Here is a 57,671-nt window from a genome sequence, read left to right on the forward strand (position 1 = left end):
CCATTTCATTGCGGTCGAAATGACAAAACGTTATCGTTTATAATTTTCATAATGTTAGAGCTTCTATAGCCAGAGCCTTACTGTCATTCTGAACGTAGCGATAGCGAAGTGAAGAATCTAAATTAGATTATAAGAGATTTCTCCACTCCATTTCATTGCGGTCGAAATGACAAAATGTTATCGTTTATAATTTTCATAATGCCACGGCTTCTAATGTCCGAACTTTACTGTCATTCTGAACGTGGCGATAGTGAAGTGAAGAATCTAAATTAGGTTAAAAGAGATTTCTCCACTCCATTTCATTGCGGTCGAAATGACAAAACGTTATCGTTTATAATTTTCATAATGCGACGGCTTCTATCGCCAGAGCCTTACTGTCATTCTGAATGCAGTGATAGCAAAATGAAGAATCTAAATATTATCATTAATATTTACTCAACAATAAGTCCTAAGCCTTCAATGTAACCTTTGTTTTGAAAACAGTTTTCATATAGGCAGTTTTCAAGAAACTGGTTTAATGCCTTTTGTACCAAAGTCCTGTCGGGCATGTTTTCGCGTATTTTTTCAAACGAGCTGCGGTCGCTTTGTGAGTAGCGTGAAATAGCTGCATAATCTTCGGGCATAGTGAAGTTCATAATACCTTTAGTGTTGTCCATTTTTTTGTATGGCCAAAAGCACCAGTTAATATTGTTTTGGTCCAGCAGCAGCCTGAAATCCATTACCCATTCGTCTGTATTTTCTCCGGTTTCACCAATGTAAATAGGTACGTTATGCTCATCACGAAAATCAACATATTTTTGAATAGCTCCCTGTTCTACATCAAACCAGTATTTGTGGAACTCATAAACAATGTTATCGTCTAAAATAGATTCGAACACACCAAAATCTCCTGCCCAAACCGATCCGTTTAGGAAAATAGTATGCTCTTTATCAACCGAACGAATATCTTTTACCATACGTTGATACAGCATAAATAGCCTGTGATTATAGTCGGGAATCTGTTCTGTAAAATAATGGGCAATAGGTTCGTTAACCACGTCGTAGCCTATAATGATAGGATCTCCTTTATACTTTTTGGCAATCTTCATCCACACCTCGCTCATTAAGTCCTGAGACGATTTACTGAAAAATAACCAAGGGTAACCGTAACTGTCATCAATGTTATCACCTGTCTGTCCGCCCGGAGCGCAGTGCATGTCTAAAAGTACATACAGGTTTTCCTGCCTGCACCATTCAATTACACGGTCAAAATATTTAAACCCTGCGTTTTGGGTTCCCATATAGGTTTCATTGGTAAACATTTTGTAGTGAAATGGCAGCCGAATGTGATTGCAGCCTATTCGTTTAAGGTACTTAATATCGTTTTGGGTAATGTAATTGTCCAGGTATTTGTGCCAAAAGGTGGTTAGACTATCCGGACCTATCATTTCATGAAGTAACTGGTCTATTTGCCTAGGGGCAGCTACCTTACCGGTTTTAAACATATAGCCTTCGGGAACCAGCCAGTTACCCAGGTTTGTACCTTTAAGGGTTATGGGGTTTCCGTTTGGCTCAATAATTTGTGAGCCGTTTGTTTTTGCTACTTTACTCTTTTGTGCTATGGCAGGAGAGGTAAACGCCAGGCATAAGGTAATTGCTGCGAGCAGCAGGTTAGAGGGTTTCTTTAAAATCATTTAGATGCGTATTTTTAAATGTGCCCTAAAGATAAAGAATAAAACAAATTAATGGGGTTTTACTATTACTCATCAATAGTAGATATTTTCACTTCACCAATATCGGGTGTAGGTGCAAATACCATTTCTATAACAACATTTTCATTGTTAGTTACAGTAAACTTTTTTGTTTCGTTGAAAATACATACTATTTCAATCTCATCATTTTTAGAAGCTTCTATTTCATAAACTCCATTTTGATTTTCAGATGTTCTTATATTTTTTGTTGTGTTTATTACAGTAGCATCTTCTATAATCCCATTGCTGTTTTTAACGGTTATTTTAATTTTAGGACTTTGTTTTTCAATTTGTGGTTCTGTTTTTTTAACCTGTATACTATCGGTTTGAACAACAGTTTGCTTTTGCTGAGTTTTATTATTATTACAGCCAATAGTAATAAAGCTAATTATTGTCGCAGCAATGGCGCTCCAAATAGTGCTTTTTTCTTTTGGGATAACTAAACTCCTGCTTAGTTGGGCAGGGTAGAGTCGACCGCAAACTTTATCGTTAGTTTTAAGAGCTTCGGCAATTTCCCTATCGGATGCCTTTGTGAAGTCGATAACGTTTTTTTGGCAGGCGGCACAAAACTTTCCTTTATCGGTAGGCGTCATTTCATCCCATTTTTCATGGCATGGCTGTGGGATTGTTATTTGGATTGGTTTTCTCATTATCTGAATATATTACCTATGGAATGAAATACACGCCCAAAGAATGATCTTTTGTAAATTACTTCTCCAAGAATAATGTCTTCTGATTCTAAATTAATATTTAGAATTTTTTGATTTTCAATTGTTATATCTTTTGATTCATATCCTATAAAAGAAAAATTTAAGACATCACCTTTCCTTACTTCAATAGAATAGTTTCCGTTTATATCCGCCTCTGTACTGGTTTGTGTACCTTTTATAACGACATTCGTACTAGGGAGAGGACCTATTTCATCGTTTACAGTCCCGTGTATAATGAAAGATCCTGTTTCCTGCTTCTGTTCAATATAGTTTTTATCCTTTTTAAGTTTAATGTTTTTTCGGGAACTAGATTTTACAGTTATGGTTTGGGTTATATATCCTTCAAGATAAAACTCTATAATATCGCCTTTATCAGCAAGTATTTCATAATCTCCGTTTAATAGGGAAACGGTGGTTTCGTTGTTCGTTTTATTAATAATAGTAACATCTGCAAGGACATCGTTTTTATCACGAACAATACCTGTAAGTATTCCAATAGTTTCGTAGCTGTTGGTATATCCAGTCTGTTCTGTTTTTACAGTTTCCTGTGCTGTGGCTTTATGTGCCCCGAGTGTAATAAAACTAATTACCCCGGCAGCAATAGCAGTCCATGCTGTACTTTTTTCTTTCGGTACAATTAAATCCCTGTCCAGTTGAGAAGGAGAGAAGCGTCCGCAAAGGTTTTTGTTGCCGTTAATTAACTGTACGATTTCCCTGTCGGATGCCTTTGTAAAGTCAATTACGTTTTTTTGGCAGGCGGCACAAAACTTTCCTTTATCAGTAGGCGTCATTTCACTCCATTTTTCATGGCATGGTGTAGGTATGGTTATTTGTACAGGTTTGTGCATGAAGTAAATATAAATAAAAAATGTAAGAAAAAAGCAGGCTTTTTAGGCCTGCTTTACATTTAAGGTAGGTTATTATAATTGGTTAAAAATGGTTCTGGCAAAAAGGGATAAGCTTACTATACATATCTGTAAGGGTAGCCAGGTCCCAGTCAAAGTGTCCTCCGTTTGGATAAAGGGTATATTCGTTATACACTCCGGCATTATCAAGTGCTGCTTTAAGCAGTGGTCCCTGAGAGCTTGGTATTAGTTCGTCCTGACCTCCATAAAAACTGATTGTTGGCGGAGCCATGCCGGTAATAAAATTAACAGGATTTACTTCCTGTAACTGTTGCTGAGTAGGAGACGCTGTACCTACTAATGCCAAGGCTGCATTTTCATATTGCGGATGATCAGTATAAGCTTCATCTGTAAAGTCGGCAGGACCAACAATGTCACAAACGGCTTTTACGTTGTGTTCGGTATCATATTTATAAGCATACAGCATTGAGAGATGTGCGCCTGCGCTAACGCCTACCAGTGCATAATTGTTTGAAATGGTGTAATCACTATTTTCCAGATGCTGAAACATTTGCTGAATGTCCTCAATCTGTTTAGGATAAGCCGGACTGTTTACATCGGCTAATCTGTAATTAATATTTACAATAGCATAATCAGGGAAGTATTGTTTAATGATGGGCACTGCCTGATTAAAGTCCTCTTTACTGCCGGCATACCAAAAGCCCCCGTGTATTAAAACAAATACCTTGGTATCCTCGGTTCGGTTAGCAGGCAGGTATACATCCATAGTCTGCTCTGGGTCATCACCATATGCAACATCAAGATAGGTTGCTTCCGTTAAAGGTTGTTCGGTTTGTGTTACCTGTAAATCATCGTCTTTACTGCAGCTTACAAGAAACAGCAGCATAAAAGGTAAGAATAATAGTTTTTTCATGTGGTTTTATTTAGTTGCCACAAACTAAACAAGCATCGTGCCTAAAATGAAAAATCCTGTTAATTGAAACAGGATTTTATTTTATATTGTTCATAACCAATGTTATATTATTTTCTTGATTACCCTTAATTTATGCGTATGCCTGCGGGTTTCGTTGTTATATATACCTAAATGGTCCAATCGGTCAATACGTACTTTACCGTGCCCGTGTATAATATAGTTGTCTTCCATTATAATACCAACGTGGATAATATTACCCTCGTCGTTATCAAAAAAGGCAAGATCGCCCGGCTCACTTTCCTCAATAAAACTTAGAGCTTCACCCTGTGTTGCCTGTTGTGAGGCATCGCGTTTTAGGTGGTATCCGTTTAGTTTGTATACCATTTGTGTAAAGCCCGAACAATCTATTCCAAAAGGTGTTTTTCCGCCCCAAAGGTATGGAGCGTTAAGGTACATAAAGGCTGTTTTAAGCAGGTTTTCTTTTGCAGTTATTCCAGATGTTTTTAATCCTTCAAACGAAAAAGTTTCAGTATTGATTTCAGGGAAATCCATGAAAGATAACGAAGCTCCCATAGGTATGGGAATAAGTAAATTGTTTGGTGTAGTTACATACTCTACCAAATCAGAATTTAATACGGCAGGGCAGGAGGATAGATTTTTATAATCTTCCTCGGTAATTGTTTTGTACTGTTTATTGTCTATCCATCCTTTATAACCATCATAAGCAAGTTGTATGTGTGTCCATTTTGCCTTTTGCTGTAAAATTTTAAAATGTTCACCAAATAAAACCTGTGATGTCATTTCGCTTCTGTCATTCGGTTCTAAACGAAGAGGGACAATAGCAAGATTACAAATACCAAACATTTATAGTAATTAATTATTTGTTGTTTATTTTGAGTTGGTTGTTAACAGCGTTTAAAAAAGCAACGCTGCTCCAAGCATAACCACAAATATAAAGGTTAATTCTGAAGCAGCGTTACAAGGTTTGGCTGTTTTCACAAAAGTTAATAACAGCCTACAGTATAATAACCAATTATTATGAACGTTCAATAACGATTGCAGATGCACCACCACCACCGTTACAAATAGCAGCAGCACCGGTTTTAGCATTGTTTTGCTCTAATACATTGATAAGCGTTACTATGATACGTGCACCAGAGCATCCCAGTGGGTGACCCAGTGATACAGCACCACCGTTTACGTTTACCTTAGCAGCATCAAGGCCTAATATTTTTGAGTTAGCGATGCCAACTACCGAGAAGGCTTCGTTAAACTCAAAGAAATCTACATCGTCTTTAGTTATACCTGCTTTATCAAGCGCTTTTGGTAACGCTTTTGCAGGAGAAGTAGTAAACCATTTTGGCTCCTGTTCTGCATCTGCATACGATTTGATGTAAGCAAGTGGCTTAAGTCCAAGTTCGTTTGCTTTCTCTTCGCTCATCAATATAAGTGCAGCAGCACCGTCGTTAATAGTAGAAGCATTTGCAGCAGTTACAGTACCATCTTTAGTAAATACAGCGTTTAGAGACGGGATTTTATCTAACCTTACGTTAGTGTACTCCTCATCTTTAGTAACCATAACAGGCTCGCCTCTTCTTTGCGGAACCGCTACCGGTACAACTTCGTTATCAAACTTACCTGCATCCCATGCAGCAGCCGAACGGTTGTATGATTCGATAGCAAAGGCATCCTGCTCTTCTCTCGTAATTTTATATTCTGTAGCACAAAGATCAGCACATACACCCATTGCATTATTGTCATAAGCATCTGTAAGTCCGTCTTTCTGTAATCCGTCAACCATAGTAGCCGGGCCAAATTTCTGACCGTTTCTCATATGTACATAGTGAGGTATAAGGCTCATGTTCTCCATACCACCTGCAACAACTACATCGGCATCACCACACATAATGCTTTGTGCACCCTGCATAACAGCTTTCATACCAGAGGCACATACTTTATTTACAGTAGTAGCGATTACGTTATCAGGTAAGCCTGCAAACTTTGAAGCCTGTCTTGCCGGAGCCTGACCAACACCTGCCTGTACCACATTACCCATTAACACCTCGTCAATATGCTTAGGGTCTAAGTTTATTTTTTCTAAAGCGCCTTTAATGGCAGCACCACCAAGGTGTGCAGCAGACACGGTAGAAAGAGATCCCATAAAGCTTCCTATAGGAGTTCTTACAGCCGATACGATTACTACTTTTTTACTCATTGCTATTGTCTTTAATATATTTGTTGAAGTTGCGAATTTAATGATTTTTTAGACTAAAAAAAACAAACTATTTAAAAATAAACAACAAATAACGTGTTTTATTGGGAATGATTTGAGGATATGTGGTTTTTGTATAAAAACACTGGTATTTGCACACATTGACTATTTATTTTTACACTTTACCGATGAGGTTTTTTAATTTTTTTGATAACTAAATCGTTGTAAAAAACAGTTTTTGTAAGAAAATACGTTTTAATATTATATTTGTATGCTGATTTTACGTAATTTCTTACGTTGACTACGTGTTTTCCACATGGTAAAATCAGTATTTTGTGGTATTTCACACATTGAAGAAAGAAGGGATATTTGCATGTGTATTCTAACGAACAGGTAGTACCTGCTCAATATTTGAGTTTATGGTGGGAAAATCCCTCCGAAAGGAGGGATTTTATTTTTAAACTCAATTCCAAATTTTTGAAAGTAGTTTTTTATTAATAGATGCAGGATTAAAAATTGCTAAATTCCCCCCCTTACCGGGGGAATTTTCGTTTTTAGCCCTGTTCTTTTTTTATACCAGTGTTACATTTAGGCTAATAGCGGCATTAATAGCTTTTGATATAGGACATATTTGTTTTGCCTTATCGGCTATTTCGCTAAACTGTTGTGCTGTTATACCCGGTACACTTCCGGTAAGATCCAATACTATAGTGGTAATGGTTCCGTCTTCAAAAGTTACTTTAGCTTCAGTATCAAGATTATCGGCTGTAAATCCGGCTTCATTAAGCAGGAAGCTCAGTTGCATAGTAAAACATCCTGAATGTGCTGCTGCCAATAACTCTTCGGGGTTAGTACCCACACCGTCTGCAAATCGGGTTTTGAATGATAGCTGAGTGTCGTTTAATACTGTACTTTGTGTAGATATTTTACCGGTACCTTCCATTCCTGTTCCTTTCCAGTTTGCTGTTGCTTTTCTTGTAAATTTCATGATATTAAATTTTAAAAGTTGTTGTTATTATTTGTTTGTGATAATTAATTCAGTTTTTCTTTTAGGGCATCAATAGCTTGTTTTATTGCTGCTCTTGGTGCCGGTGTATTGGTAATAGGGTTTAGCATTACAAAATCGTGTATAGTACCTATGTATCTTGTAGCGGTTACTTTAACTCCGGCTGCATTCAGTTTTTTAGCATAAGCTTCGCCTTCATCTCTCAATACATCATTTTCGGCTACTATTACAAGTGCTTCCGGTAATCCTTTTAATTGTTCAATATCGGCTCTTAACGGAGATGCGGTAATATTATCTCTGTCGGCTTTGTTTGGAGCATAAGCATCCCAAAACCAAACCATAGCATTAAGGGTTAAAAAGTGCCCGGTTGAGAATTGCTGATATGAAGCGGTATCAAATTCGGCATTTGTGACAGGGTAGAACAGTAACTGAAAGTCAATTTGAGGACCTTTACGCTCTTTAGCCATAAGGGTTACGGCTATTGCCATATTACCACCCACACTGTCACCACCTACGGCAAGTTTTGTAGTATCAAGCCCTATGGAAGCTCCGTTTTGTTTAATCCATTTGGTTGCAGCATACGCTTCTTCATTAGCCACTGGGAATTGTGCTTCGGGTGCCGGAGTGTAGTTTACAAATACCACAGCTATATTAGCGCCTACTGCCAGTTCCTTAATTAATCTGTCGTGAGTAAAAGCGTTACCTAATATCCATCCGCCACCGTGAAAATACATTAGCACCGGTAGTTTTTCTTTACTTCCTTTTGGTTTTACTATTCTAATGGATACTGTTTTTCCGTCCTGGGTAATGGTGCGTTCTTCCACATCGGCATCAGGTCTTTTATAATCGCCTGTTTGTGCATTGATAAGTACGTTGCGGGCATCTGCTATAGGCAGCTCATAAATTTGTGGTCCGTTACCGCTGTGTACTGCTTTTAAAAATTCTCGGGTGTTTTTTTCCACGCTGTAGTTCCCTGCAAGGGCAATGTCTGTTTGACTCTGTGCAACTGTTACTCCTAGTAACATGATTGCTGATAAAAGTATTGTTCTCATCGTATTTAGTTTTAAATTTATATTTCGTTCGATTTGATGAGTCAAAATTATTGCAGTATGATTTATAAATCAAATTAATAATTTTTTACCTTTATAAAAATATTTTATAATTATGACGATTCAGCAATTAAAATATATAGTCGCACTTGACGAGCACCGTAACTTTGTTAAGGCTGCCGAGGAGTGTATGGTAACCCAACCCGGACTAACCATTCAGCTTAAAAATTTAGAAGAGGAAATAGGAATTAAGATATTTGACCGAACCAAAGTGCCTTTAAAGCCTACTACACCCGGAAAGGAAATTATAAACCGGGCCAAAAAAATATTGCGTGAGGTAGATGATATAAGGGATTTTGTGATTCATGAAAAAAATCAGTTGGAAGGGGAGTGTACCATTGGGGTAATCTCAACACTGTCGCCTTATTTGGTTCCGCAGTTTATTAAGAAGATGAAGGAGGTAGCTCCAAAAATGCACTTTACCATAAAGGAACTCCCTACAGGGTTATTAATAAACGATGCTCTTACAGGTGATATAGATATTGCCCTTATGGCAACACCTACAGGGGCTAACGGTTTAAAGGAGCATCCTGTATTTTATGAACCGTTTGTAGCTTATCTTAACAGTGATCACCCAATGGCAGGGGCTACTCATTATGAGTTGCAACCACAGGATAAGCCTCAGTTATTATTACTGGAGCATGAATACTGTTATAACGCACAGCTGCTTGATATTTGCGGACTAACGGGCAGTGCTGATAAGCACGACGGATTTACTTATGATATAAGTTCTATAGAAACTTTAAAGAACCTTGTAAGGGCTGACTTAGGTTTTGCTATACTGCCTTTATTGAGTGTTATTGATGAAAAGGAAAATCCGCTTTACAAGGAGTTTAACGATCCAAAGCCAGTAAGGGAAATAAGCCTGGTGGTAGTCGAAACCTTTTCACGTAAACTTTTACTCCAAAAAATAAGTGAAGCCCTGTACAGTTGCCTTCCCGATAGTATGAAGCAGGAGTTTAAATACAAAAAGATACAATGGAACGACTCGCCTTACTTTGTAGAGTCGGTTAAGGGGTTATTTTAATTCCAGTTCCATCTGGATATTGCAACGCTCATAAGGTGTCGCAGCCCTTTCAACTTTTACAAAGCCTGTTTTTTCGTATAGTGTAATAGCAGGAGTTAATATGGTATTACTTTCCAGGTAAAGCCATTTGGCTCCTTTGCTTTTAGCTTTGTCAACTACAGCCTGCATTAGTTTTTTGCCAATGCCTTTTCCCTGTATATTGGGCGATACGGCCATTTTAGCCAGTTCAAAATCATATTTCTCATCGTCCATTTTAATAAGGGCACAGGTGCCTACGGGTTCATTATTATAGAGTGCCATAATAATGTATCCACCCTTATTAAGTATATAACTTTCAGGATTATCAAGCGCTTTATAGTCGGCTTCTTCCATTACAAAGTATTTGGAAATCCATTCTTCGTTAAGTTGTTTAAAAGCCTGTTTGTATTCGGGAGAGAAATCGGTGATTATTACAGTATCAGTAGTCATTTCGGTAATCAAATAATTCTGTTGCAAAGATAATGAATGACCTGTTTAAAAATCTACATTTTATACAAAAAGGCAAGAGGAGGCAAATGCCCCCTCTCTGGTTGTTTATTAATATTTAAGGATTATGGATTATGCTGTTTCCTCTTTAATAAATTCGCCATCGTTTTTAAAGTATGCAGTAAGGTCTTTACCGTCTTTAGTCAATATAAACTTATAGTCGGTACCATCGGCAGCTACATAAGCGTTTACTAATGAATATCCTCCGTATTTGTCTACTGCACTTTTAAGCACTTCGGGTGCAATGTCGCCCTGTTCAATTACTTTATACTCTTTTTCCTGATGGTTTGCTACCGCTGTACATTCGTTAATGTTTGTTGTTGGGTTAACGGTTGTGGCGTTTAGTGCTAAAGCCAGCATTAAAGCGCCCGATAAAAATAGATTTTTCATAGTCTTTTTATTTATATTTCTTGGTTACGCTTAGTATAATGAAATAACTGTGCCGTTAGGGTTTTTAAGGGAATACAGGTGCTTTTTGACTGTTTTTGTGGGGAACTGACAGCTGTGGTGTGTAGAGGTTCTACAGTTTTTTTGCAGAGTATATCCAAATTTAAGATTGGCTTAAGATTAGTTTTGGTGTTCAATTTTTTTAAAGGGCTGTCCGTTAAAGAGATAAATACCGTACTGTAAAATGAAAAGGATAATACAACTGATTTTACTTTTACTATTTTGCCCTTACATAGTAAAAGCACAGGAAACCCAAACCGACACGATAACCGATTCGACAGCAACAAAACATTATCGCTACAATTTCCGCCAACTGGTAATACCCGCAGCGCTGGTTGGCTATGGTGTGATAGGGCTGAATAACGGACAGGTTAAAAAAATTAATAACAGTATACGTAATGAAGTAGTTGAGGATATTGACCAAAAAATTACTGTTGACGATTTTATGCAGTATGCCCCTGCACTGTCGGTTTATGCTCTTAACCTGGCAGGAGTAGAGGGGAAGCATAATTTTAAGGGCAGGACTATTATTATGGCTACATCTTACATTGTAATGAGTAGTACAGTACTTTCCCTTAAATCGGTTACACACCAGTTACGACCAGACGGCAGTTCGTATAATTCGTTCCCGTCGGGGCATACTGCTACCGCTTTTGCAGGAGCCGAGTTTTTATGGCAGGAGTATAAAGATGTATCTATATGGTATGGTATATCAGGCTATCTTGTGGCGACCGGTACCGGTATGTTCAGGATGTATAATAACAGGCACTGGCTTACCGATGTGGCTGCCGGAGCAGGTATAGGGATACTGAGTACTAAGTTTGCCTATTGGGTTTATCCGTTTTTAAAAGATAAAGTTTTTAAAGGTAAAAACGGTGAAAAAAAAGTTTCTGCCATGGCGATGCCTTATTATAACGGAGAACAACTGGGGGCTGCCGTAACCATAAGATTTTAGTTTTGTTTAATAGGAATTTATTTCCTTATTTTGGCGCCTTACAGATGTTAATACGACCCCTATACTATGATAAAAAAGCTGTTTTTACTGTTAGTTTTTTTTCCGTTGTGGCTTACAGCACAGAATAATAAGTTTGCTAATGATACGGTTAAGGTAAACGATTTTTCGGATGCTAAATATCACTTTAATGTAAAACAGATTATAATTCCAAGTGCGCTTATAGCTTATGGGGTAATAGGGTTACATAACGACGATATTAAAAAACTAAATACTGATATTAGGGATGAGGTTTTGAAAAACGGACATAAAGAAAACAGGATAGATGATGTTACCCGTTTTGTGCCTATGCTTTCGGTGTACGCCTTAAATTTAGTTGGGGTAGAAGGGGAGCATAACTTTGGCGACCGCACTATTATACTAACCACATCGTTATTGGTAGCTTTTACAAGCGTACGTAGTATAAAGAAGCTTACTAATGTACAGCGACCTGATATTACATCATACAATTCGTTTCCGTCAGGGCATACGGCTACTGTTTTTGCAGGGGCTGAGTTCCTGTTTCAGGAGTATAAGCAAAAATCGATTTGGTATGGTATATCGGGCTATGTGGTGGCTACCGGAACCGGACTTATGCGCATATACAACAACAGGCACTGGCTTACCGATGTGGCTGCCGGAGCGGGTATTGGTATATTAAGTACTAAAATAGCTTATTGGGTGTATCCTTTTTTAAAGAACAAGGTGTTTAAAGGAGGTAATACAGAAAGTAAGGTAACCGCTATGGCAATGCCGTTTTATAACGGAGAGCAGTTTGGCGGTAGTGTTGTAGTAAGGTTCTAGATTACTTAGTAATCACATTTCGTAACCGTTCTTCATTTTTATCGCCCCATTCACCCATAAGTGTAATAACCGGGAGTAATGTTTTGCCAAAATCAGTTAGGGAATATTCAACTTTTGGCGGAACTACGGCATATACTTTTCGGGTAATCAATTCATGTTTTTCCAATTCCTTTAACTGCATACTTAAAACCCTGCGTGAAGCATCTGGGATTTTACGTTGCAACTCACTCGGACGTTTATTACCTTCATTAATAAACCACAGTAAACGGATTTTCCATTTACCATAAAGGACTTCTCCAATTAAATCGAGTCCGCAATTTAGGTTTAAAGGTATTTTTCTCTCATGCATATTACAAAGTTACCCTAATGTTCCAAAATGTACAATAGGGGAATAATTTATCCCTATGCAATTCGATTTTCCGTACTTGTACAAATACTACATACTCCTGAACTTTGTATAAAAGTAATAAACGATGACACAGGAATTTAATTTTAACAAAGAACTTACAGGTAAGGTAGCTTTAGTAACAGGAGGTACTAAAGGAACCGGGAAAGCAATAGCAGAAAGGTTGTATGCTGCAGGTGCAACGGTAATTATTACTGCCAGGAACAGTCCTGCTCAGGAAAATAAAGATTTGTTTTTCATTGCGGCTGATTTAAGTAAGGCAGATGGAACTCAAAAAGTTGTTGATGAGGTTATGGCTAAATATGGCAAGCTTGATATTTTGATTAATAATCTGGGAGGGTCTGATACTAAGGGTGGTGGATTTGTTTCGCTTAATGATAATGATTGGGAAACAACCATTCAAACCAACTTGCTTGCACCTGTCCGTTTAGATAGGGCTTTCCTGCCTCAAATGATAACCCGAAAGAAAGGTGTTATTATCCATATTGCCTCTATCCAGGGGAAATTACCCTTATACGATTCTACCTTACCTTATGCAGCAGCAAAAGCGGGATTGATTAATTATAGTAAAAACCTGTCTAATGAGGTTTCGCCAAAGGGTGTTCGTGTATTAACGGTTTCTCCCGGCTGGATTCAAACAGATGGTGCTACATCCATGATGAATGAAATTGCCGAAAGGACAGGTGTTACTTTTAACGAGGCAGTACAAACAGTAATGGACAGCCTTGGAGGGATACCTTACGGAAGACCGGCTAAGCCAGAAGAAGTGGCAGAACTAATAGGTTTTTTAGTTTCACACAAAGCGAATTATTTAACAGGAACTGAGTTTATAATTGACGGAGGTACGATACCTACCGTTTAAAATTTTTATATCATGAATACAACAGATTTACCAAAAGTAGTATTAGGTTTAGTAAAAGCTCAAAATGATTTTGATGCTGTAGCGTATACAGATTTTTTTTCTGAAAATGCTGAGGTTTTTGATGAAGGAAAAACATATAAAGGCAAAAAGGAAATTAAAGCCTGGATAGAGGATGCGAATAAAAGATATCAGGTTACCATGAGTCCTGTTGCTTATACCGAAACAGATACTGATACAAGTATTTTAAGTGCAGAAATTTCAGGTTCTTTTCCCGGGAGTCCTCTTGTATTACAATATCATCTTAATATTAAGGAGGAGGAAATACATTCGCTGGAAATAACGAGCTAAATTTTTACATACTTATATAAACCAAAAAAGCCTTTGATTTCTCAAAGGCTTTTTGTGATCGCGACAGGATTCGAACCTGTGACCGCCTGCTTAGAAGGCAGGTGCTCTATCCAGCTGAGCTACGCGACCGAAGTCTGTGTTAGTCTTTTTGTCGGGGTGGCAGGATTCGAACCTGCGACCTCCTGGTCCCAAACCAGGCGCGATGACCGGGCTACGCTACACCCCGAAAAGAAGCGGAGAGACAGGGATTCGAACCCTGGCGACGGTTACCCGCCGACAGATTAGCAATCTGCTCCGTTACCACTCCGGCACCTCTCCTCTTTGCTCAAGGCGTTAAGCCTTTTTTGCGGTTGCAAATGTAGATGATGATTCTGGTTTCTGCAACTATTTTTAAAGGTTTTTTTAATTTTTTTGAAACTTTAATTTAAAGTATTTAACACTCAGCATTATAGCAACATTAAAAAATTGTAGTTTTTTACTTAATACATTTGAGGTATTGAATAAAATAGCTATCCGGCTTGTAATTTTTGCCCATAGTTTCTGATTCAAGGTTGCTTCTTAAAGGGTAATCTACGGTTTCAGCCGAGTAAAGTACCCTCATAAAAAGTATGGGAGATGCCTCTAAATCTTCAATTGATCCTTTGGTAAACAAAAAATGTCCGTTAAGCATTCTTAAATTTTTCTTTTCGGCTTCGTCATACAACAATTGTGAGCATGCATCTTCATCTATACAATACAGGGTTATAACTTTTCCGTTGGTAAGCTGCAGGTGTATGCGTGATTTTTTGGTAAAGCAATATGCTTTAGGGAAATCATCACTTTTTGCCAGCAACTGGAAGTTTAGTACCGGTATGTCGTCATGTAGTGTCATGGAAAAGAATACAAAGCTCGATGTTCCGTTAAATACCTTTTCGTGCATTAAATATTCGGGAGTCGATTTTGTTTCTCCGGTATCGGTAGTTACAACAGTAAAATTGCAGTCGTCCTGCTGAGCCTGCGCTGTAAGGCCTGAAGCCAGCAATAGCATCAGTAAGTATTTTTTCATGTATGCGGTGTGCTTTAAATTAATGAGATAAGAGCCAAATATAATTAAAATGCCATAGCTATGCTTTTAAATTTTAGGTTTAATTTAATAATAGCCTTTTGGTTTTGCATTGCATGAGCCACTATGTTTTTGTACTTTGACAGCTTAAAAATCTGCATCATGACTATTAAAACATTTGTATTTCCGGTAATGCTGGCTGCCAGTACTGTATTGTTTTTCTGTAAGGACAAAAAGGAGGCTTATACAGTGACTAAGGAGGTCACAGTAACAGGCAATCAGGACAGGGCTGCACAAAACTACCAAAACTACTGTAGCGGCTGCCACGGCGAGAAAATGGATATGTTTGTAGACAGGCAATGGAAACACGGCAGCGAACTAAAGGATTTGATTTTCGGTATAAAAAACGGATACAGTAACGACGGTATGCCGGCTTTTGCGGCAACCTTTAGCGATGAAGAAATTAAAGAACTGGCTCAATACATCCTTACCGGAATAAAAAATGTGGAACAGTATTATTTTGACGATTCTCCCAAGTCCAACATATTTAAAAGCGAAAAAATTACTGTAAGGGTAGACACTGTAGCAACCGGGATTGCTGTTCCCTGGGGTATTGCTTTTTTACCTGATAATGAGCTACTGGTAACCAATAGGGGCGGACAGCTTTACAGGGTTAAGAACAGAAAGAATACCAAAGTTAACGGTGTGCCGGAAGTGGTTGCCGAAGGGCAGGGCGGACTACTGGATGTGATTTTGCATCCTGATTATGCAAATAACCACCGTATTTATTTTTCGTATTCCAAAGGGAAAAATGTAAACGGACGAAAACTGGCTACCACAGCGGTTATGACCGCTATACTTGACGGTAATAATTTAAAACAGCAGAAGATAATTTTTGAAGCCAATCCGTACGCGTCTACACGCCATCATTACGGTAGTAGGCTGGTGTTTGATGATAAGGGCTATCTGTTCATATCGGTAGGGGAAAGAGGTAATGAAAACGGAAACCCGCAAACACTTGGCGATAACCAGTTGGGTAAAATACATCGCATAAAAGAAGACGGAAGTATACCTGCAGATAATCCGTTTAAGGATAAAAACGGTAAGCCTACCAGCTTGTATTGCTATGGTAACCGTAATCCGCAGAGTTTGGCTATCAATCCCTTTACGGGCGAACTATGGGAAACCGAACATGGTCCGCGTGGTGGCGATGAGATTAATATAATCACTCCCGGTACCAATTACGGTTGGCCACTGGTAAGCTACGGTATCAATTATAACGGAGAGGTAATAACCGATAAAACAGAAGCGCCGGGCATACAGGATCCGTTGCATTACTGGATACCTTCTATCGCGCCAAGCGGAATGGCATTTGTAACTTCCGATGTGTATAAACCATGGAAGGGAGCTTTGCTTGTAGGCTCATTACGTTTTAAATACCTTAACCTTTGCTACCTTGACGGAAATAAGGTTACCCACGAGGAAAAATTACTTAAAAACATAGGCCGACTTAGAGATGTAAGGCAGGGACCGGACGGTTATATTTATGTAGGTGTTGAAGATACCGATGCAAGTGTACTAAGGCTCGTGCCTGTACAGTAATTAGGCTTTACTGCAAATAAGCATAAGTTTGTTGTTATCCTTATCGGTAGTAAAAAAGGCGTAAGTAACTCCGCCGTCCTTTATTTTCCATTTTTTACGGATTTCTTCTACCGATATAGGGAAGTTACGCACGGTAATGTTCATTTTTTGCCCTGTAGCGTGTTTTTTCATCTCGGTCTTACCATAAGATACAATTTCATTAATAATGAATTTACGCCCCGGAAAATCAATCAATGTATCACTTGTATAAAGCTGTGTATGCCTGTGTAGTTTGTATAAGTTAAACTGTTTTGCCACATCGTTAAAAGCGCCCGATTTCATTATGGCGCTATTAGGCTCATACAGGTAACTGAGCGGTAGGGAATAAGAGGCATCAGGTTCGTCTTCTACCGTGGTAGTGAATACTTCCGGCTCACCATCCTTACTAAGGTTTACTGCATGTATGACAGGTATTCCTGTAAATCCTTTTTCAAGATGCCAAAGCAGCTCTTTAACTTCGTTATTAAGGGCTGTAATGTATATTTCCTTAACCGAATGCAGTTCGCCTAATCCGGCAGCTATATCCAGTAACGGAGCTGTTTTAATGAGTATATTGCTACTATAGTTAAAGTAAGTGTCTAAAAGTTCCGGTACATTAGGCAGGCAGTCCTTCAGCATAAAAACCTTTCCCTTAACATCACTTCGGCGGGATGGATCTATGTAAATCCAGTCCCACTGTTGTTTTAGTTCGGTTAGGGTTTTAAGGCTGTCACCCGTGTAACATTGTATATTGCTAACTCCCATATTGCTAATATTATGAGCAACAATTTGCGAGAGTTGTTCGTTCATTTCACAATGGGCTACTTTGCTAACGGTTTTAGCAAAATAATAGTCGTCCACACCAAAACCTCCGGTAAGATCAATAAGGCTTTCGCCTGATACCAGGGAAGCTTTGTACTGTGACGTGATTTCTGATGAGGTTTGCTCTACTGATACTTTTGAGGGGTAAATGATATTACTGCTCTCATACCAGGTAGGGAGTTTGTCCTTCGCTTTTTGCCTCGCAGCGATTTGGTTTAATACCTCGGTCCACTCCACATCGGGGAACGGATTTTTCTGCAATGCGAGTTTGGTCACATCGGTATTGGTATTCTCTAAAATAAATTCCTGAACCTGCGGACTTAAAATGGTAAGAGGCAAACTATAAATCTTTCGTTAGTATTTTTACTATCGGGTTTTGCGGGAAAAACTCTTTGGCAACCACTTTAATGATGGTGTACATTGGTACGGCTATAATCATACCCAGTATCCCGAAAACAAAACCACTGCCCAAAATTACTATAAATATTTCCAACGGATGCGAGTTTACACTGTTAGAAAATATAATTGGTGTGCTTACATTGTTATCAATTACCTGAGCAAGGCTGTAACCTATAAGTACATAAATGGTTGTAGATAGCATTTCGCCCTGAGCCTCGGGACCTATGTGTCCTAGCATGGTAAGCACTATAACCAGTACGGTAGCGATTAATGGACCAATGTATGGTATAATGTTTAACAACGCTGTGATAAAGGCAATGATAAAGGCATTTTCTACACCAAAAATAAGCAGTACTACAAGGTACATAACAAACAGTATACTCATTTGCAGTATAAGCCCTATAAAGTAACGGCTTAGCAGATGGTTTACTTTGCTTATGGAGTGCAGTATTTTTTCTTCATGCTCGTCCGGAAGTATTTTCCTGAAGCTTTTGGTAAACAGTTCGGTGTCCTTTAAAAAGAAAAAGGTAATAAACAGTACCGATGCCAGCCCAACACCAAATCCGCTAAGTATACCTACCAACGAGTTAATAAAGTTAGGTATAAATGTAAAGTTGATACTCGAGGTAATATCGGCCTCTTTCATCAGTTTACTGGTATCTATATTATAATCAGAAAAATAGCTTTTAACCTGCATTACAACGCTGTTAAGATCCTGTTGCAGTTGTGCCGTATCAAGCAGTGAAAGGTTATGACTCTGCGTAATGATAAGCGGAACAAAAAGCATTATAAACCCTATTAGCAACAGCAGGAAAAAGGCAAGCGTGGTTATCACGGCAAGGGTGTGTTTAAACTTTAGCCTCCTTTCAAAAAAGTGTATAACCGGCGATGCTATAAGGCTTACAATAAGGGCTATAAAAAGATAAACAAACAATAGTTTTATCTTGTATATAAACAGTAAGGCTACAAATATGGCAGATAGTATAAGTACAGCCCTTACAATTCCGTTAGCTATAGTTTTTGATGTGATCATTGTTTGATGATTGATTTGTTAGCGTGAATGTAAGAAAAAAAAGGCTAATGCCGATGGGCTTTAACCAATTTTTGAGGTTATGTCATATAGTGCTATACCTACAGCCTGTACTACATTCATGCTGCTGTTATCGCCAAACATTTCTATATGTACTGCCTGATGTGCTACGTTTAAGAAGCTTTCGCTAATGCCTGATATTTCACTCCCGGCAATAAGCACTATAGGTTTATCTATGCTAAACTTTGCTTTGGTAAGGGGTATGCTTTTATCGGTAATTTCCAGTGCTACAATGTGGCTGTCGGTTTGAGTGATGAAGTTAATGGCATCTTCGGTTTTTTCAATAACCTGATGTTTAACCATATTGTGTGTACTACGGGAAGTACGGTTTATTTTGCGCGGAGTAAGGGCAATATCTTCACCTACAAAAATAATTTCGCTTACGCCGAAAGCCTCTGCTATACGGAACAGCGAACCGATATTGGGCTGAAATACGATATTATCGCAAACCAGTGTTACGGGAAATGTTTTTTTACTGAAAATAGATTCGTTGTGGCTAAGCTGCTGCGACATTAATTATTAAAAGCGTAGTTAACAATGTTTGCACCCATTTTAAGCGCCTTTTCCCTTACTTCTTTAGGGTCGTTGTGTACTTCGGGGTCTTCCCATCCGTCACCAAGGTCGGTTTCATGAGTATACAGTAATACCAGTCTGCCCTCTATAAAAATACCAAAGGCATCGGGTTGCTTGTTATCGTGTTCGTGTATTTTAGGCATTCCGTTAGGGAAGTTAAACGGACCTTTAAATATTTCGTGTGTTATGGGTACGGCAATCAGTTCCTTATCGGGAAAAATACGTTTTATCTCCCGGCGTATGTACTGATCCATACCATAGTTGTCGTCAATGTGTAAAAAACCGCCCGAGGTTAGGTAATTACGAAGGTTGGTAATATCATTATCGCTAAATACTACGTTACCGTGCCCCGTCATGTGTATAAAGGGGTAGGAAAACAAATCAGGGCTTCCCGGTTCTACAGTTGCTATTTTGGTATTTATTTTGGTATTGATGTTCTGGTTACAAAACTTGGCAAGGTTAGGAACCGATGTTGGGTTACCATACCAGTCGCCACCACCCGAATATTTTAATACCGCAATATCCTGCGCCAGTAACAGGGCAGGGGACAGCAATAGTAGTGTAAGGAGTTTTTTCATGATGTAAATATATCTAATATCATTTAAAATTTTATAGTAAAAAAATGTAATCTTTTTTTTATTTTTGATTTTATTACAAAATATATTACATATATGTCAAAAGCTTTTTTATCACACAGTAGTTCAGACAAAGAGTTAGTAAGAAAAGTTGCTAAACAATTAGGAGTTAATAATTGTACTCTTGATGAGATATCTTTTGAACCAGGTAGAAAAACATTAGACGAAATATTTTTTGAATTAGAAAAAACAGATTTATTTGTTTTATTTATTTCTGATAAATCATTGTCTTCAGCATGGGTTAAAAAAGAAATAATAAAAGCTAAAGAACACTTGTCGAATGATATTATTGAGAGGATTTTACCCATAATTATTGATAGAGATATAAAGTATTCTGATCCTCGTATTCCAAAGTGGATAGCCAAGCCATACAATCTAAAGTTTATTGATAATGAGGTTATTATATTGAAGAAAATCAGGCAGGGATTAAGAGAAATAAACTTTAAAAAAAATAGGTTTAATGAAGAAATTGAAAAAAATTTTGTAGGCAGAAATGAACAAATGGAACGGTTTGAAAATGATATTAATAATCTTGATAACTGGGTTCCTACATGTATAATTGCATATAATTTTTTTGAAGGTATAGGTAGAAGGACATTCCTGAAAAATGCATTAAGAAAGACTTTATTGATTGATTCAATTTATGATCCAGTATATATATCAATAGATTCTAAAGAAAGTATTGAAAATTTTATATATAAATTGAATACTATTGGAAAAATTAATGAAGTAAGTCAATACGACTTTTCTGAAGAAAGTGTCGATTCTAAAATTGAAATAGCTAAAAAAATTGTAAAGCAATTTATTTCTTTTAATGAAAAAATTTTTATTATTGATGATGGAGGTATTATACTTCCTAATACTCAGATGGTTGAGTGGTTTGAAAGGCTGATAAATGATGAGGAATTTTCAAATCAGTTATCTATATGCTTAATTTCAAAATATAGACCAAATGAGGTTAGATTAAGAAAATATAAAAAATCATTGGTGTTTAGAATTCCTGAATTGTCAAAAGTTGATTCGAAAAACTTATTTTTAAAATTGTTAAATATCCATGGACTGAGTGACATCAATAGAGAGGATAAAGAATTTTTTATAAACAATTTAAAAGGAATTCCTTCACAAATTATTTATGCGGTTAATCAGATTGATATTAATTTATTAGAAGCTAAAAAAAATATTAATGATATTGTAGAGTATTCAGACACATTCACTAGTACTATATTAAATCAAGTAAAACAAAATGAATTATCATATCAAATATTGATATTGTTGTCAAAGAGTGAAATATTTAGTATTGATTTAATTAATAAAATTTTTGGGGAGACTTCACAAACTTCTGAAGCAATACAAACACTTTATGATCTATCTGTTTTTAATTTTGTTTTTTCAAGTTATGAGTATGTACGATTAAATTCATACATCTCTGATTATATAAATAGATCAAAATTAAGTTTAACACAAGAGTATCAAAGTAGGTTTGACAATATACTTAAAGATTTATTAAGGCAAGATTTAGATGTTGTTTTAGAGAATGACTATACGGAGTTTATAATAACAATTCAAAAAATGTTAGAGGAAGAAAAGAAAATACCTAAGAAATATTTTATTCCTGCTTTAATAATAAAAAATATAATTAAAGAATATGATAAGGGAAATTATGATTATGTAATCAAAATTTGTCTACAATTGCTTCAAAATACTAATTATGATGAACAAATAATTTGGGAGACTAAATATAGATTAACATTGGCATATGCAAGAAATAAAGATGAGAATTTTTTTGAGCATGTTAATTATTTTAAAAATGAAAAAAACAGTTTAGATTATTATTTTCTATTAGGTTTTTATTATAGAATTGTTAATAATAAAGAAAAGGCTTTAGAGTATTTTTACAAAGCATTAAGTGTATATTCTGAGCATTCAATTTCTAAACGTGAAATTGTAAATATTTATCTAAGTAAAGGGCAATATAGAGAAGCTCTTTCATTAGCTAAAGAAAATTACGAGAAGAAAAGAACAAATATCTTTCATCTACATTCTTATTTTGTTTGTTTAGTAAGACAGAATGTAAAGTTTTCGAACAGAGACATTCAAATAATTCACGGGTTAATGGATGCTGTTAGAAATAGTCTTGATATTAAAGCTGAAGATATCTATAGATGCATGGAAGGAGAATATGAATTCTATGTAAATAATGATTTGCCAAAAGCAATTGAAATATTAAAGAATGCAATAAAACTAAACGAAAATAAACTTTTTCCTAAAAAGTCTTTATTAGAAATATATAGGAAAAGAGATATGTCAGATGCATATGATAAATTATTAGCAACCAATCTCAATGGGAATTATGAAGAAGAAAATTAGTATGTTACATTACATTTTTGTTAAGTAAAATTATTTTTTTACTCCCTCAAAATCTTTTCCATAGCCTTACCTCTTGCCAGTTCGTCTATTAGTTTATCCAGATAGCGTATTTGTTGCATTAGGGGTACTTCAATATCCTCAACACGGTAACCGCAAATTACACCTGTAATTTTTGATGCGTTTGGGTTAATGGTTGCCTGCGTGAAAAAATCCTCAAAATTGGTTTTATTGTCAAGATGCTGTTGTAGTGTTTTTTCATCGTAGCCCGTTAGCCAGTGTATAATTTGGTTAACCTCTTGTGTAGTACGTCCTTTTTTTTCGGCTTTGGTTATGTAGTGCGGGTACACACTGGCAAACGACATTTTAAGTATCTTTTGGTAATTCTTATCGTTCATTTGGAATGTGTTTTCTTGTTTAAGCTAAGGTACATATATTTTTATAGTTCTTTTGTCTTGACACAAAAGAACCAAAAAGTCAAGGCTGGAACTCTTTAGGCTACAAATTACTGTATAAAGCTAAACCATCCGAACTCGCTATGCTCAAACAGCGGATGCTTATTAACGCTTTATTCTCTAATTTGTTTACGCCACAGAGTTTAATGCCAAGTACCTCACCTGATGTATGTGTTTATTTATTCGTTTGTAAATGCTACACTGTGTGCGGCTACTACGGCAGCAGTTTCGGTACGCAGGCGGGTATTACCCAGTGATACCGGTATAAAACCACGACTTAGCGCAAGCTGTATTTCCTTTGGTGAGAAATCTCCTTCGGGGCCTATAAGTATGGTAATCTTTTCCTTTGGGGAGAGTTCGTTTTTAAGAAGTTTCTTCTCGGTTTCCTCACAGTGTGCTATGTATAGTTTACAATCCTTTTCGGTAGCTTCCACAAAATCATTGAACGATATAGGCTCGTTTAGTTTCGGCATATAAAACTGCACCGACTGTTTCATGGCACTATGCAGTATTTTTTCAAACCTGTCGGTCTTTACATTGGTACGCTCACTATGCTCACAAATAATTGGTGTAATCTCGTTGATACCAATTTCGGTAGCCTTTTCCAAAAACCATTCATAGCGATCGTTCATCTTGGTAGGTGCTACAGCAAGATGCAGGTAATAAGGCATAGGTTCAAAAAACTCCTTTTTGGTTATTTTAACCTCACATTTCTTTTCGTTAGCAAAAGCAACTTCGGCAATAAATAATATACCTTCTCCATTGGTAATGTTAATAGTATCGCCTTCCTTTTTACGTAATACTTTAACTATATGACGGCTTTCGTCTTTATCAAAAGTAAAGGAAGTATCTTCTGCTGTAAGCTGTGGAGTATAAAATAACTGCATATTAAAGTTCTATCCTTGCTTTAGATACCACAGTGGCATCGTTAAACTGGTTTTTAAGGTATTTATGGTAGCCTACAATGCCTATCATGGCAGCATTATCGGTAGTGTATTCAAATTTTGGAATAAAGGTTTTCCATCCGTATTTCTTTTCGGCATCCTTAAGTGTTTTTCGTATACCGCTGTTTGCCGAAACTCCTCCGCCAATAGCAACACTTTTAATTCCGGTTTCCTTAACGGCAAGTTTTATCTTATCCATCAGGATATTGATAATGGTGTACTGTATGGATGCACAAATGTCCTGTAGGTTTTCCTCAATAAAGTTGGGGTTTTCCGCAGTTTGTTTCTGTACAAAATACAGGATTTGGGTTTTTAGTCCGCTAAAACTGAAATTAAGTCCGGGTACTTTCGGTTTGGTGAACTGAAATGCTTTTGGATTACCTTCCTGAGCATATTTGTCAATTAACGGTCCGCCCGGATAAGGCAGTCCTAATATTTTGGCACTTTTATCAAAAGCTTCGCCCACAGCATCATCTGTAGTTTCGCCAATTACTTCCATGGTAAAATAATCGGTAACCTTAACAATTTGCGTGTGTCCTCCGCTAATGGTCATAGCCAGGAAAGGAAACTCAGGCTTATCAAAACCTTCTTCGGTAATAAAATGCGCCAGTATGTGTGCCTGCATATGGTTTACCGCTATAAGAGGCACGTTTAATGCCATAGCCATCGACTTGGCAAACGAACTCCCCACAAGCAGCGATCCCATTAACCCGGGTCCCTGTGTGAAAGCCACTGCACATAGTTCTTCGCGCTTAACTCCGGCTTTTTTTAGGGCTACATCTATAACGGGTACAATGTTTTGCTGGTGTGCCCTCGAAGCCAGTTCGGGTACTACACCACCATATTCTTCATGTACGGCCTGTCTGGCCACAACATTAGAGAGTACTTTGTCGTTTTTTAATATAGCGGCAGCCGTATCGTCGCACGAGCTTTCTATGGCTAATATATATGTGGGTTTTTCCTGCATAATTTAGGCACGGATTTTGAATTACAAAATTGGGTTAAAGCAATTTAAACAAAGGTTAAAAATTCCTACTTTTGCATTAAATTGCACAAATCCCTTTTCAGACGCAAAATTAAAACAAATAGCAGTATCAAAAAATTTAAAAAAATACTTATTCGCACCATAATAGGAATAATCCTGTTTTTGTTGCTGCTCGCTATTGCGTTATCGCTTCCTTTTGTACAAACACAAATAGGGCGTATAGCTACTAACAGCCTTAATAAACAGTTTGGTACACACATCACTGTAGATAAGGTTGCTATTACTATTTTTGGTAGTGTTAAGCTTAAAGGCGTGCTTATTATGGACCACCATAATGATACGCTTATATCGGCCAACAGATTACAAACAAACCTGCTTAGCTTTAAAAATGTAGCAAACAGCAGGCTGGAATTTGGAGAGATAAAAGCCGATGCCCTTAACGTACACATGAAAACCTACAAGGGGGAAGACAGCTCAAGCCTTGATATTTTTGTAAAATCGTTTGATAATGGTCAGCCGGGGTCGGGTAAATTCAGGCTTAAATCGGGCAAGGTATATGTGGAGAACGGAAGATTCCGTCTTACAAACGAAAATACCAATACGCCAAAAGCCCTGGATTTCCAAAAGCTTAATGGCGAATTAAAAGACTTTTATATTAAGGGTAGTGATATATCGGCAGATATTCAAAAGCTATCGCTACTGGATCACAGGGGGCTTTTTGTAAAGAACTTAAAGGCGCAGTTCTCATATACCCTAACCAATATAAAACTTAAGGAGCTGGAACTAGTAACGGCAGAGTCGGCCTTAAAAGGTGATGTGACCCTTACCTACACTCGCGAGAAAATGCGCGACTTCCTTAATCAGGTAGAGTTTGACTTTAAGGTAGACAGGGCTAATGTATCGTCTAACGAGCTTAATTATTTTTATGATGAGTTTGGAGACAACCAAAAGTTCTATTTATCAACCACATTAAAAGGTCCGCTTAACAACTTTATACTATACAACCTTAAACTGCTGGATGCCCAGCAATCGGAAATTATAGGTACGGTAAACTTCAGGAACCTGTTTGATAAAACAGGACCGGGCTTTTATATGAATGGTGATTTTGACCGTATCACATCAAACTACCTTCACCTTAGGGATATAATGCCCAGGATACTGGGTAAGAGTTTGCCTCCGGTATTGGAAAATCTGGGGATGGTAAATCTAACAGGTAACGTGGTACTTACCAAAACCGACCTGACCACAAACCTTTATATGGGTAGTGAACTGGGTGAGGCTACCACAAACCTATCTATCAAAGATTTTAATAAGCCCGATATTGCTACTTATACGGGTACTATTGATACTGACAGGCTGAACCTTGGAAAACTATTTGACCAAAAAGGATTAAAAAGTACCACAGCACATTTAGAAGTAGAAGGTAGAGGCTTTAATAAGCAATCGCTAAATACTATTGTTAAGGGAGATATAAAACAAATGGTGTTTAACGGCTATAACTACAAGAAAGTAGATATAGACGGGCGTATGAAATGGCCATACTTTAAAGGGATAGTAAACAGTAATGATGAAAACTTACGCATGTCGTTTAACGGACTTGTTGACATGAGTAAGAAAACTAAAGAATATGATTTCCACGCTGCTGTTGATTATGCCGACTTAGCCCTGCTTAAACTGGTTAAAAACGATACTATATCCATATTTAAAGGAGACTTTAATTTTAAAGCAAAAGGTAATAATCTGGATGATCTTGCGGGCAAGCTCGAAGTTACCCAGTTGTCTTACCAAAACAGTTATGGTAATTACTTTTTTGAAGACTTTCAGTTAGAGTCAGTTTTTGATGAAGATGCTGTAAGAACTATTACCATAAATTCACCCGATATTATAGAAGGTAGAGTAAGAGGTAAGTTTTATACTAAGGAAATACCTGATTTGGTAGAAAATGCATTGGGTAGTCTTTATGCTAACTATTCGCCAAATAAAATTAAATCCGGTCAGTTTTTAAACTTTCATTTTAATATTTACGATAAAATTGTAGGTATACTGTTGCCTGGGGTTTCCATTAGTAAGGATACGCATTTAAAAGGAAGGATAAATGGGGATGAAGGTATATTTAAACTTGATTTTGATTCGCCAAACATTGAGGCGTTTAAAGATGTTTTCTATAATATAAATCTTGATGTAGATAACAGGAATCCGCTTTACAATGCTTATGTAAATGTAGATAGCATGAGAGTAAAAAGGTACAAAATTTCTGATTTTGAACTTATTAACATTACTCAAAACGATACGCTACACGTAAGAACTAAATTTAAAGGAGGTAATAAAAATCAGGATTTCTTTAACCTTAATCTTTATCATACTATTGATGAGGAAAACAAATCGGTTGTAGGTTTAAAAAAATCAGAGGTTAATTTTAAAGAATACATGTGGTATCTTAATGAGGATGATACCCGAGACAACAAACTTGTATTTAATAAAAAACTAACTGATTTCACTATTGATAAGATTTCTTTATCTCACAAAAATCAAAAAGTTGAGCTTGCAGGTGTGATGAAGGATTCTACCTATAAAGATTTAAGGTTAAGTTTTAAGGATGTAGACCTGCATAAGGTAACACCAAGTATTGATAGTCTTGATTTTGGTGGTAAGCTTAATGGTCAGGTAAGTTTTAAACAGCAGAAAAAGATATATGAGCCATCGGCTAAAATAAATATAGACACATTGTCTTTAAACAAACACAAGCTGGGAGATCTTAGTCTTAATGTTATGGGTAACGAATCGTTGAGGCAGTTTAAGGTTAACACTTCCATAGTTAAAGATTATAAGGAGACTTTCTTTACGGTAGGTACGCTTGATGTTGTTGAAGGACAAACACAAATGGATCTTGATGCTACGTTTAGTGATTTTGATTTAGAGCCACTTGAGATATTCCTTAAATCCATATTTCCCGATATTAGAGGGCAGGCATCGGGTAGGGCTACCATTGCAGGTCCGGCAAAAGAACCGAAGATTGACGGTAGGCTATACGTGAAAAACGGAGGGCTTAAGGTAGGGTATCTTAATACCGATTATAATTTTGAACAAAATGCCGTTGTAGATATTACCGAACATACCCTGTATTTTAGGGATATGGAGCTAACAGATACCAAGTTCAATACTAAAGCTATACTTAGAGGGCACATAAACCATACTTATTTTAAAGACTGGAAACTGGCTCTCGATTTACAGGCTCTTGATAATGTATTGGTGCTTGATACCGAAGATAGCGAAGGAACGTTGTTTTACGGTCGTGCATTTATTAGCGGCAAGGCAAGTATTAGCGGACCAACAAGTGCGCTGGTGATTAAGGCAAATGCAAAATCAGAAAAAGGTACAAATATTAAAATACCTATTACCAATGTGAACGAATCATCTGATGGAGATGTGCCTTATATACATTATTACAGTCCGGAAGAGAAAAATAATCTTAACAACGGTACCTATGTAAAGACTAAAACCTTTAATGGTATTGAGATGGATTTTGACTTTGATGTTACCCCCGATGCTACTATTGATATTATTATTGATAAAGATAGCGGGCATAGCCTTTCGGCGCAGGGATATGGTACATTACTGCTTAAAATCAATACGCTTGGTAAGTTTGATATGAATGGAGATTTCTCGGTAACTAAAGGTAAATACTTCTTTAAATACGGAGGGATATTTGATAAAACCTTTACTGCAAGACCGGGAGGTACCATTGTTTGGGATGGCGACCCTACTAGGGCACGTATTAATATAGAGGCGGTTTATACCACATGGGCAAACCCATCGGTACTACTGGAAAATCCGGCTTATAACCGTAAAATACAAATTAATGTGGTTACACTGCTTACGGGTAATATAATGAATTTTGACCCTGAGTTTAATATTGAATTCCCTAATGTAAACTCTGTAATGAAAGCCGATTTAGATTACAGGTTGAGTGATCCTAACAACAGGAAAACACAGGCACTGGGATTATTAACTACAGGTAGCTTTATTAGTCCTAGTAGTGTAAATGCCTATGGTGCGTTGACTGAAACTGCCAGTGGTATGTTTAGTAACCTGTTTAAGGAAGATAACAGTAAGATTAATGTAGACTTTAGGTATAACGGTGCCGAACGTAACCCTTATGCTGATACCTATTCTACATTGGGATTAACGCTTAACAGCCAGATAAACGACAGGATTACCATTAACGGTCAGTTGGGTGTACCAGTAGGCGGGGTGAACGAATCGGTAATTGCAGGTAACGTTGAGGTGCAGTTACGCCTTAATGACGACGGTAGTCTTAAAGCCCGTGTGTTTAACAGGGAAAATGATATTAACTTTTTAGGTGAGGGTATTGGTTATACCCAGGGTATAGGTTTAAGTTACTCGGTAGGATTTAATACGTTCAGTCAGTTATGGAAAAAGATATTTACTGCTCAGGTAAAAAAATCGGGCGACGATAATAATTCTAATGATATACCTGATTCAGAAATGAGCCCTGAATATCTAAACTTCATTAATGAAAGAGATAAGAATAAGAAAAAAACGAATGTAGAAGAAAAAGACCCTGAAAGGGTACCAGACCCGTATTGATTGTAAATTTTCTTCCATAAAATTTTATATTTCGTAAAAAGCGGATGATTTTTCAGAATTATCCGCTTTTTTCATTTTCGCAATGTTGAAATGTAAAAAAACTTATTAACGAAAACGATTGAAATCTTGCATATTTAATAATGTAATATATATTATAGTGAAATAATGGTATAAAATTGTTAGTTTTACAATTAAATACTAAAAAATGTCTAGTAATATTAAAAAAATAGGTGTGCTTACATCGGGTGGTGATTCACCGGGAATGAATGCCGCCATCAGAGCCGTTGTTAGGGCGTGCGCATATCATAATATAGAATGTACCGGTATTTACCGTGGTTACCAGGGAATGATTGAAGGAGATTTTAAAGAAATGGGTGCCCGTAGTGTAAATAACATTATTAATAAAGGAGGAACTATTCTTAAATCAGCAAGATCTAAAGAGTTTATGACTCCTGAGGGTCGTAAAAAAGCTCACGAAAATCTTGTAAGTAATAATATAGATGCTCTTGTAATTATAGGTGGTAACGGTAGTTTTACCGGAGGACTTATTTTTAACGAAGAGTATAACTTCCCTGTAATAGGAATACCAGGTACTATTGATAACGATATTTATGGTACAAGCCACACTCTGGGTTATGATACTGCACTTAACACCGTTGTAGAAGCGATTGATAAAATCAGGGATACGGCGAGTTCTCACAACAGGCTTTTCTTTGTTGAGGTTATGGGGCGTGACGCAGGTCACATTGCTCTTAACGCAGGTATTGGTGCAGGTGCCGAGGAAATACTAATTCCGGAAGAAGATATGGGTCTTGACAGGCTATTGGACTCTTTAAGAAAGAGTAAGGCATCGGGTAAATCTTCAAGCCTTGTAATAGTGGCAGAAGGGGACAAGATTGGTAAAAACGTATTTGAACTTAAAGATTACGTTGAGGAAAACATGCCGGAGTATGATGTTCGTGTATCTATACTTGGGCACATGCAGCGCGGTGGTTCGCCATCATGCTTTGACAGGGTACTGGCGAGCAGGCTGGGCGTAAAAGCTGTAGAAACGCTGCTTGAAGGCAAATCAAACTATATGGTAGGTCTTATTAAAGATGAGGTAGAACTTACACCGCTGGATATGGCTGTTAAAGGTAAATCTCACATTGATAAAGAATTAATTAAAGTATCGGATATTGTTTCGATATAATTAATAATAAGTGTATCTATAAACAACAAAAAACAATTTAATTCAAAATGGCAACAGTAAAATTAGGAATTAATGGTTTCGGAAGGATCGGCCGCATCGTCTTTCGTGAAACTATTAACCGCGATAATGTTGAAGTAGTAGCTATAAACGATCTTCTTGATGTTGATCACTTAGCATATCTTTTAAAATATGATTCAGTTCACGGTAACTTTAAAGGAACAGTTGAAGTAAAAGACGGTAACCTTTATGTGAATGGTAAACACATACGTGTAACTGCAGAGAAAGATCCTGCTACCCTTAAATGGGATGAGGTAGGTGTTGATGTAGTTGCAGAATGTACAGGTATATTCACCACTTTAGAGAAAGCTCAGGCTCACCTTGACGGTGGTGCTAAAAAGGTAGTTATCTCAGCTCCGTCTGCAGATGCTCCTATGTTTGTAATGGGTGTTAACCACGATAAAGTAACAGCTAACGATAAGATTGTTTCAAATGCATCTTGTACTACTAACTGTTTAGCTCCTCTTGCTAAAGTGATCAACGATAACTTTGGTATCGATGAAGGTTTAATGACAACTATCCACGCTACTACAGCTACTCAGCTTACTGTAGATGGTCCTTCAAGAAAAGATTTCCGTGGTGGTAGGGCTGCTTTACTTAACATTATCCCTGCAAGTACAGGTGCTGCTAAAGCAGTAGGTAAAGTAATACCGGAACTTAACGGAAAACTTACAGGTATGTCTATGCGTGTTCCTACTGCAGACGTATCGGTAGTTGACCTTACAGTTAAACTTAAAAAAGAAACTACTTACGAAGAAATTATGAGCGTACTTAAAAACGCTTCTGAAACTGACCTTAAAGGTATTCTTGGTTTCACTGAAGACGATGTAGTATCTCAGGATTTCATTGGTGATTCAAGAACAAGTATTGTAGATGCTAAAGCCGGTATTGGTCTAAACTCTACTTTCTTTAAACTTGTATCATGGTATGATAACGAATATGGTTACTCAAGCAAGCTTATAGATCTTTCTGTACACGTTGCTTCGTTGTAATAACTTTTATATTATCCCGTCTTTTTAAGATAAAGACGGGATTTTTTTATTTTTACATACTCAAACTTAACGCTATAATAATATAAGGTAGGCTGAGTACATAATAACAAAACTCAAACTTAACTCAAAACACACTTAATTTTTAAAGATGAAATTACTAGTAGACAGCGGTGCTACAAAAGCCGACTGGATTGCTCTTGATGATAATGGCAATCGGCTTTTTACAACGCAGACTTTAGGACTGAGTCCTGAGGTTATTGGTAAGGAAGAAGCCATACAAAGGCTTGAGGCCCGCTTTGATATTTCTAACAACCGTAAAGATGTAACTCATTTATATTTTTATGGTGCCGGTTGTGGTACAGACAGGATGAAAAAATTTATGACAGATATTTTTGTTGAATTTTTTCCAAATGCCGAAGTGTCTGTACAGGAAGATACTTATGCTGCTGCCTATGCAACAAATCCTTCAAAAGAAAAATCTATTGTTTGTATATTAGGTACAGGTTCTAACTGTAGTTACTTTGATGGTGAAGTACTTCATCAAAAAGTACAATCATTAGGTTATATCGCTATGGACGACTGTAGTGGTAACCGTTTTGGTAGGGATCTTATCCGTGCTTATTACTTTAATAAAATGCCGGAAAACCTTGCAAAACTATTTGCTGCAGAATATAATCTTGACCCTGATGTAATTAAGCATAACCTGTACAAGGAGCCAAATCCAAATGCTTACCTTGCTACTTTTGCTAAGTTTTTAATTCAACATAAAGATGATAGTTTCATAAAAGGAATTATTGTTGATGCTATGCAAACTTTTGTAGATTGCTACATCACTCAGTACGACAACGCACATGAGGTGCCTGTACACTTTGTTGGTTCGATTGCATTTTACCTTAAAACCGAACTGGGAGAGGTATTATCTAAAAACGGACTTAAACTTGGTAATGTATTGAGAAGGCCTATTGACGGTCTTATTGAATTCCACAAGTTAAACTAACAATATATATATACTCTATACTATGGAAATTGCTATTATTGCCCACGATGGTATGAAAGCCGAAATGGTACAGTTTTTAAACAAGAATAAGCCTCTTTTGGATAAAGAGCATATTAATCTTGTTTCAACAGGTACTACGGGCAGTAAGGCAGAAAAAGCCGGGTTTAAAGTAAATAAAATGCTTTCGGGACCACTGGGCGGTGACGCTCAAATTGCCGCCAGGGTAGCCGAAGGGAAAACACAAATGGTTTTCTTTTTTAAAGATCCGCTTGCGAGCCATGCCCACGAAGCGGATATTAATATGCTTATACGTGTGTGTGATGTGCACAATGTGCCGCTTGCTACAAACTCAGCCACGGCAGAACTGCTTTTGCAGGCTATTTCACAGCAACCATAGAAATTTCTACGTTAACATTTTTTGGAAGGCACGCTACCTGTACCGTTTCTCTGGCAGGGGCAGTTTTTTCGTCAAAATAAGCGCTGTATACGCCGTTTATTTTCCCGAAGTTATTCATATCACTAATAAAGATAGTTGACTTAACCACATCACTAAAATTCATGTCTGCCGCTTCAAGAACCGCTTTCATGTTCTCCATTACCTGTTTAGTTTCGGTTTCAATATCATCAAGTACCAGTTCTCCGTTTGCAGGATTAATGGCAATTTGTCCTGATGTGTAAAGTGTATCGCCGCTAAGTACAGCCTGACTGTAAGGTCCTATAGGAGCCGGAGCCTTATCTGTAAAAATTATTTTTTTCATACTATATGATAATGCTAAATCTGGTTTTCAGATAAATCAGATTTAAGGTTTTAACAGTAAAATTTATATAACGATTATTAGTTACCTACAGTTCTGTCAGGTACCTGGCGTTTATCCCACTTAATATCGCTAAGTACAGATGACTTAATACCGATAAAGAAGCTCCAGTATTTATTATATCCGTTAGGTACCCAGTTAAAGTCCATACGCCAGCTGGAAAGATCGCGTTCAAAGCGAAGCTGTGTAAATGTTATACCGTTATTTACAAAGTCGTAACCGGTAGAAAAGCCCATTTTCCATTTAGGTGTAATATCAATATTACCCGACACCATTAGGGAGTTACCTGTAATTTCCTTTTGTCTTCTGGCGTTATTGTAATTAAGTGAATAGGCAAGCCTTAAATCAAAAGGGATAACGGCATTAAAAAATGTTCCTCCGGCTTTATCCGGTTTATCTTCATCATCTTCGTTAAACATGCTTTGTCTTTGGTCACTCATATCGGTGCCCGAACCAAATAGGTCATCTTCACGACCACCGTTACGTGCTGTTTGATTGTCTGAATTCTTTTTAGAGCCCGAGTCACCACGGCTTGTAAAAGAATATCCTAGTGTAAGGTTAGCATTTGTTAGCCTGAAAAGACTTCCGCCATTATTAATATTGTAAGTATCTATTCTGGTTCCGCTGTTGTCTAATGCATAAGGGTCAAGAGAGGCACCAAAGTTTACGTTAAGCTTTTGGTTAAATAGCGCAGTACCACCTGTTATCCTCAATGGTGACCAAGCAAGCGAATCGGCAGCAATGTTATAGTTTGTTGTAAAATTAAGGTTGTTAAGCAACATTACTTTTTTAGGCTCATCTGATGATTCATCATCATTTCGCATTTTGGCTTCAAAAGTATTATTAAGACCAAGGCCTATACTGTTTGAGATATTTCTTCCGGGAGCACCAAAAAGACCACCTTCAAATCGGCTATAGTATTTTTCGTAATTTTCATTTTGTGTCGCATCAGTATTGTATGTATCATAATACTGATCGAAAGAAGGGGTATAACTATAAGATACCGATGGTCTCATAACGTGGCGTATTGCCTGTATCTTGCCGTCTGGATTAAAGTTAAACGTACCATAAATAGTAGTACCTATACTTGAAGTAAAGTTATAAGTTCTATATGCATCAAAACCTTTAAGATCTGTAGTTTCTACTTTACCGCTTGTGGGGTTGTATTGCCTGTTTATAGTATTTAAAACCCATGTTTCCTGAAAGTTTGTACCGGTGGAAACACTAAAATATTTAAATATCTTAAAGTTGGTGCTTATAGGTATACTGTGTTGTAAACCGGTTCTCATGTCTTTAAACATTTGTGGTTTAAAGAAAAGCGAGTCGGTAGTATTTACGCTATTTTCACCTCTAAGGTTATACTGCAGATTTATATTTTTAATAAAACCTTTTTTAGGCTCATCTGCAGATGCAAAAGGGAATATCCTATCTACACTGGCTTGTAGTGTAGGTAAGCTCATTGTGATAGATTCGGTATTTGTATTTTGCGAGTGTCTGGCTGTTAGCGACATGTTTACCTGAGGTACGGTTTGGAAAGTTTTTGAATAACTTATGGATGAACTCAATGTGTTATTAAGACTCGAACCTACGTTTACGGTATTTAATGACTGCCTGAAGTACTGGCTACTACCTAAGTTAACGCTGGCAGAAAACCTTGAGTTTGGATTTGCTTTAGAGTCCTGGCTGTGTGACCACTGTATATTATACTGCCTTGCACGAGAATAATCAGGGAAGCCGCGTTCACTTTGTACAATATTTTCAAAACGTACATTTACATTACCTCTAAACTTATATCGTTTTGCATAGTTTGATTGTCCTCTTAAACCATAACTTCCGTTTGTGTAGTAATCACCGGTAACGGCTAAGTCCATGTAATCACTTATGGCAAAATAGTAACCACCGTTTTGTAAAAAGTACCCCTGGTTATTGTTATCACCAAAAGTTGGTACTATAAAACCTGATTCGGCATCTTTTGTCATAGGGAAATAACCAAAGGGAAGTACAATAGGGGTAGGTACATCCTGAATCCACATTACAGTTGTTCCAACAACAACTTTTTTATTAGGAACAAGTTTAATTTTAGCGGTTCTAAATTCGTAGTCCGGATTTTCTATGTCTTTAGAAGTAGTGAAATGAGCATTTTTTATATAGTAAGTGGAGTCGTTTTCTTTTTTTGTTATTTCTCCCTTAACTCTAAATTCACCCTGATCTGTTCGGGTATTCCAAACACGTGCTTTTTTAGTAATAGTGTTAAAGTGAATCGAGTCGGCTTCAATTTCTTGTCCGCCCTGTTTAAAGTAAGGATATTGAGAATAGGTTCCGGTAGAATCCTTTATTCTGCCGGCAAAAACCTCATTAGTAGCCTTATTGTACTTAATAATACCGGCTTTAAGCAGCATATCTTCATACTCAATTTCGGCATTGTTATATAGAGTACCAATATTGGTGCGCATATCGTACCCTTCATAATCTGAAGCTTTACGTTTAATAATATTATTAATACCGCCATTTTTCTTATTAGTGTCGTTTTCCACCTTTTTAACGGGTTCCTGTAATGATACTTCAAGTGTGTCATTAGGTTTAGGTTCAGCTATTTCGGTAGTTTCCTTATTCTCAGCAGGTATCTCTTTACCTTCTTTACGAATTTCCTGCGCATGAGAATTCCAACTCATAATTGTTAGGAAAATTGCTGATAAAACGATATGAAATAAGTTTGTGCGCAACGGTTTTAATGCTATTTTTGTAAAAATATGGCTTACTTTTTGAAGTGTCAAACATACAATAATTTTGCCAAAAAAAATTGCTAAATCTGATTATAAACCTAAGCTGAACAATAACAAGAAGATAATGAAAGGGAACATAAAAAAAATGCTTGGGCTATTTCTGTTTATAATGGTGTTTACAACCGGTTACGGACAGGGGAGCCAAAAATTTAAAGTTGTACTAGATGCAGGGCATGGTGGTAAAGACTATGGTGCCAGCTATGGCAGCTATATAGAAAAAAATATTGTGCTTGATGTTGCTTTGAAAGTAGGGAAGATACTGGAGAAAGAAAGCGATATAGAAGTTATTTACACCCGTAAAACAGATGTTTTTATAGAGCTTATAGACAGACCTAAAATTGCAAACAAAGCAGATGCAAATCTTTTTGTTTCTATTCACTGTAATGCTGAGGCTAAAAGGACAGCACATGGGGCAGAAACCTTTATTATGGGTTTAACCAAAAATGCCTCTAACCTTGAGGTGGCAAAAAAGGAGAATGCAGTAGTTGATCTTGAAGATAATAAAGAGGTTTATAAAAACTTTGATGCTAATAATCCAGAAACCCTAATTGCTATTAAACTTATGCAGGAAGCATACAGGCAGGAAAGTTTTGACGCTGCTGTAGCTGTACAAAAGGGCTTTACCAGTGGTTTAAAACGTAATGACAGGGGGGTTAAAGATGCTCCTTTTTGGGTGCTTCACGGTATTGCCATGCCGGGTATATTAATTGAAATGGGTTTTATCTCTTATAAATCAGAAGGAGCTTACCTTAATTCTGATAAAGGGAAAAAAGATATGTCAGAATCTATTGCGGAAAGCATAATTAAATACAAAAAAGAACATTTTTCTTCCGGTAGTGCATCACCTGTAAAAGCTACTCCTAAGAATAACGATAAAAATGAAGTAAAGCCTGCTGTACAACCTGCTAAAAACGGAGCCGTATTTAAGGTTCAGATTTCTGCAAGTACTACAAATCTTGCTACTACACCATCTAACTTTAAGGGACTTAACAATATCAGTAAACTTAAGGATGGGAAAATGGTACGTTATTATTATGGTGAGGTGTCTGACTATAATGAGGCTAAAAACCTATTGAGTGAAGCTAAAGATAAAGGTTATAAAGATGCATTTTTAGTAGCCTTTAAGGATGGAAAAAAGATATCTGTTAGCGAAGCTTTAAAATAATATTTGCAATAAAATTATTTATTTACCCTACATTTGTTTTTTATTAAAATAATCAGTTTTGAAAGTAACGAGAGAAGTTAAAACGGCAATATTAGTTATAGGTGCTGTTTTATTATTTATTTGGGGCTTTAGCTTCTTAAATGGTAAGGATTTATTTAATTCTTACAAAACATATTATGTTGTATATGATAACGTGGAAGATTTATCTCCTTCTGCACAGGTAACTATAAACGGTCTTGCTGTAGGTAAGGTACACGGCATAACTATAGATAAAGAAACCGGTAAACTTAAAGTGGAAATGCAGGTAGATACTGATTTTCCTATTTCTAAAACCAGCCGTGCCGTATTATATTCACCGGGATTAATAGCAGGTAGAAAAATTGCTATTGCTCCGGATATGAACAATCCTGTAGCTGCCGAAAACGGAGATTATCTAACAGCAGGAGTAGAGCCGGGTACTATTGATATGGTAACCGAAAAACTGGGTCCGCTTCAAAGCAAAGTAGAAGCTACTGTTGTAAGTGCTGATAGCCTATTGACAAGCATAAATCAGGTTATGGATCTTAAAACACAACAAAACCTTAGGATAGCTATTGCAGAGATGAGGCAAACTATGGAGCAGTTTAACGATGCTTCACATTCCCTTAACGGTATGCTGTCTGAAAACAAGTCTAAAATCAATGGTACAATTGCTAATATGGAAACAGCTTCGGCTAACTTTGCCAAGATTAGCGATTCTATCAATAACGCTAACATAGGAGAGGCAGTAAGAAAGCTGGAAAACTCACTTGATAATGTAGATAAAATGCTTGCCGATGTACAGGCAGGGAAAGGTACATTAGGTAAACTAATGAAAGACGAGGCTATGTACAATAACCTTACAGATGCTTCAAACGAACTGAAAGAGCTGCTTGCCGACTTTAAAAATAACCCGAAACGCTATGTGCATTTCTCGGTTTTCGGAAAGAAAGCAACACCTTATAACGAAACTAAAGAATAAAGGAAACGAGGTATATATAACATAATCACCCTACAATAACATGAGCTATATAGACAATATACTTTTTGTACTTATACTTGCCGCAGGCTTTGGTTATTTTGCGCGTAATATAAAAAAACTAATCAGGAACATTAAGCTGGGCAGGGATATAGACCGTACCGATAACCCAAAGGAACGCTGGGCTAACATGACAAGAATAGCCCTTGGGCAGTCTAAAATGGTTAGAAGACCGGTTGCCGGTATACTGCACATTATTGTTTATGTGGGGTTTGTTGTTATAAATATTGAGCTTTTAGAAATTATTATAGACGGTATTTTTGGTACCCACAGGCTGTTCTCATTTATGGGAGGCTTTTATAATGTTCTTATAGGATTTTTTGAAATACTTGCACTGGGTGTTATCGTTTCTGTTGCAATATTCTATATCAGGAGAAACATAATTAAGCTATGGCGTTTTGCTCATGGTGACCTTAAAGGCTGGCCAAAAAGCGACGGTAACATTATTCTTTACTTTGAAACAGTACTAATGTTATTGTTCCTTACCATGAATGCTGCCGATTTTCATTTACAAATGGCAGGAGCAGAGCATTACATAGCTGCCGGTTCGTTCCCTATATCTCAGTTTATAGAGCCTATATTTAGCGGGATGAGCGAAGGTACTGTAATCATTATAGAGCGCGCTGCATGGTGGATGCACATTACAGGTATCCTTATTTTTATGAATTACCTGTATTTCTCTAAACACTTACACATATTATTAGCTTTCCCTAATACATTTTATGCTAACCTTAAGCCTAAAGGTCAGTTTGATAACCTGGAATCGGTTACAAATGAGGTTAAGTTAATGATGGATCCTAATGCCGATCCGTTTGCTGCACCTGCCGGTGATGCTGCCGAGGCTCCGGCTAAGTTTGGTGCCAGTGATGTTCAGGATTTAAACTGGGTTCAGTTAATGAATGCCTATACCTGTACTGAGTGTGGTAGATGTACATCTTCATGTCCTGCAAACCTTACAGGTAAAAAACTTTCGCCAAGAAAGATTATGATGGATACCAGAGACAGGGTAGAAGAAGTAGGTAGAAATATCGATGCTAATAACGGTACGTTTGTAGACGACGGTAAATCACTACTTAACGATTATATTACTCAGGAAGAGCTTTGGGCATGTACAAGCTGTAATGGCTGTGTGGAAGCCTGTCCTGTAAACATTGACCCTCTTTCTATTATTATGGATATGAGAAGGTATCTTGTAATGGAACAAAGCGCTGCCCCAACAGAGCTTAACAATATGATGACGAATGTGGAGAACAATGGTGCTCCATGGCAATATAGCCAGATGGATAGGTTAAACTGGAAAGACGAAGCATAATGAAAAAAGAAGAAATAGATAAAAATTTACTTCCGTTAACTATTAACGGTGAGCATTTGAGTCCGGTACTTCCTCCGGGGATAAAAAACTATCTTATCGATATAGACGGTACTATTTGTGACGATATCCCAAATGAAGAGCCGGAAAGAATGGCAACTGCCGAGGTGTACCCTGATGCTTTAGTTACACTTAATAAATGGTATGATGAAGGACACGTGATTTTCTTTTTCACATCACGTACCGAAGAGCATAGAGGTGTAACCGAAGAGTGGTTAAAAAAACACGGCTTTAAATACCACGGTATGCTTATGGGTAAACCAAGGGGAGGTAACTATCACTGGATAGATAACCACCTTGTTAAGGCTACACGTTACAGAGGAAAATTTACAGATTTAGTAGAAAAAGAAGTGACCATCCAGGTTTTTGACGATGGCAAACACGAATAAGATATGAGTCAGGAAAATTTAACAGTGCCAACAATGGCCGAAATGATGGCCCAGGGTAAACAACCCGAAGTTTTATTTTGGGTAGGTTGCTCAGGAAGTTTTGACGACAGAGCAAAAAAAATAACAAAAGCATTTGTTAAGATACTTAATCAGGCTAATGTTCCGTTTGCAGTATTAGGTACCGAAGAGAGTTGTACCGGAGACCCTGCAAAGAGAGCCGGTAATGAGTTTCTTTTCCAAATGCAGGCCATGATGAATATTGAGGTACTAAACGGTTATGAGGTTAAGAAAATTGTAACTGCTTGTCCGCACTGTTTTAATACGATTAAAAATGAATATCCCGGTTTAGGGGGCAAATATGAAGTGGTTCACCACACTGAGTTTTTAAAGTCGCTTTTAGATGATGGCAGACTTACAATTGAAGGTGGCCAGTTTAAGGGTAAGAAAATTACTTTTCATGACCCATGCTACCTGGGCAGGGCAAACAATGTATATGAAGCACCACGCGACCTTATAGAAAAGCTGGATGCCGAACTGGTTGAAATGAAACGTTCCCGTCGTAACGGGCTTTGCTGTGGTGCCGGTGGCGCGCAGATGTTTAAAGAGCCTGAAAAAGGGGATAAGGATGTGAATGTGGAAAGGACAGAAGATGCCCTTGAAACCAATCCGGAGATTATTGCAGCGGGCTGCCCGTTTTGTAATACCATGTTAACCGACGGTGTTAAGGCTAAGAACAGGGAAGCGAATGTTCAAGTAATGGATGTGGCAGAACTAATTGCCAATGCGAAGGATTTATAAAAATTAATTATGTACGTTCCCTTTGATACACTACCTGAGGAATCCAGAGTTTGGATTTATCAGTCAAACAGGAAATTCTCTGACGAGGAGATTTCTGAAATAGATGAGGCGTTAAAAGTCTTTATAGGCAATTGGGCTGCACATGGCTCGGGCTTAGAGGCCTCTTATCAAATAAAATATAACAGGTTTATTATTCTTGCTGTTAACCAGGATAGTCAGGCAGCAACAGGTTGCTCTATAGATGCATCAGTGCATTTTATACAGGAGCTTGAAAAGAAATATGATGTAGACCTGCTGGATAAAATGAATGTAACCTTTAAGCAGGGTGAGCACATTGCTCACAAACCGCTTATTGAGTTCAGGAAAATGGCAAAAGCCAAGTCGGTTTCCGCTAATACCATCGTTTTTAATAATCTTGTGAATACCGTAGGAGAATGGCAGGATTATTGGGAGGTACCTGCAGGAGAGAGCTGGCACAGTCGTTTCTTTTAAAAAGGACTGATATTAGTATGTAAATCATCATTCTACGCCAGTATAGTGATGATTTTGTTATTTTTAAAAAGCAGATATTTAATGAGGTTTTACACGATACTTTTTCTTCTTACGATAAAAGCTGCCTTTGCGCAGTACAATCCCGACTTTACCGATTATAAAACGGAGGCCGAACGAAAATGGGCTGATAGTGTTTATAATTCGATGAGTTTTGAAGAGAGGGTAGGACAACTGTTTATGGTTGCGGCATATTCTAACAAGGATGCAGCTCATGAGCAGGAAGTGGAAAAGCTTGTTAAGGATTATAAGGTAGGCGGACTGATATTTTTTCAGGGTGGTCCTGTTAGGCAGGCAAAGCTTACCAACCGTTATCAGGCAGCAGCAAAAACACCTCTTTTTATAGGTATAGACGGCGAGTGGGGATTAAGCATGAGGCTGGATTCCACCTACCGCTATCCGTGGAATATGACACTTGGTGCTGTTCAGGATATGCGCCTTATTGAAAAAATGGGAGAACAAATGGGAATGCAGTCCCGCCGAATGGGAATCCATTTCAATTTTGCTCCGGTATTAGATATCAATGTTAATCCCGAAAATCCTATTATTGGTAACCGTTCATTTGGAGAAGATAAAGAGAACGTAACCGAAAGAGCTCTTGCCCTTATGAAGGGACTACAAAGTCAGGGTGTATATGCAACAGGGAAACACTTTCCTGGGCATGGTGATACAGCTTCTGATTCGCACTATTCATTACCATATTTACCATTTACAGAAGAACGTTTAAGAAACTTAGAGTTTTATCCGTACAAAAAACTGTTTAAGGAAGGGCTTGCCAGTATAATGGTGGCACACCTTAATGTGCCTAGTATTGAAGCTACCGAGAACTACCCTACGTCGTTATCATACAATGTGATTACCAATATTGTGAAAAACGAAATGGGTTATGACGGACTTATTTTTACCGATGCCCTTAATATGAAAGGAGCCAGTAATTATATGCAACCGGGCGAGATAGACCTTGAGGCTTTTTTAGCGGGTAATGATGTATTGCTGTTTGCCGAAAATGTACCACTTGCTATAGATAAGTTTAAGGAAGCTTACGCTAACAGAGTACTTAGCGAGCAAAGACTGGCTTATTCGGTTAAAAAGATATTGGCTTATAAATACAGGGCAGGACTTAATAATTACAAGCCTATAGATATGAATCATCTGTATTCAGACCTTAACGATTATGCTTACGATGATTTAAATTACCAGTTATACGAAAATGCGGTAACCGTATTTAAAAACGAGGATAATATATTACCTGTTCGGAGTCTTGTAAACGAAAAAATCGCCTATATAAAAATGGGTGATGCTGATAATGATGACTTTATAGAAAAGCTTCAGGCGTATGCTGATATTACTATCCTTGAAGAAGAGTCATTACCGCTTTATAAGCAAAAACTAAAAGATGTTACTAAAGTAATTATTGGTTTCCATAAGGCAGACGGTGCATGGAAAAACCATAATTTCAAACAGGAAGAACTCAACTGGATTCAGGCAATAGCTAAAGAAAAACCGGTTATACTTGCTGCCTTTGTTAAGCCTTATGCACTAATGCAAATTAAGGACTTCAGTAATATAAAAAGTGTAGTACTGGCTTACCAGAACAATACTATTGCCGAAACTGTAGCTGCCGAAGTTATTTTTGGAGCTGTAGGTGCTAAAGGGAAATTACCTGTTTCTATAAACAGTATGTATAAGGTTAATACGGGTATTGATACCGAAACGGTATACAGGCTGGGCTTTACCACTCCGGGGAATGCCGGTATGGATGCAGCAAGGCTAACTCAAATAGATCTTATTGCTCAAAAGGCCATTGATGGTAATATGACTCCGGGATTGCAGGTGCTTGTTGCCCGTAACGGTAAAGTGGTATACCAAAAATCATACGGTTATCATACTTATGATAAGGATACTAAGGTTAGTAACGCTGATACGTATGATGTGGCTTCGCTTACCAAAATACTCTCTACATTACCACACGTAATGCAGTTGTATGATAAGGGTAAAATTAAAATGGATGCCAAACTGGGTGATATGCTTGCCGAGTTTAAAAATACCGATAAAAAGGATATTATATTAAAAGACATGCTACTGCACCAGGCACGTTTACAGCCGTGGATGCCTTTTTATGTAGCAACGCTAGACAGTACAAATCATCCGTCGCAAAAATATTACAGAGATACTTATTCGGCAGAATTCCCAAATCAGGTGGCAGAGATGCTGTACCTTAGAAAAGATTATCCGGATACTATTGTACAACGTATAGCCGATAGTAAACTGCTTGCCGAAAAGAAGTACCGCTATAGTGATTTTACATTCATTCTGCTTAAAACATACCTTGAAAGGCTTAACAAAAAAAGTCTTGCAGTGTTAAGTGATGAGGCTTTTTATAAACCACTGGGTGCGGCACATACTACTTATAACCCGTTACGTAAATGGGATATGAGTTTAATTCCGCCAACAGAGGTTGATAATTACTTCCGTTATCAAACCATACAGGGGTATGTACACGATATGGGGGCAGCAATGGAAGATGGTGTAGGCGGTCATGCCGGACTGTTTTCTAATAGCCTTGATGTTGCTAAGATCATGCAGATGTACCTTAACGGAGGTGAGTATGGCGGACACCGTTTCTTTTCTCAGGAAACTTTTGATACCTTTAATACCTGCTACGGTTGTGAGGAAGGGAATAGGAGAGGACTTGGTTTGGATAAACCTCAAATTGAGAATCCGGGACCTACGTGCGACTGTGTTTCAAAATCGAGTTTTGGACATACAGGCTTTACCGGAACCATGGCATGGGCCGATCCTGTAAACGGAGTGGTGTATGTTTTCCTTTCTAACAGAACATACCCTGAAGCAAAAGAAAACAAACTTTCTAAAGAAAATATAAGGGAAGATATCCAAAAGATAATACAGGATGCCGTTATCAAATAGTCATTAACGATAAAACCAAAGGATATGCAGTATAAAGCCAACAGTGTTGAAGAGTACCTAAACGCCATCCCCGAAGAGAGAAGGGATGTAATGGAGAAACTTCGTGAAACTATTGTAAGCAATTTGCCAAAGGGTTTTCAGGAAGGTATTTCGTATGGTATGATAGGGTGGGTAGTACCACATTCTGCTTATGCACCGGGCTATCATTGTGATCCTAAGCTGCCGTTGCCTTTTATGAGTATTGCTTCCCAAAAAAACTTTGTGGCTTTATACCACATGGGGGTATATGCTGATAAGGAGCTTTATGACTGGTTTGTGGCCGAATATCCTAAACATGTTAAAACCAAACTGGATATGGGGAAAAGTTGCATACGCTTCAAAAAGCCCGAAAACATTCCGTTTGAACTTATAGGTGAGTTGGTTTCTAAAATGACACCACAACAGTGGATTGATTTGTATGAAGCCAATTTAAAATCAAAATAATTTTTATTAGGGTATTTATTACGTTAATTTCTGAATAAAGACGGTTCCGACCGTTTTTTTTATTTAATTTCGTTACTCTTTATTTAGTTTAAATCTTATATGAAAATCGCTATAGTTTGTTATCCAACCTTTGGTGGTAGTGGAGTTGTCGCTACCGAACTTGGTTTGGAACTGGCGCGCCGCGGTCACGAAATACACTTTATTACCTACAGTCAGCCCGTGCGCCTTGCCCTGTTGAATCCTAATTTACATTATCACGAAGTACACGTTCCCGAATATCCTTTGTTTCATTATCAGCCCTATGAACTGGCTCTTTCCAGTAAACTGGTAGATATGGTAAAGCTGCATGGTATAGAGCTTCTGCATGTACATTATGCCATACCACATGCCTATGCAGGGTATATGGCTAAAAAGATGCTAAAGGAACAGGGAATTAAAATCCCTATGGTAACCACACTTCACGGTACCGATATTACCCTTGTGGGTAATCACCCGTTCTACAAACCGGCAGTAAGTTTTAGTATTAATCACAGTGATGTGGTAACATCAGTATCTCAGGCTTTAAAAGACGACACCTACAAGCTCTTTGATATTAAAAGGGACATTGAGGTTATTCCTAACTTTATAGAGGTAGATAAGAAGAAACTGGAAGAAAACTCTCCGTGTCATCGCTCTATGATGGCTACCGAAAAGCAAAAGATTATTACGCACATCAGTAACTTCAGGAAGGTGAAGCGTATACCGGATGTGATAAGAATATTTAACGAAGTACAAAAGGTAATGCCTGCCAAGCTGATGCTTGTAGGAGACGGACCTGAAAAAGAACCTGCAGAAAAGCTTTGTGATGAACTGGGGCTTGCCGATAAGGTTATCTTTTTTGGAAACAGTAGCGAGATCAACGAGATTTTATGTTTTAGTGATTTGTTCCTGCTGCCGTCTGAAACCGAAAGTTTCGGTCTTGCTGCGCTTGAGGCTATGGCAAACGGGGTTCCGGTTATATCAAGCAATACAGGAGGTTTACCGGAGGTTAATAAGGAAGGCTATTCCGGCTACCTTGCCGATGTGGGCGATGTAGAGACTATGGCAAAAAGGGCCATCTCTATTTTGGAAGATGACGAGATATTGCTTAAATTTAAAAACAATGCCCTAAAAGTGGCTCAGGAGTTTGATATTCAGAATATCGTACCTTTATACGAAAGATTATATAAAAAAGCCTTAAAACACAAATAATGAAAAAACTAGCCAGCCTTTTTATCGTGCTTTTGGTAGTAACCGGATGCCGAATCAACATTGTTAATAATATTAATGCGACAGGTATAGTAAGCTTTGAAATCTTACAGCAGTCGGCTTACGGTGGTAGGGAACAACGCTCTGATATGGTTATAACCAATCAGGACGACTTACAATCGTTATACAGCGAACTGAACCTAGGGGATGCTCCTAATGTTGATTTTGATACCAATAATGTAGTAGCCCTTTTTTTAGGACAAAAATCATCGGGTGGGTTTAGTATAGGTGTACGTAGTGTTATGGTTGAAGGTAATGTTGCTACTGTAAAAGTTAGCATAAGGAAACCGGAACAGGGCGAAACCGTAAGTATGGCACTTACTACTCCATATAGCATAACAGTAATACCAAAAACGGAACGAGTAATAATAGAAGAATAAATAAAAAATCCCGGAAGTACCGGGATTTTTTATTTTGGCACATCTGTTAAATCAGGGTTCCATTTTATGGTATCAGGATTATAAGGCTTTCCACTTTTTTTGTATTGTAATACAATATTTTCTTCTTCTGTAGTCCTGCGACAAATAATACGTCTGTTTTTTTCATCACCTTCTAATTTTTTAAATATTTGATTTACTTCGGCAGATTGAAATGAGTCCTTTTGTGAACCAATGTATATATACATGCGCTCTTCCGGTTTTAGGGAGTCCATAACTTTTGATTTAAAAAAAGTTTCAAAATCATCAACAGGTATATCGATAATATCTTTAGGATAAAGGTTTATAAACGGAGCAGGATACGGCCCCTGATCTAAACCAGTACCACAATAAACAGGCATATAGGCACGTGATTGATAAAAGTAATATATATGATTTAGGGAATCGATTATAAAATTATGGTTGGAGTAATATTGGTCATCATATATATAGGGTATTAATACAGGTTCTGTACTGCCAGAATCTTTATCATCAAATTCTTTAAGTTTAACCTGATACTCTTTTTCATTTTTTTCTTTTATGGCTTCAGTAGTGTAATAAGTAGTTTTATCAGTTTCAGTAGGTTTATTTTCCTTACAGGAAATGAAAAAAAATAAAAGAACTATGTATATGACTTTCATACCTGTAAGTTTTTAATTATCGGTTCAAAACTACTTTTGTAGTATCCCAAATTACTTTTGCCGGGTAATATGGCTCTCCGCTTTTGTAATATGCTAAAACAACTTTTTCTTCCTCGGTTAACGGTCTTATCATATACACTACTTTTTCATATTCCAGTTTTGAAAGAGCTTTTGTTAAAGTAGCAGAGTTAAATGTGTCTCTGGCTGTTCCTATTACAAGTGTTATGAACTGACCTTTCGGGATATCAGCATCATTGATGTTTTGATCAATAAACCCTTCTATCGTATTATCATTTAACTCAATAAAGTCTTTAGGATTTAAATGTATAAGTTTCTGTTTGGGTATGGTATTATCATAAATACAGTCTGTATTATAGTTTTGGGAATAACTGTAATAAAATAGTTTTCCCTGTTCATCTACAATTAGGTTTTTATCACCGTAATAACCAAACAGAGGTGATTCTGTCCGGTTACCCAGTGTATCTTTAGACCAGTGGTTCATATCGGGTGCTATGGTGTATACCTTTTCTTTTACTTCGGTATTAGCCTGCTCCATACAACTACCTAGAATAACAAACAATATGAATATTACTTTTTTCATAGCTTAGGGTTGTATAGGCCAGTATTTTTCAAAGTAAATTTTAGTGGTATCCCATTCAATCAAATGTGGGTCGTATACAATACCTGTATAATTTTCTTTTTTATACTTAAGTACAATACTTTCCTCCTGAGTTAGGGGGCGAACAATCCACAAGGGCTTGTTTCTGCTTGTTGTAATTTTGTTAAGTATACTTGTAAGTATAGGGGAGTTAAAGGTGCCACCGGGAGTTGCTATGGCTAATGTATTTAACTTCTTTGTAACAGGATTCATGTCATTATTAACTATATTCAGCTCAATAAAATGATTCATTATTTTACTGTCAACCTTTACTAAGTCATCAGGGAAAAGATTTATAAATGGTGTTTTACCCGGTTGGAAATCTACGCCTAAACAATCATTGCTAAACGTAGGAGCTTTGGCATAAAAATAAACGGTATTAGTGCTGTCTATAATAAAGTTGCACCTGCCATATAAATCATTAAAGCGGGGTATGGAGGTATCATATTTTCCAATGGAATCGGCCATCCATTGATTTTCGGTTATGGTATAGGTATCATTATTCACAGGAGCATTACTTTCCTTGCAGGATATAATTAGTAAAGCTCCTATGAACAATAGTTTTTTCATCTTTATTTTACTTTTAGTTCCACATATACCGGTAAGTGGTCTGACGGATACCTACAATCCTTAGAGTCACTTAAAACAGCATATTTTACAACTTTTACTCTTTTTTGAGGTACAAATATGTAATCTATTCTTGTGGTTACCGGTTTATGAAATTCAAAGGCATTAAATGTACCATCAGGTCCGAAAACCATTTTGGCTACTTTTTTAGAATCATTAAGTAATGAAGACATCAGTTTAATACTTTCGGTATCTTCTTCCAGATTAAAGTCGCCCGTAACCGCAAACGGAAGATTGTCTTTATTTACTTCCTTAATCTTATCTGTTATCATTTTAACGCTGTTTGTACGTGCAACATTGCCTACATGGTCAAAATGAGTGTTGAATATCCATATTCTTTGTTTGGTTTTATTGTTTTCAAACAATCCGTAAGTACAAACTCGGTTATAAGCAGCATCCCATCCTTTAGAAGGTACATCGGGTGTTTCAGATAACCAGAAAGTATGATTTTCCAGCATTGTGTATTTTGACTTGTTATAGAATATAGCTGAGAATTCACCTTTGTTTTTACCGTCGTCACGACCTACGCCTATGTGGTCGTATTTTACCAGTGCACTGTCCAAGTACTGCATTTGGTGTGGTAGTGCTTCCTGTACCCCCATAAAATCGGGTTCAAAAAATAGTACCTGACCCGCAAGCATGTCTTTACGGTTATCCCATCGGTTTTCTCCGTCGCTTGCTACATCAAGACGGATGTTGTAGCTCATTACTTTTACATCCTGAGCTTTTGCCACTATGGCAAACATGGCTAATGCCAAAACATAAATATTTCTCATTGTTATTGATTTACGGCTCTTAAGTAGCCGTGCGTTATTAATTCTTCAGGTTTATCTATAGGTATTATTTTTCCTTCTTTTACTAAGAGGTTCTTATCGCTTATATCCAGTATATCATGGTAATAATGATCTGTAACTATTATACCTTTTTCCTGTTTCAGTTCGGTATGCAGTTCCTGTATTTTTTCTTTGTACAGGGGTTCTACCATAGAGAAAGGCTCATCGAGCATTAGGAAAGGGTGGGGAAGGTGGCTTACTATTAAAAGTTCAAGGTAACGTAACTGTCCCATAGAAAGGCTTCCTACTTTTTTATCCCTTAAATGATGAATCTCCGGTCTGTAAAACAGTTTGTCCTGCAGGCTGCCTTTAGGTAATACTATCGGGATAATATTTTTTACCGTTTTGTTTTTAGGCAAAAAGGGATCCTGTGGCAAATAGGCTATTTTTTGTTGGGTAATTATGTCTTTTGGTTTGCAGTATTTTCCGTTTATGCTAATAGAAATACTATCGGCTTTTTCACTACCGAAAATGACTTTAAGTAATGTAGATTTTCCGCTGCCATTCCTCCCGAAAACACCAACAATCTCTCCGGTATCACAACGCATATAAGTATTGTCCAGCACCGTTTTGTTTCCAAAACGTTTAATTATCCCCGATACAGAAAGACTTTGTTTCACGATAGTAATATTAGTAAAATAAAAAGAGGCAGGGATATAACGGCATTAATAACTAATGTCATTATCCCAAGTTTAAGCTTGGTAAACCCAAGGTTATAGTATAAATAAAGTTCGTTTTTATAAAAATAGTAGTACCCCAAAAAGCCAAAAGCCATCCCGAAAGTACACAATATTACAGGTAGCATGATTATGTTGTTGAAAGTCATGCCGAGGCTCACAATAAGGTTAATCAGGTTTACCCTAAGAAAAAAAATCCAGTATGCTCTCATGAATTAGTCGCGTTTGTTACGACTTACAAGAAGTTTATCTATAATGCTTTTTGACATTGGGTCGGTGTCCTGTTCATCACCGGTTACCAGTATACCTTTTATTCCGCTTTTAGATTCAATACCATATACGGTAGCTTCATCTCCGGGATTGCTATCGCCTTCGTAGTAGTAAATATGAGAGATTTCAAACTCTTCTACCTCAAACTTATCGGTATTACAAACTAAGCAGTTTTCGTGTAGGTTAAAGTCTTCGGTAAATCCTTTTTCTCTTAATTGCTCAATGGCTTTAAGTACCGTGGCATAGTGATATACAGGTTTCATACAAGTAAAAATTATAGTTGGTTATCAAAATTAAGCTTAATCCCCCGATTACAGGTTACAAAAAGGTAAAAAACAATTGTTATTACAGCCTTTTTGTAAACTTAAAATGGGTATCGGCAAAACCGTTATTAATATAAAAACGGTGTGCTTCTGTTCTGCGTTTGTTTGAGGTTACTTCCAGTAGGTTGTATCCTTTTTCTTTAAGTAGGCTCTCCATTGTTTCCAGCAAAAACCGTCCCACTTTATTGTTTCGGTATTCCGGAGTTACATATAATTCCTGTATTTCAAAAACCATGCTAAGATGATGCAGTAGTAACTGACCATGGCAACTGCAAAAGCCAATAACGTTTTGTACGGCATCTGTAACCACTATATAGATGTAATTTTTGTTTTCGAGGTTTTCAAAATAGTACTGTTCAAAAACTCCGTAATCAAAAACGGTATTTTCGAGTTCGTTTATAAAACCGTAAATAGCTTTTACATCCTGTTTTGTGGCAAACCGTGCAGTCATATCACTAATAATAAGTGATTTAAATATAAACAAAAAAAACGCTGGTTTAATACCAGCGTCTTTTCTTTTTCTTTGAAGCTTCCGATTTTCTTGATTTCGAATTACTGCTTCCCGGTTTTGATTTACCACTACGGGCATTGTTCTTTTTATTTCTGAGGTCAGGTTTCTGTCCTTCTTCTTTTTTGTTTTCTCCTTCCTGATTACTATAAGGATAAGGATGCTCGTCGATAACTTTAATTTTTAGTCTTATAAGTTTTTCGATATCCTTTAGGTAAGGAAGTTCATCACGACCACAAAACGATATTGCCAGTCCTGAATTACCCGCACGTCCTGTACGTCCTATACGGTGTACATACGTTTCGGGGATATTAGGCAGGTCAAAGTTTATTACAAACGGCAGACTTTCTATATCAATACCCCTTGCAGCAATATCTGTAGCTACAAGAACCGATATTTCCTTGTTCTTAAAGCCTTCAAGCATACGCTGGCGGGCACTTTGTGACTTATCACCATGTATGGCTCCGGCTTCAATACCATTCTTTTTAAGAGCCTTAACCACATTATCCGCACCGTGCTTGGTACGTGTAAATACCAATACATTTTTAAGGTTTTCGTTGCGTATAAGGTGGTACAGCAGTTTACGTTTATCGGCTTTATCTACTAAGTAAAGCTGTTGTTTAACCAATTCGGCAGTACTTGATATTGGTGCTACCGAAACATACTTAGGATCGGTTAGGAAAGTATCGGCAAGTTCACGTATGGGTAACGGCATAGTAGCCGAGAACAATAGTGTTTGTCTGTTATCAGGTGTTAGCTTTATAATCTTTTTTACATCATTAATAAAGCCCATATCCAGCATTAGGTCGGCTTCATCAAGTACTAAAAAGTGTAGGTGGTCTAAATTTATGAACCCCTGTTTGTGAAGATCCAAAAGTCTTCCCGGAGTTGCAATAAGTACATCGACCCCTTTTTTAAGCTGGTCTACCTGCGGAGCCTGGTTAACCCCACCAAAAACGGTTAACTGACGTATATTGGTATATTTACCATAGTTATCAAAGCTTTCGCCCACCTGTAACGCCAGTTCGCGTGTAGGTGTGATTACTAAAGCCCTGATGCTTTTTCTTTTCTTGGCCGAACCTACTATAGGGTGCAGCATATTAATCATAGGTATAGCAAAGGCGGCAGTTTTACCTGTACCTGTTTGTGCCGTACCCACAAGATCTTTTTCATCTAAAATGGCAGGTATTGCCTGTTGCTGTATTGGAGTAGGGCTTTCATAACCCTCATCACTAATAGCTTGGAGTATAGTTCGGTGTAAATTTAAGTCGCTGAATTTCATCATATAAAAAAGCATACCCAATTAAAGTTTACCGGGTGCGCTGCAAAGGTACGTTAAATAAAATTAGTGTTACTCTCCGTTTTTAGCTTTAATAAAATCGGTTACCAGATAAGCGATAAGCTTACCGGTTAAATGGCTGTTCTTTTCGTTATCCAGTTCCGGTGCTCCCTCACAAAGGTGCAGGTAAGCAGCATTTTTATTTTTCCCGAAGTAATGTATAAACTGCCTAACCTTTTCTACGCTAAATCCGCTGGGTGTCATGGCACTACTGGCAACATTAGGCAGGGAATCAAGATCGATTTCAATACCGAATTTCTCATCTTCTATGTAACCAAGGGCATGAGCCATTTCATCACTAAAGCTTTTTTCTTTCCTTACGGCAATTTGCTCATATGTATTATAACGTACACGTTCGCTTAGTTTTTTAATACTTTCCATTACACCTTTTGAGGCATAATTTTCATGTAGCCCGAAAATGTAATACTTTTTAAGGAAGCCTTCTTCCATAGCATAAGAGAACCCGTTACCACTGTGACGACCTTCCAGCTGACGGAAATCAGTATGGGCATCAAAGTTAATAGCGTTTACAGGCTTACCGTTAGCCAGTGCTGCACCTTTTATATTACCGTAGGCGTTGTTGTGACCTCCCCCAATAATAATAGGTGTTTTACCTGCTGTAATAATTCGGTTCACAACGTGAGAAACTTCCTTATCAATTTTCTCTACCAGGTGAGAGAGTTTTTTACGGTCTTCCTTTTCGTTAATGTTTAAACCTTCTGCCTCTTTCATAGCATCTGTAACATCAATATGCCCAAGGATAAGTACTTTATTCCCTTTGCTGAATTTGTTATGCTGAAGGTTAACAATGGCTTTTATAGCACTTTCCCATGCCGATGAGGCACCTGCACGCCCAAAGTTAGCGCGTACACCTAAGTCTTCGGGCACGCCCAAAATAACATAATTAGCTTCGCATGATTTAAGAAATTCAAAGGGTTTTTCGTCCTTTGGAATGGTAAGCATACGCTCACCAAATTTAATCTCTCCGCTACGGTGGGAGGTATATTTAGATAAGTCTGTGGCTGTAAACCTGATGATGTTTTCCATACAATAATAATACGATTCAAAAATACGATTTTCCTATAAAATTTCGTTAAAATGAACCCATAGAATTAAAATATGTATAAATTTGGCAAAAACAATTTAATAAATAATGGAACAACAAAAAAGTAACTCTAGTTTAAAAGCGATTATAGTAATACTATCCATATTACTAGTTGGTAGCCTTGCGTACATGTACAAAATGAGCACCGACAACGAGGCAACAGAAAAGCAGTATATCTCTGAAAAAGACCAGCTTCTTAGCGATCTTGAGAGTGCTAAAGCAAGTTATGATGCTGCTATTGCTGATAACTCCGGTTTAAAAAGCGAACTTGAAGCTGAGCGTGCAAAAATTGAAGAACTTATTGCACAGGTTAAAAAGGCAGAAGGTGATGTTGCTTCTTTACAAAAATACAAAAACAGCTACTTTAAGCTGAAAAACGAGATGGATAACCTTCTTGCAGAAAACGAAGAACTTAAAAAACAAAACGAACTACTTACTGTAGAGCGTGACAGTACTGCTGTTGCACTTAACGAAACAAGACAGTACAATGATACGCTTGTTGCACAAAACATGAAAATTACTGAGAAAGCTTCTAAACTTTCAATCGTTAATTTAACTGCCGAAGCATTTAAAGAAAAAAGTTCAGGTAAACTTGTTGCTACAGATAAAGCAAGACGTGTAGACAAACTTAAAATATCATTCACTATTGCAGCTAACGAAGTAGCTCAAACAGGTAATAGAATGTTTTATGTACAGGTTATAGACAGTAAAAATAATGTTCTTGGTGAGAAACAAACCGAAACTTTTGGTGAGTATACTCTAACTTACAGCTTTGTTACCAACGCTATTTATGAGAACAAAACTGTTACTGTAACAGAAATTCTTTCGGGGTCTGACTTTGAAAAAGGTCTTTACCACGTAAACCTTTTTGATAAAGATAAGCTTGTTGCAAACGATACTTTTACTTTAAGATAATAAGTAACAGCTATAAAATAAAAAGAGGAGTCATATTATGGCTCCTCTTTTTATTTTGGTATAGTTATATAACTTTTCCTTCTGCAATTACCGTGTCTATAAGGTCACTACCAAAAGCATAAGGTAACTGATAATAGGAGGTAAGCGGTTGTGTTATAATAAGGTTGGCTCTTTTACCTTTAGTGATACTACCATGCGTTTTGGATAAATCCATTGCATAGGCACCGTTTATGGTTGCTGCATTTATGGCCTCTTCCGGTGTCATTTTCATTTTGATACAGGCAGTCGCTACTACAAGGTTCATGTTTCCTGACGGAGTAGTACCCGGGTTAAAATCGGTAGCAAGAGCAAGCGGTAACCCGGCTTCTATCATTTTACGTGCCGGAGTGTATGGTATACTGATAAAGAAAGAACAAGTAGGCAGTGCTACAGGCATTGTTTTAGTGCCTTTAAGTACTTCAATATCCTCATCGGTTACAATTTCAAGATGGTCTACACTAAGCGCATCATACTTCACACAGGCCTCGATCCCCTTAATAGCGGTAAACTGATTTACGTGAATTTTAGCTTGTAGTCCGTATTTTTTACCGGCTTCCATAATACGTTCGGTTTCCTCAACAGAGAAGTAACCCGTTTCAAGGAAGGCATCAATATAGTCTGCCAGTTTTTCCTCGGCTATTTTAGGAAGCATTTCGTTTATAATTAGGTCTATATAGGCACTGTGATTTTCTTTGTATTCTGCCGGGAAAGCATGTGCTCCTAAAAAGGTAGCCTTAATAGCTATAGGGTATTCTTCCCTTAAACGCTTAATAACCCTTAGCATTTTAAGCTCCCCTTCAACGGTTAGCCCATAACCCGATTTAATCTCTACGGCTCCGGTTCCCTGTTGCATTACTTCTTCCAGTCGGGTGCGTGACTGTAGGTATAAATCCTCTTCAGATGTTTCATTAAGCTTTTTAGCCGAGTTAAGTATACCGCCACCGCGTGAAGCAATCTCCTCATAACTAAGTCCGTTTATGCGGTCTACAAACTCCTGTTCGCGGTTGCCGGCATAAACAATATGGGTATGGCTGTCACACCATGAAGGCAGTACGGTTTTACCGGTAGCATCTATGGTTTGTATACCTGATGCATTAGGGCAGTTTTCCATAGTACCATAATCGGCAATAATGTTGTTTTCAATCAGTAAGTATGCGTTTTGTAAAGAAGGCAGCACGGCCATGTCTTTTCCTGAGACTTTCTCAATTCCGTCTTCCCTTACCTGCAGCAATTCTTTAATATTCGTAATAAGTATCTTCATGAATTAAACTTTTTGTAAAAATAGAATGGATTTTAAAAAACTCCTATATTTATGGAAACAAATCGACATGAAGAGGATTAAATACCGAAAAGTACGCAAAGTTCAACCTAATTATTATGAGTATACAGGAGCCTATAAAAATGATCCTGTTGAAATGCAACTTTTTACTTATGATGAGCAGGGCTGTAAAGAATATCAAAAAGTACACCTGGATGTTATACAAAAGGAATGTACATCTCCCCAAAATCAAAATGCAATTAAATGGCTTAATATACACGGACTGCATGATGTGGAACTTATAAAGCAAATTGGCGAGCTGCTGCATGTAGAAAGTTTTATAATTGGTGATATACTTAATACCTCACGCCGAACGCGTATTGAGGAACTGGGTAACGATATCCTGTTTTTCAGTGTAAAATCGGTGCTGCCGGAAGAAGAGGAGGGTAGTATGGCTACCGAACAGATAAGCTTTTTGCTGAAGGATAATATGATAATTTCCTTTCAGGAGAAAAAAAGCGATTACTTTTCACACATCCGTGAGCGTATAAGAACAGGAGTGGGGATAATCCGTAAAAAGAAGAACGATTACCTGCTATACCTGATGCTTGACGCAATAATGGAAAACTTTTTTGTGACCATTGAAAAGTATGAAGATCGAATTGAAGCCCTCAACATACAGGCAAAAACTTCCCAAAGAGCCGACTTTATAGCCGATGTTGAAAAGGCAAAGGAAGACCTTAACTTCCTGAAACGTTCCATCACACCTATACGTGAGGCTTTATTCAATATTAAAAATGATGAGGACGATCAGGATTATGATGTTATAGAAAGTACCAGTTATACCTTTTTTACCCGCCTGCACCAAAAGAGCCTTGAGCTACTGGACCAAATTGAATATGACATGAACTCACTGGACAGTGCTTCAAACTTTTATTATTCGGCACAGGGACAGCGCATGAATGAGATTATGAAAACACTTACCATTTTCTCGGTAGTATTTATGCCAATGACCTTTGTGGTAGGGGTGTATGGGATGAATTTTGACCATATCCCCGAACTGCATTTTAAAAACGGATATTTTTATGCCCTGGGGCTTATGGTAACACTTGCCCTGATTATGATTATTTATTTTAAACGTAAAAAATGGTTCTAATATGGAGAGGTTTACCAGTGACATATCCAAAAAACAGTTTCCTGATTCCGAAAAGGTATCGGCTAAATTAGTGCGCGAACCGATACTGAACATCATTAAAAAAGACCATCCTGATTTTGATGAGAATTGTAGTCTTTCACTTTCTGAATTAGGTCATTACCGGAAAAAGTACATATCTGACTTTATGAATACCCAAATGGGTGAGCTTACCGATATGGAACAAAAGGTAGTGGAATCGCTTAACGAAAAAACACTTATTAGTAATACTCTGGCTGATGAAGAAGAAAGTACGACTTATACCGTAGGGCAACGCGTAGCCGATAAGGTGGCGACCTTTGGCGGTAGCTGGACCTTTATCATATCATTTTTGGTTTTCCTGTTAGCGTGGATAGCGCTTAATGTTTTCTGGCTTGCCAATAATGGGTTTGATCCATATCCGTTTATACTGCTTAACCTGATTTTGTCCTGTTTAGCTGCATTGCAGGCTCCGGTAATTATGATGAGCCAAAACAGGCAGGAGGAGAAAGACAGGGAGCGAGCAAAAAACGATTA

Annotated in this window: 57 protein-coding genes and 3 tRNA genes (1 of these 60 running past the window's edge); 25 read left to right on the plus strand and 35 right to left on the minus strand. The window is 37.4% G+C overall.

The window, feature by feature from the left end:
- Positions 1-431: 431 nt before the first annotated feature.
- The 8 genes from GN157_RS09095 to GN157_RS09130 form a co-directional block, all read right to left on the minus strand.
- Complete coding sequence (locus GN157_RS09095) at positions 432-1,673, minus strand: glycoside hydrolase family 5 protein (RefSeq protein WP_157483108.1); 1,242 nt, start codon at positions 1,671-1,673, stop codon at positions 432-434.
- Between the two features lie 65 nt (positions 1,674-1,738).
- On the minus strand, positions 1,739-2,380 hold the full coding sequence (locus GN157_RS09100; protein ID WP_157483109.1) for a hypothetical protein: 642 nt from the start codon (positions 2,378-2,380) through the stop codon (positions 1,739-1,741).
- Positions 2,380-3,288, minus strand: coding sequence for a carboxypeptidase-like regulatory domain-containing protein (locus GN157_RS09105; protein ID WP_157483110.1), 909 nt, complete (start codon positions 3,286-3,288; stop codon positions 2,380-2,382). The genes GN157_RS09100 and GN157_RS09105 overlap by 1 nt, the downstream gene beginning before the upstream one ends.
- Positions 3,289-3,370: 82 nt before the next feature.
- Positions 3,371-4,219, minus strand: coding sequence for an alpha/beta hydrolase (locus tag GN157_RS09110; RefSeq protein WP_157483111.1), 849 nt, complete (start codon positions 4,217-4,219; stop codon positions 3,371-3,373).
- Between the two features lie 102 nt (positions 4,220-4,321).
- Positions 4,322-5,083, minus strand: a complete 762-nt coding sequence (locus GN157_RS09115) for a C40 family peptidase (RefSeq protein WP_157483112.1) — start codon at positions 5,081-5,083, stop codon at positions 4,322-4,324.
- A gap of 172 nt (positions 5,084-5,255) precedes the next feature.
- Positions 5,256-6,434 (minus strand): acetyl-CoA C-acyltransferase, encoded by a 1,179-nt coding sequence (locus GN157_RS09120; protein ID WP_157483113.1) that lies wholly within the window; start codon positions 6,432-6,434, stop codon positions 5,256-5,258.
- A 568-nt stretch (positions 6,435-7,002) separates the two neighbouring features.
- Positions 7,003-7,419 carry an OsmC family protein gene (locus tag GN157_RS09125; protein ID WP_157483114.1) on the minus strand — a complete coding sequence of 139 codons (417 nt, stop codon included), beginning with the start codon at positions 7,417-7,419 and terminating at the stop codon, positions 7,003-7,005.
- A gap of 44 nt (positions 7,420-7,463) precedes the next feature.
- Positions 7,464-8,489, minus strand: coding sequence for an alpha/beta hydrolase (locus GN157_RS09130; RefSeq protein ID WP_157483115.1), 1,026 nt, complete (start codon positions 8,487-8,489; stop codon positions 7,464-7,466).
- Between the two features lie 112 nt (positions 8,490-8,601).
- Between GN157_RS09130 and GN157_RS09135 the strand changes: the two genes are divergently transcribed.
- Entirely contained in the window at positions 8,602-9,573 is a 972-nt protein-coding gene (locus GN157_RS09135; RefSeq protein ID WP_157483116.1) for a hydrogen peroxide-inducible genes activator, read from the plus strand.
- Here GN157_RS09135 and GN157_RS09140 read toward each other — a convergent pair.
- A complete protein-coding gene (locus tag GN157_RS09140) occupies positions 9,565-10,041 on the minus strand; it encodes a GNAT family N-acetyltransferase (protein WP_157483117.1) in 477 nt (158 codons plus the stop codon). The two genes, GN157_RS09135 and GN157_RS09140, sit on opposite strands and share 9 nt — an antisense overlap.
- Positions 10,042-10,170: 129 nt before the next feature.
- On the minus strand, positions 10,171-10,488 hold the full coding sequence (locus GN157_RS09145) for a hypothetical protein (RefSeq protein ID WP_157483118.1): 318 nt from the start codon (positions 10,486-10,488) through the stop codon (positions 10,171-10,173).
- A gap of 241 nt (positions 10,489-10,729) precedes the next feature.
- On the opposite strand from GN157_RS09145, the gene GN157_RS09150 reads away from it, so the two are divergent.
- Entirely contained in the window at positions 10,730-11,500 is a 771-nt protein-coding gene (locus GN157_RS09150) for a phosphatase PAP2 family protein (protein WP_157483119.1), read from the plus strand.
- Positions 11,501-11,566: 66 nt separating this feature from the next.
- Positions 11,567-12,340 carry a phosphatase PAP2 family protein gene (locus tag GN157_RS09155; RefSeq protein WP_157483120.1) on the plus strand — a complete coding sequence of 258 codons (774 nt, stop codon included), beginning with the start codon at positions 11,567-11,569 and terminating at the stop codon, positions 12,338-12,340.
- 1 nt (position 12,341) lies between these two features.
- Here the strand turns inward: GN157_RS09155 and GN157_RS09160 are convergent, their stop codons facing one another.
- A complete protein-coding gene (locus GN157_RS09160) occupies positions 12,342-12,689 on the minus strand; it encodes a winged helix-turn-helix transcriptional regulator (protein ID WP_157483121.1) in 348 nt (115 codons plus the stop codon).
- Positions 12,690-12,813: 124 nt separating this feature from the next.
- Between GN157_RS09160 and GN157_RS09165 the strand changes: the two genes are divergently transcribed.
- Together GN157_RS09165 and GN157_RS09170 are read left to right on the plus strand one after the other, a co-directional pair.
- Positions 12,814-13,608: an SDR family oxidoreductase gene (locus GN157_RS09165; protein WP_157483122.1), complete on the plus strand. Its 795-nt coding sequence runs from the start codon at positions 12,814-12,816 to the stop codon at positions 13,606-13,608.
- A 12-nt stretch (positions 13,609-13,620) separates the two neighbouring features.
- On the plus strand, positions 13,621-13,956 hold the full coding sequence (locus GN157_RS09170; protein ID WP_157483123.1) for a nuclear transport factor 2 family protein: 336 nt from the start codon (positions 13,621-13,623) through the stop codon (positions 13,954-13,956).
- Between the two features lie 55 nt (positions 13,957-14,011).
- Here the strand turns inward: GN157_RS09170 and GN157_RS09175 are convergent.
- From GN157_RS09175 to GN157_RS09190, 4 genes are all read right to left on the minus strand, one after another.
- A tRNA-Arg gene (locus GN157_RS09175) sits at positions 14,012-14,085 on the minus strand.
- Between the two features lie 22 nt (positions 14,086-14,107).
- A tRNA-Pro gene (locus GN157_RS09180) sits at positions 14,108-14,182 on the minus strand.
- A gap of 8 nt (positions 14,183-14,190) precedes the next feature.
- A tRNA-Ser gene (locus tag GN157_RS09185) sits at positions 14,191-14,274 on the minus strand.
- A 157-nt stretch (positions 14,275-14,431) separates the two neighbouring features.
- Complete coding sequence (locus GN157_RS09190; protein WP_035133617.1) at positions 14,432-15,001, minus strand: hypothetical protein; 570 nt, start codon at positions 14,999-15,001, stop codon at positions 14,432-14,434.
- Positions 15,002-15,160: 159 nt separating this feature from the next.
- On the opposite strand from GN157_RS09190, the gene GN157_RS09195 reads away from it, so the two are divergent.
- Positions 15,161-16,600, plus strand: a complete 1,440-nt coding sequence (locus GN157_RS09195) for a PQQ-dependent sugar dehydrogenase (RefSeq protein ID WP_231749105.1) — start codon at positions 15,161-15,163, stop codon at positions 16,598-16,600.
- Here the strand turns inward: GN157_RS09195 and GN157_RS09200 are convergent, their stop codons facing one another.
- Genes GN157_RS09200 through GN157_RS09215 form a run of 4 tightly spaced genes read right to left on the minus strand, consistent with a single transcriptional unit; the run spans position 16,601 to position 20,080 of the window.
- Positions 16,601-17,779, minus strand: a complete 1,179-nt coding sequence (locus tag GN157_RS09200) for a THUMP-like domain-containing protein (RefSeq protein ID WP_157483124.1) — start codon at positions 17,777-17,779, stop codon at positions 16,601-16,603. It lies immediately after the preceding gene.
- A gap of 1 nt (position 17,780) precedes the next feature.
- On the minus strand, positions 17,781-18,872 hold the full coding sequence (locus tag GN157_RS09205; RefSeq protein WP_157483125.1) for an AI-2E family transporter: 1,092 nt from the start codon (positions 18,870-18,872) through the stop codon (positions 17,781-17,783).
- A 60-nt stretch (positions 18,873-18,932) separates the two neighbouring features.
- A complete protein-coding gene (locus tag GN157_RS09210) occupies positions 18,933-19,442 on the minus strand; it encodes a TrmH family RNA methyltransferase (protein ID WP_157483126.1) in 510 nt (169 codons plus the stop codon).
- Positions 19,442-20,080: a DUF4159 domain-containing protein gene (locus GN157_RS09215; RefSeq protein WP_035133627.1), complete on the minus strand. Its 639-nt coding sequence runs from the start codon at positions 20,078-20,080 to the stop codon at positions 19,442-19,444. The genes GN157_RS09210 and GN157_RS09215 overlap by 1 nt, the downstream gene beginning before the upstream one ends.
- Positions 20,081-20,173: 93 nt before the next feature.
- Here GN157_RS09215 and GN157_RS09220 point away from each other — a divergent pair, with 93 nt between their 5' ends.
- Positions 20,174-22,504 (plus strand): toll/interleukin-1 receptor domain-containing protein, encoded by a 2,331-nt coding sequence (locus GN157_RS09220; protein WP_157483127.1) that lies wholly within the window; start codon positions 20,174-20,176, stop codon positions 22,502-22,504.
- A 38-nt stretch (positions 22,505-22,542) separates the two neighbouring features.
- On the opposite strand, the gene GN157_RS09225 is transcribed toward GN157_RS09220, so the two are convergent.
- The 3 genes from GN157_RS09225 to tsaD form a co-directional block, all read right to left on the minus strand.
- Complete coding sequence (locus GN157_RS09225) at positions 22,543-22,899, minus strand: DUF2200 domain-containing protein (protein ID WP_157483128.1); 357 nt, start codon at positions 22,897-22,899, stop codon at positions 22,543-22,545.
- A 236-nt stretch (positions 22,900-23,135) separates the two neighbouring features.
- On the minus strand, positions 23,136-23,843 hold the full coding sequence (locus GN157_RS09230; protein WP_157483129.1) for a 16S rRNA (uracil(1498)-N(3))-methyltransferase: 708 nt from the start codon (positions 23,841-23,843) through the stop codon (positions 23,136-23,138).
- A gap of 1 nt (position 23,844) precedes the next feature.
- Complete coding sequence (gene tsaD, locus GN157_RS09235; RefSeq protein ID WP_035133636.1) at positions 23,845-24,867, minus strand: tRNA (adenosine(37)-N6)-threonylcarbamoyltransferase complex transferase subunit TsaD; 1,023 nt, start codon at positions 24,865-24,867, stop codon at positions 23,845-23,847.
- 183 nt (positions 24,868-25,050) lie between these two features.
- On the opposite strand from tsaD, the gene GN157_RS09240 reads away from it, so the two are divergent.
- The 5 genes from GN157_RS09240 to GN157_RS09260 all read left to right on the plus strand — a co-directional run bounded on the left by GN157_RS09240 (position 25,051) and on the right by GN157_RS09260 (position 33,128).
- Positions 25,051-29,493: a translocation/assembly module TamB domain-containing protein gene (locus GN157_RS09240; protein WP_231749106.1), complete on the plus strand. Its 4,443-nt coding sequence runs from the start codon at positions 25,051-25,053 to the stop codon at positions 29,491-29,493.
- Between the two features lie 205 nt (positions 29,494-29,698).
- Positions 29,699-30,685 (plus strand): 6-phosphofructokinase, encoded by a 987-nt coding sequence (pfkA, locus tag GN157_RS09245; RefSeq protein ID WP_157483131.1) that lies wholly within the window; start codon positions 29,699-29,701, stop codon positions 30,683-30,685.
- A 47-nt stretch (positions 30,686-30,732) separates the two neighbouring features.
- Complete coding sequence (gap, locus tag GN157_RS09250) at positions 30,733-31,734, plus strand: type I glyceraldehyde-3-phosphate dehydrogenase (protein WP_157483132.1); 1,002 nt, start codon at positions 30,733-30,735, stop codon at positions 31,732-31,734.
- Positions 31,735-31,882: 148 nt separating this feature from the next.
- Complete coding sequence (locus tag GN157_RS09255; protein WP_157483133.1) at positions 31,883-32,731, plus strand: N-acetylglucosamine kinase; 849 nt, start codon at positions 31,883-31,885, stop codon at positions 32,729-32,731.
- A 22-nt stretch (positions 32,732-32,753) separates the two neighbouring features.
- Complete coding sequence (locus GN157_RS09260; protein ID WP_157483134.1) at positions 32,754-33,128, plus strand: methylglyoxal synthase; 375 nt, start codon at positions 32,754-32,756, stop codon at positions 33,126-33,128.
- Here the strand turns inward: GN157_RS09260 and GN157_RS09265 are convergent.
- Together GN157_RS09265 and GN157_RS09270 are read right to left on the minus strand one after the other, a co-directional pair.
- Positions 33,109-33,489 (minus strand): RidA family protein, encoded by a 381-nt coding sequence (locus tag GN157_RS09265; RefSeq protein ID WP_157483135.1) that lies wholly within the window; start codon positions 33,487-33,489, stop codon positions 33,109-33,111. The two genes, GN157_RS09260 and GN157_RS09265, sit on opposite strands and share 20 nt — an antisense overlap.
- A gap of 77 nt (positions 33,490-33,566) precedes the next feature.
- Positions 33,567-36,218 carry a putative LPS assembly protein LptD gene (locus tag GN157_RS09270; RefSeq protein WP_231749107.1) on the minus strand — a complete coding sequence of 884 codons (2,652 nt, stop codon included), beginning with the start codon at positions 36,216-36,218 and terminating at the stop codon, positions 33,567-33,569.
- A gap of 175 nt (positions 36,219-36,393) precedes the next feature.
- On the opposite strand from GN157_RS09270, the gene GN157_RS09275 reads away from it, so the two are divergent.
- The 10 genes from GN157_RS09275 (at position 36,394) to GN157_RS09320 (ending at position 46,734) form a co-directional block, all read left to right on the plus strand.
- Positions 36,394-37,494, plus strand: a complete 1,101-nt coding sequence (locus tag GN157_RS09275) for an N-acetylmuramoyl-L-alanine amidase family protein (protein WP_157483136.1) — start codon at positions 36,394-36,396, stop codon at positions 37,492-37,494.
- A gap of 58 nt (positions 37,495-37,552) precedes the next feature.
- Entirely contained in the window at positions 37,553-38,494 is a 942-nt protein-coding gene (locus GN157_RS09280; RefSeq protein WP_157483137.1) for an MlaD family protein, read from the plus strand.
- A 40-nt stretch (positions 38,495-38,534) separates the two neighbouring features.
- Positions 38,535-39,863, plus strand: coding sequence for a (Fe-S)-binding protein (locus GN157_RS09285; RefSeq protein WP_157483138.1), 1,329 nt, complete (start codon positions 38,535-38,537; stop codon positions 39,861-39,863).
- Positions 39,863-40,309 (plus strand): LNS2 domain-containing protein, encoded by a 447-nt coding sequence (locus GN157_RS09290; protein ID WP_035133649.1) that lies wholly within the window; start codon positions 39,863-39,865, stop codon positions 40,307-40,309. The genes GN157_RS09285 and GN157_RS09290 overlap by 1 nt, the downstream gene beginning before the upstream one ends.
- A 3-nt stretch (positions 40,310-40,312) precedes the next feature.
- Positions 40,313-41,107, plus strand: coding sequence for a (Fe-S)-binding protein (locus GN157_RS09295; RefSeq protein ID WP_035133651.1), 795 nt, complete (start codon positions 40,313-40,315; stop codon positions 41,105-41,107).
- Positions 41,108-41,116: 9 nt separating this feature from the next.
- Positions 41,117-41,599: an ABC transporter ATPase gene (locus GN157_RS09300; RefSeq protein ID WP_157483139.1), complete on the plus strand. Its 483-nt coding sequence runs from the start codon at positions 41,117-41,119 to the stop codon at positions 41,597-41,599.
- Positions 41,600-41,680: 81 nt separating this feature from the next.
- Positions 41,681-44,584, plus strand: coding sequence for a glycoside hydrolase family 3 N-terminal domain-containing protein (locus tag GN157_RS09305; protein WP_157483140.1), 2,904 nt, complete (start codon positions 41,681-41,683; stop codon positions 44,582-44,584).
- A gap of 24 nt (positions 44,585-44,608) precedes the next feature.
- Positions 44,609-45,067, plus strand: coding sequence for a DUF1801 domain-containing protein (locus GN157_RS09310; RefSeq protein WP_157483141.1), 459 nt, complete (start codon positions 44,609-44,611; stop codon positions 45,065-45,067).
- 99 nt (positions 45,068-45,166) lie between these two features.
- Positions 45,167-46,297 carry an N-acetyl-alpha-D-glucosaminyl L-malate synthase BshA gene (bshA, locus tag GN157_RS09315; RefSeq protein WP_157483142.1) on the plus strand — a complete coding sequence of 377 codons (1,131 nt, stop codon included), beginning with the start codon at positions 45,167-45,169 and terminating at the stop codon, positions 46,295-46,297.
- A complete protein-coding gene (locus GN157_RS09320) occupies positions 46,297-46,734 on the plus strand; it encodes a protease complex subunit PrcB family protein (RefSeq protein ID WP_157483143.1) in 438 nt (145 codons plus the stop codon). The genes bshA and GN157_RS09320 overlap by 1 nt, the downstream gene beginning before the upstream one ends.
- A gap of 29 nt (positions 46,735-46,763) precedes the next feature.
- On the opposite strand, the gene GN157_RS09325 is transcribed toward GN157_RS09320, so the two are convergent.
- From GN157_RS09325 to GN157_RS09370, 10 genes are all read right to left on the minus strand, one after another.
- The gene (locus tag GN157_RS09325; protein ID WP_157483144.1) at positions 46,764-47,411 is read right to left on the minus strand and encodes a hypothetical protein; all 648 of its coding nucleotides are present in this window, start codon (positions 47,409-47,411) and stop codon (positions 46,764-46,766) included.
- A gap of 16 nt (positions 47,412-47,427) precedes the next feature.
- Complete coding sequence (locus GN157_RS09330; RefSeq protein WP_157483145.1) at positions 47,428-48,012, minus strand: hypothetical protein; 585 nt, start codon at positions 48,010-48,012, stop codon at positions 47,428-47,430.
- A 3-nt stretch (positions 48,013-48,015) separates the two neighbouring features.
- Entirely contained in the window at positions 48,016-48,639 is a 624-nt protein-coding gene (locus GN157_RS09335) for a hypothetical protein (RefSeq protein WP_157483146.1), read from the minus strand.
- 2 nt (positions 48,640-48,641) lie between these two features.
- Entirely contained in the window at positions 48,642-49,472 is an 831-nt protein-coding gene (locus GN157_RS09340) for an endonuclease/exonuclease/phosphatase family protein (RefSeq protein WP_157483147.1), read from the minus strand.
- Positions 49,473-49,474: 2 nt separating this feature from the next.
- Positions 49,475-50,149 carry an ATP-binding cassette domain-containing protein gene (locus GN157_RS09345; protein WP_317163534.1) on the minus strand — a complete coding sequence of 225 codons (675 nt, stop codon included), beginning with the start codon at positions 50,147-50,149 and terminating at the stop codon, positions 49,475-49,477.
- Entirely contained in the window at positions 50,146-50,418 is a 273-nt protein-coding gene (locus GN157_RS09350) for a hypothetical protein (RefSeq protein WP_157483148.1), read from the minus strand. The genes GN157_RS09345 and GN157_RS09350 overlap by 4 nt, the downstream gene beginning before the upstream one ends.
- Before the next feature lie 3 nt (positions 50,419-50,421).
- Complete coding sequence (locus GN157_RS09355; protein WP_157483149.1) at positions 50,422-50,739, minus strand: hypothetical protein; 318 nt, start codon at positions 50,737-50,739, stop codon at positions 50,422-50,424.
- Positions 50,740-50,821: 82 nt separating this feature from the next.
- Positions 50,822-51,250, minus strand: a complete 429-nt coding sequence (locus GN157_RS09360; protein WP_197429425.1) for a GNAT family N-acetyltransferase — start codon at positions 51,248-51,250, stop codon at positions 50,822-50,824.
- Positions 51,251-51,296: 46 nt separating this feature from the next.
- Positions 51,297-52,589: a DEAD/DEAH box helicase gene (locus GN157_RS09365; RefSeq protein WP_157483160.1), complete on the minus strand. Its 1,293-nt coding sequence runs from the start codon at positions 52,587-52,589 to the stop codon at positions 51,297-51,299.
- Between the two features lie 69 nt (positions 52,590-52,658).
- Positions 52,659-53,693, minus strand: coding sequence for a formimidoylglutamase (locus GN157_RS09370; RefSeq protein WP_157483151.1), 1,035 nt, complete (start codon positions 53,691-53,693; stop codon positions 52,659-52,661).
- 106 nt (positions 53,694-53,799) lie between these two features.
- On the opposite strand from GN157_RS09370, the gene GN157_RS09375 reads away from it, so the two are divergent.
- Positions 53,800-54,666: a hypothetical protein gene (locus GN157_RS09375; RefSeq protein ID WP_157483152.1), complete on the plus strand. Its 867-nt coding sequence runs from the start codon at positions 53,800-53,802 to the stop codon at positions 54,664-54,666.
- Between the two features lie 64 nt (positions 54,667-54,730).
- Here GN157_RS09375 and hutI read toward each other — a convergent pair whose 3' ends face one another.
- The gene (gene hutI / locus GN157_RS09380) at positions 54,731-55,966 is read right to left on the minus strand and encodes an imidazolonepropionase (RefSeq protein ID WP_157483153.1); all 1,236 of its coding nucleotides are present in this window, start codon (positions 55,964-55,966) and stop codon (positions 54,731-54,733) included.
- A gap of 67 nt (positions 55,967-56,033) precedes the next feature.
- On the opposite strand from hutI, the gene corA reads away from it, so the two are divergent.
- Positions 56,034-57,119: a magnesium/cobalt transporter CorA gene (corA, locus tag GN157_RS09385; protein WP_157483154.1), complete on the plus strand. Its 1,086-nt coding sequence runs from the start codon at positions 56,034-56,036 to the stop codon at positions 57,117-57,119.
- A 1-nt stretch (position 57,120) separates the two neighbouring features.
- Positions 57,121-57,671 carry the 5' portion of a DUF1003 domain-containing protein gene (locus tag GN157_RS09390; protein ID WP_157483155.1) on the plus strand. It continues 154 nt past the right edge of the window, so only the first 551 of its 705 coding nucleotides appear in the window; the start codon lies at positions 57,121-57,123; the stop codon falls past the right edge of the window.

This window comes from Flavobacterium rakeshii (genome assembly GCF_009741375.1).
GTDB classification, from domain to species: Bacteria; Bacteroidota; Bacteroidia; order Flavobacteriales; family Flavobacteriaceae; genus Flavobacterium; species Flavobacterium rakeshii.

Coding starts and splice junctions, on each gene's coding strand:
- GN157_RS09270 (WP_231749107.1), bottom strand. CDS start 36,218: ATGAGTTGGAATTCTCATGCGCAGGAAATTCGTAAAGAAGGTAAAGAG.
- GN157_RS09330 (WP_157483145.1), bottom strand. CDS start 48,012: ATGAAAAAAGTAATATTCATATTGTTTGTTATTCTAGGTAGTTGTATG.
- GN157_RS09140 (WP_157483117.1), bottom strand. CDS start 10,041: ATGACTACTGATACTGTAATAATCACCGATTTCTCTCCCGAATACAAA.
- GN157_RS09290 (WP_035133649.1), top strand. CDS start 39,863: ATGAAAAAAGAAGAAATAGATAAAAATTTACTTCCGTTAACTATTAAC.
- GN157_RS09150 (WP_157483119.1), top strand. CDS start 10,730: ATGAAAAGGATAATACAACTGATTTTACTTTTACTATTTTGCCCTTAC.
- GN157_RS09125 (WP_157483114.1), bottom strand. CDS start 7,419: ATGAAATTTACAAGAAAAGCAACAGCAAACTGGAAAGGAACAGGAATG.
- GN157_RS09275 (WP_157483136.1), top strand. CDS start 36,394: ATGAAAGGGAACATAAAAAAAATGCTTGGGCTATTTCTGTTTATAATG.
- GN157_RS09145 (WP_157483118.1), bottom strand. CDS start 10,488: ATGAAAAATCTATTTTTATCGGGCGCTTTAATGCTGGCTTTAGCACTA.
- GN157_RS09170 (WP_157483123.1), top strand. CDS start 13,621: ATGAATACAACAGATTTACCAAAAGTAGTATTAGGTTTAGTAAAAGCT.
- tsaD (WP_035133636.1), bottom strand. CDS start 24,867: ATGCAGGAAAAACCCACATATATATTAGCCATAGAAAGCTCGTGCGAC.
- GN157_RS09305 (WP_157483140.1), top strand. CDS start 41,681: ATGAGGTTTTACACGATACTTTTTCTTCTTACGATAAAAGCTGCCTTT.
- bshA (WP_157483142.1), top strand. CDS start 45,167: ATGAAAATCGCTATAGTTTGTTATCCAACCTTTGGTGGTAGTGGAGTT.
- GN157_RS09100 (WP_157483109.1), bottom strand. CDS start 2,380: ATGAGAAAACCAATCCAAATAACAATCCCACAGCCATGCCATGAAAAA.
- GN157_RS09095 (WP_157483108.1), bottom strand. CDS start 1,673: ATGATTTTAAAGAAACCCTCTAACCTGCTGCTCGCAGCAATTACCTTA.
- GN157_RS09105 (WP_157483110.1), bottom strand. CDS start 3,288: ATGCACAAACCTGTACAAATAACCATACCTACACCATGCCATGAAAAA.
- GN157_RS09300 (WP_157483139.1), top strand. CDS start 41,117: ATGTACGTTCCCTTTGATACACTACCTGAGGAATCCAGAGTTTGGATT.
- hutI (WP_157483153.1), bottom strand. CDS start 55,966: ATGAAGATACTTATTACGAATATTAAAGAATTGCTGCAGGTAAGGGAA.
- GN157_RS09130 (WP_157483115.1), bottom strand. CDS start 8,489: ATGAGAACAATACTTTTATCAGCAATCATGTTACTAGGAGTAACAGTT.
- GN157_RS09210 (WP_157483126.1), bottom strand. CDS start 19,442: ATGTCGCAGCAGCTTAGCCACAACGAATCTATTTTCAGTAAAAAAACA.
- GN157_RS09285 (WP_157483138.1), top strand. CDS start 38,535: ATGAGCTATATAGACAATATACTTTTTGTACTTATACTTGCCGCAGGC.
- GN157_RS09350 (WP_157483148.1), bottom strand. CDS start 50,418: ATGAGAGCATACTGGATTTTTTTTCTTAGGGTAAACCTGATTAACCTT.
- gap (WP_157483132.1), top strand. CDS start 30,733: ATGGCAACAGTAAAATTAGGAATTAATGGTTTCGGAAGGATCGGCCGC.
- GN157_RS09375 (WP_157483152.1), top strand. CDS start 53,800: ATGGAACAACAAAAAAGTAACTCTAGTTTAAAAGCGATTATAGTAATA.
- GN157_RS09155 (WP_157483120.1), top strand. CDS start 11,567: ATGATAAAAAAGCTGTTTTTACTGTTAGTTTTTTTTCCGTTGTGGCTT.
- GN157_RS09230 (WP_157483129.1), bottom strand. CDS start 23,843: ATGCAGTTATTTTATACTCCACAGCTTACAGCAGAAGATACTTCCTTT.
- GN157_RS09265 (WP_157483135.1), bottom strand. CDS start 33,489: ATGAAAAAAATAATTTTTACAGATAAGGCTCCGGCTCCTATAGGACCT.
- GN157_RS09335 (WP_157483146.1), bottom strand. CDS start 48,639: ATGAAAAAACTATTGTTCATAGGAGCTTTACTAATTATATCCTGCAAG.
- GN157_RS09360 (WP_197429425.1), bottom strand. CDS start 51,250: ATGACTGCACGGTTTGCCACAAAACAGGATGTAAAAGCTATTTACGGT.
- GN157_RS09220 (WP_157483127.1), top strand. CDS start 20,174: ATGTCAAAAGCTTTTTTATCACACAGTAGTTCAGACAAAGAGTTAGTA.
- GN157_RS09115 (WP_157483112.1), bottom strand. CDS start 5,083: ATGTTTGGTATTTGTAATCTTGCTATTGTCCCTCTTCGTTTAGAACCG.
- corA (WP_157483154.1), top strand. CDS start 56,034: ATGAAGAGGATTAAATACCGAAAAGTACGCAAAGTTCAACCTAATTAT.
- GN157_RS09370 (WP_157483151.1), bottom strand. CDS start 53,693: ATGGAAAACATCATCAGGTTTACAGCCACAGACTTATCTAAATATACC.
- GN157_RS09160 (WP_157483121.1), bottom strand. CDS start 12,689: ATGCATGAGAGAAAAATACCTTTAAACCTAAATTGCGGACTCGATTTA.
- GN157_RS09190 (WP_035133617.1), bottom strand. CDS start 15,001: ATGAAAAAATACTTACTGATGCTATTGCTGGCTTCAGGCCTTACAGCG.
- GN157_RS09215 (WP_035133627.1), bottom strand. CDS start 20,080: ATGAAAAAACTCCTTACACTACTATTGCTGTCCCCTGCCCTGTTACTG.
- GN157_RS09310 (WP_157483141.1), top strand. CDS start 44,609: ATGCAGTATAAAGCCAACAGTGTTGAAGAGTACCTAAACGCCATCCCC.
- GN157_RS09320 (WP_157483143.1), top strand. CDS start 46,297: ATGAAAAAACTAGCCAGCCTTTTTATCGTGCTTTTGGTAGTAACCGGA.
- GN157_RS09325 (WP_157483144.1), bottom strand. CDS start 47,411: ATGAAAGTCATATACATAGTTCTTTTATTTTTTTTCATTTCCTGTAAG.
- GN157_RS09255 (WP_157483133.1), top strand. CDS start 31,883: ATGAAATTACTAGTAGACAGCGGTGCTACAAAAGCCGACTGGATTGCT.
- GN157_RS09365 (WP_157483160.1), bottom strand. CDS start 52,589: ATGAAATTCAGCGACTTAAATTTACACCGAACTATACTCCAAGCTATT.
- GN157_RS09135 (WP_157483116.1), top strand. CDS start 8,602: ATGACGATTCAGCAATTAAAATATATAGTCGCACTTGACGAGCACCGT.
- GN157_RS09110 (WP_157483111.1), bottom strand. CDS start 4,219: ATGAAAAAACTATTATTCTTACCTTTTATGCTGCTGTTTCTTGTAAGC.
- GN157_RS09225 (WP_157483128.1), bottom strand. CDS start 22,899: ATGAACGATAAGAATTACCAAAAGATACTTAAAATGTCGTTTGCCAGT.
- pfkA (WP_157483131.1), top strand. CDS start 29,699: ATGTCTAGTAATATTAAAAAAATAGGTGTGCTTACATCGGGTGGTGAT.
- GN157_RS09260 (WP_157483134.1), top strand. CDS start 32,754: ATGGAAATTGCTATTATTGCCCACGATGGTATGAAAGCCGAAATGGTA.
- GN157_RS09340 (WP_157483147.1), bottom strand. CDS start 49,472: ATGAGAAATATTTATGTTTTGGCATTAGCCATGTTTGCCATAGTGGCA.
- GN157_RS09205 (WP_157483125.1), bottom strand. CDS start 18,872: ATGATCACATCAAAAACTATAGCTAACGGAATTGTAAGGGCTGTACTT.
- GN157_RS09355 (WP_157483149.1), bottom strand. CDS start 50,739: ATGAAACCTGTATATCACTATGCCACGGTACTTAAAGCCATTGAGCAA.
- GN157_RS09120 (WP_157483113.1), bottom strand. CDS start 6,434: ATGAGTAAAAAAGTAGTAATCGTATCGGCTGTAAGAACTCCTATAGGA.
- GN157_RS09165 (WP_157483122.1), top strand. CDS start 12,814: ATGACACAGGAATTTAATTTTAACAAAGAACTTACAGGTAAGGTAGCT.
- GN157_RS09295 (WP_035133651.1), top strand. CDS start 40,313: ATGAGTCAGGAAAATTTAACAGTGCCAACAATGGCCGAAATGATGGCC.
- GN157_RS09195 (WP_231749105.1), top strand. CDS start 15,161: ATGACTATTAAAACATTTGTATTTCCGGTAATGCTGGCTGCCAGTACT.